The 55,303-nt window shown below is 68.7% G+C and carries 53 protein-coding genes (1 of these 53 only partly in view); 29 read left to right on the top strand and 24 right to left on the bottom strand.

The window, feature by feature from the left end:
- From serA to ASE10_RS19225, 9 genes are all read left to right on the top strand, one after another.
- Positions 1-1,409, top strand: the 3' portion of a protein-coding gene (serA, locus tag ASE10_RS19265; protein ID WP_056305810.1) for a phosphoglycerate dehydrogenase. 157 nt of this gene lie to the left of the window's left edge; only the last 1,409 of its 1,566 coding nucleotides appear in the window; the start codon falls outside the window, past its left edge; its stop codon occupies positions 1,407-1,409.
- A 1-nt stretch (position 1,410) separates the two neighbouring features.
- Positions 1,411-2,055: a histidine phosphatase family protein gene (locus ASE10_RS19260; protein ID WP_055901491.1), complete on the top strand. Its 645-nt coding sequence runs from the start codon at positions 1,411-1,413 to the stop codon at positions 2,053-2,055.
- A gap of 123 nt (positions 2,056-2,178) precedes the next feature.
- On the top strand, positions 2,179-3,474 hold the full coding sequence (gene folC / locus ASE10_RS19255) for a bifunctional tetrahydrofolate synthase/dihydrofolate synthase (RefSeq protein WP_055901488.1): 1,296 nt from the start codon (positions 2,179-2,181) through the stop codon (positions 3,472-3,474).
- Between the two features lie 222 nt (positions 3,475-3,696).
- Positions 3,697-4,560 carry a DUF2167 domain-containing protein gene (locus ASE10_RS19250; RefSeq protein ID WP_235565790.1) on the top strand — a complete coding sequence of 288 codons (864 nt, stop codon included), beginning with the start codon at positions 3,697-3,699 and terminating at the stop codon, positions 4,558-4,560.
- Positions 4,561-4,889: 329 nt separating this feature from the next.
- Positions 4,890-5,963: an SPOR domain-containing protein gene (locus tag ASE10_RS19245; protein WP_055901481.1), complete on the top strand. Its 1,074-nt coding sequence runs from the start codon at positions 4,890-4,892 to the stop codon at positions 5,961-5,963.
- A 10-nt stretch (positions 5,964-5,973) separates the two neighbouring features.
- Entirely contained in the window at positions 5,974-6,762 is a 789-nt protein-coding gene (locus tag ASE10_RS19240) for a CvpA family protein (RefSeq protein ID WP_055901479.1), read from the top strand.
- 32 nt (positions 6,763-6,794) lie between these two features.
- Positions 6,795-8,264 carry an amidophosphoribosyltransferase gene (purF, locus tag ASE10_RS19235; protein ID WP_055901476.1) on the top strand — a complete coding sequence of 490 codons (1,470 nt, stop codon included), beginning with the start codon at positions 6,795-6,797 and terminating at the stop codon, positions 8,262-8,264.
- Between the two features lie 71 nt (positions 8,265-8,335).
- On the top strand, positions 8,336-9,142 hold the full coding sequence (locus ASE10_RS19230) for a ferritin-like domain-containing protein (RefSeq protein WP_055901473.1): 807 nt from the start codon (positions 8,336-8,338) through the stop codon (positions 9,140-9,142).
- A 233-nt stretch (positions 9,143-9,375) separates the two neighbouring features.
- Positions 9,376-11,625 carry a TonB-dependent receptor gene (locus tag ASE10_RS19225; RefSeq protein WP_055901470.1) on the top strand — a complete coding sequence of 750 codons (2,250 nt, stop codon included), beginning with the start codon at positions 9,376-9,378 and terminating at the stop codon, positions 11,623-11,625.
- An 82-nt stretch (positions 11,626-11,707) separates the two neighbouring features.
- On the opposite strand, the gene lpxH is transcribed toward ASE10_RS19225, so the two are convergent.
- Positions 11,708-12,442 (bottom strand): UDP-2,3-diacylglucosamine diphosphatase, encoded by a 735-nt coding sequence (lpxH, locus tag ASE10_RS19220; RefSeq protein WP_055901467.1) that lies wholly within the window; start codon positions 12,440-12,442, stop codon positions 11,708-11,710.
- Between the two features lie 196 nt (positions 12,443-12,638).
- Between lpxH and gltX the strand changes: the two genes are divergently transcribed.
- Positions 12,639-14,039 carry a glutamate--tRNA ligase gene (gltX, locus tag ASE10_RS19215; protein WP_055901464.1) on the top strand — a complete coding sequence of 467 codons (1,401 nt, stop codon included), beginning with the start codon at positions 12,639-12,641 and terminating at the stop codon, positions 14,037-14,039.
- Positions 14,040-14,064: 25 nt separating this feature from the next.
- On the top strand, positions 14,065-14,559 hold the full coding sequence (locus ASE10_RS19210; protein ID WP_055901461.1) for a transcriptional repressor: 495 nt from the start codon (positions 14,065-14,067) through the stop codon (positions 14,557-14,559).
- Positions 14,560-14,918: 359 nt separating this feature from the next.
- Here the strand turns inward: ASE10_RS19210 and ASE10_RS19205 are convergent, their stop codons facing one another.
- The 3 genes from ASE10_RS19205 to ASE10_RS19195 all read right to left on the bottom strand — a co-directional run bounded on the left by ASE10_RS19205 (position 14,919) and on the right by ASE10_RS19195 (position 18,750).
- Positions 14,919-16,181 carry an MFS transporter gene (locus tag ASE10_RS19205; protein ID WP_055901458.1) on the bottom strand — a complete coding sequence of 421 codons (1,263 nt, stop codon included), beginning with the start codon at positions 16,179-16,181 and terminating at the stop codon, positions 14,919-14,921.
- Positions 16,178-16,636: a MarR family winged helix-turn-helix transcriptional regulator gene (locus ASE10_RS19200; RefSeq protein WP_055901455.1), complete on the bottom strand. Its 459-nt coding sequence runs from the start codon at positions 16,634-16,636 to the stop codon at positions 16,178-16,180. Before ASE10_RS19200 ends, ASE10_RS19205 begins: the two co-directional genes overlap by 4 nt.
- An 83-nt stretch (positions 16,637-16,719) precedes the next feature.
- Positions 16,720-18,750 carry a TonB-dependent receptor gene (locus ASE10_RS19195; RefSeq protein ID WP_055901450.1) on the bottom strand — a complete coding sequence of 677 codons (2,031 nt, stop codon included), beginning with the start codon at positions 18,748-18,750 and terminating at the stop codon, positions 16,720-16,722.
- A gap of 99 nt (positions 18,751-18,849) precedes the next feature.
- Here ASE10_RS19195 and ASE10_RS19190 point away from each other — a divergent pair, with 99 nt between their 5' ends.
- Both ASE10_RS19190 and ASE10_RS19185 read left to right on the top strand, forming a co-directional pair.
- Entirely contained in the window at positions 18,850-19,260 is a 411-nt protein-coding gene (locus ASE10_RS19190; RefSeq protein ID WP_055901572.1) for a MerC domain-containing protein, read from the top strand.
- A 138-nt stretch (positions 19,261-19,398) separates the two neighbouring features.
- A complete protein-coding gene (locus ASE10_RS19185) occupies positions 19,399-19,590 on the top strand; it encodes a 30S ribosomal protein THX (RefSeq protein WP_055901445.1) in 192 nt (63 codons plus the stop codon).
- 709 nt (positions 19,591-20,299) lie between these two features.
- Here the strand turns inward: ASE10_RS19185 and ASE10_RS19180 are convergent.
- Positions 20,300-21,514, bottom strand: coding sequence for a dipeptidase (locus ASE10_RS19180; protein ID WP_055901442.1), 1,215 nt, complete (start codon positions 21,512-21,514; stop codon positions 20,300-20,302).
- Positions 21,515-21,552: 38 nt separating this feature from the next.
- Entirely contained in the window at positions 21,553-22,833 is a 1,281-nt protein-coding gene (hutI, locus tag ASE10_RS19175; RefSeq protein WP_055901439.1) for an imidazolonepropionase, read from the bottom strand.
- 146 nt (positions 22,834-22,979) lie between these two features.
- On the opposite strand from hutI, the gene ASE10_RS19170 reads away from it, so the two are divergent.
- Positions 22,980-24,332, top strand: coding sequence for a formimidoylglutamate deiminase (locus tag ASE10_RS19170; protein ID WP_056305809.1), 1,353 nt, complete (start codon positions 22,980-22,982; stop codon positions 24,330-24,332).
- Between the two features lie 304 nt (positions 24,333-24,636).
- On the opposite strand, the gene ASE10_RS19165 is transcribed toward ASE10_RS19170, so the two are convergent.
- Complete coding sequence (locus tag ASE10_RS19165) at positions 24,637-25,167, bottom strand: methylated-DNA--[protein]-cysteine S-methyltransferase (RefSeq protein ID WP_055901433.1); 531 nt, start codon at positions 25,165-25,167, stop codon at positions 24,637-24,639.
- Between the two features lie 58 nt (positions 25,168-25,225).
- The gene (locus ASE10_RS19160; protein ID WP_157481001.1) at positions 25,226-26,821 is read right to left on the bottom strand and encodes a DNA-3-methyladenine glycosylase 2; all 1,596 of its coding nucleotides are present in this window, start codon (positions 26,819-26,821) and stop codon (positions 25,226-25,228) included.
- 127 nt (positions 26,822-26,948) lie between these two features.
- Here ASE10_RS19160 and ASE10_RS19155 point away from each other — a divergent pair, with 127 nt between their 5' ends.
- Positions 26,949-27,353 carry a protease inhibitor I42 family protein gene (locus tag ASE10_RS19155; protein WP_055901430.1) on the top strand — a complete coding sequence of 135 codons (405 nt, stop codon included), beginning with the start codon at positions 26,949-26,951 and terminating at the stop codon, positions 27,351-27,353.
- Here ASE10_RS19155 and ASE10_RS19150 read toward each other — a convergent pair.
- Positions 27,350-28,594 carry an ectonucleotide pyrophosphatase/phosphodiesterase gene (locus tag ASE10_RS19150; protein WP_056305807.1) on the bottom strand — a complete coding sequence of 415 codons (1,245 nt, stop codon included), beginning with the start codon at positions 28,592-28,594 and terminating at the stop codon, positions 27,350-27,352. The two genes, ASE10_RS19155 and ASE10_RS19150, sit on opposite strands and share 4 nt — an antisense overlap.
- A gap of 127 nt (positions 28,595-28,721) precedes the next feature.
- Here ASE10_RS19150 and ASE10_RS19145 point away from each other — a divergent pair, with 127 nt between their 5' ends.
- Positions 28,722-29,306 carry a DUF4440 domain-containing protein gene (locus ASE10_RS19145; protein ID WP_235565787.1) on the top strand — a complete coding sequence of 195 codons (585 nt, stop codon included), beginning with the start codon at positions 28,722-28,724 and terminating at the stop codon, positions 29,304-29,306.
- 114 nt (positions 29,307-29,420) lie between these two features.
- The gene (locus ASE10_RS19140) at positions 29,421-29,756 is read left to right on the top strand and encodes a hypothetical protein (protein ID WP_055901422.1); all 336 of its coding nucleotides are present in this window, start codon (positions 29,421-29,423) and stop codon (positions 29,754-29,756) included.
- Positions 29,757-29,855: 99 nt separating this feature from the next.
- Here ASE10_RS19140 and ASE10_RS19135 read toward each other — a convergent pair whose 3' ends face one another.
- A complete protein-coding gene (locus ASE10_RS19135; RefSeq protein WP_055901419.1) occupies positions 29,856-30,440 on the bottom strand; it encodes a TetR/AcrR family transcriptional regulator in 585 nt (194 codons plus the stop codon).
- A 144-nt stretch (positions 30,441-30,584) separates the two neighbouring features.
- On the opposite strand from ASE10_RS19135, the gene hutU reads away from it, so the two are divergent.
- Entirely contained in the window at positions 30,585-32,255 is a 1,671-nt protein-coding gene (gene hutU, locus ASE10_RS19130; RefSeq protein WP_055901414.1) for a urocanate hydratase, read from the top strand.
- Between the two features lie 108 nt (positions 32,256-32,363).
- Here the strand turns inward: hutU and ASE10_RS19125 are convergent, their stop codons facing one another.
- Positions 32,364-32,807: an SRPBCC family protein gene (locus ASE10_RS19125; protein WP_055901411.1), complete on the bottom strand. Its 444-nt coding sequence runs from the start codon at positions 32,805-32,807 to the stop codon at positions 32,364-32,366.
- A 413-nt stretch (positions 32,808-33,220) separates the two neighbouring features.
- Between ASE10_RS19125 and ASE10_RS19120 the strand changes: the two genes are divergently transcribed.
- On the top strand, positions 33,221-34,666 hold the full coding sequence (locus ASE10_RS19120) for an MATE family efflux transporter (RefSeq protein WP_082559580.1): 1,446 nt from the start codon (positions 33,221-33,223) through the stop codon (positions 34,664-34,666).
- An 81-nt stretch (positions 34,667-34,747) separates the two neighbouring features.
- On the opposite strand, the gene ASE10_RS19115 is transcribed toward ASE10_RS19120, so the two are convergent.
- Positions 34,748-36,223 (bottom strand): hypothetical protein, encoded by a 1,476-nt coding sequence (locus ASE10_RS19115; protein ID WP_055901408.1) that lies wholly within the window; start codon positions 36,221-36,223, stop codon positions 34,748-34,750.
- 116 nt (positions 36,224-36,339) lie between these two features.
- Positions 36,340-36,699, bottom strand: coding sequence for a DUF1428 domain-containing protein (locus ASE10_RS19110; protein WP_055901406.1), 360 nt, complete (start codon positions 36,697-36,699; stop codon positions 36,340-36,342).
- 174 nt (positions 36,700-36,873) lie between these two features.
- On the opposite strand from ASE10_RS19110, the gene ASE10_RS19105 reads away from it, so the two are divergent.
- The gene (locus tag ASE10_RS19105; protein ID WP_055901403.1) at positions 36,874-38,034 is read left to right on the top strand and encodes an AAA family ATPase; all 1,161 of its coding nucleotides are present in this window, start codon (positions 36,874-36,876) and stop codon (positions 38,032-38,034) included.
- A 100-nt stretch (positions 38,035-38,134) separates the two neighbouring features.
- Here the strand turns inward: ASE10_RS19105 and ASE10_RS19100 are convergent, their stop codons facing one another.
- Positions 38,135-39,115 (bottom strand): CsgG/HfaB family protein, encoded by a 981-nt coding sequence (locus tag ASE10_RS19100; protein ID WP_055901400.1) that lies wholly within the window; start codon positions 39,113-39,115, stop codon positions 38,135-38,137.
- 359 nt (positions 39,116-39,474) lie between these two features.
- On the opposite strand from ASE10_RS19100, the gene ASE10_RS19095 reads away from it, so the two are divergent.
- Positions 39,475-40,455, top strand: coding sequence for a hypothetical protein (locus ASE10_RS19095; RefSeq protein WP_055901397.1), 981 nt, complete (start codon positions 39,475-39,477; stop codon positions 40,453-40,455).
- Between the two features lie 46 nt (positions 40,456-40,501).
- Here the strand turns inward: ASE10_RS19095 and ASE10_RS19090 are convergent, their stop codons facing one another.
- Together ASE10_RS19090 and ASE10_RS19085 are read right to left on the bottom strand one after the other, a co-directional pair.
- The gene (locus ASE10_RS19090) at positions 40,502-41,422 is read right to left on the bottom strand and encodes a CPBP family intramembrane glutamic endopeptidase (protein ID WP_055901393.1); all 921 of its coding nucleotides are present in this window, start codon (positions 41,420-41,422) and stop codon (positions 40,502-40,504) included.
- Positions 41,423-41,513: 91 nt separating this feature from the next.
- Positions 41,514-41,735, bottom strand: coding sequence for an RNA-binding S4 domain-containing protein (locus ASE10_RS19085; RefSeq protein ID WP_055901390.1), 222 nt, complete (start codon positions 41,733-41,735; stop codon positions 41,514-41,516).
- A gap of 129 nt (positions 41,736-41,864) precedes the next feature.
- Here ASE10_RS19085 and ASE10_RS19080 point away from each other — a divergent pair, with 129 nt between their 5' ends.
- A complete protein-coding gene (locus ASE10_RS19080) occupies positions 41,865-42,857 on the top strand; it encodes a zinc-dependent alcohol dehydrogenase family protein (RefSeq protein WP_055901388.1) in 993 nt (330 codons plus the stop codon).
- Positions 42,858-43,092: 235 nt separating this feature from the next.
- Here the strand turns inward: ASE10_RS19080 and ASE10_RS19075 are convergent, their stop codons facing one another.
- Complete coding sequence (locus ASE10_RS19075) at positions 43,093-43,356, bottom strand: GIY-YIG nuclease family protein (protein ID WP_055901386.1); 264 nt, start codon at positions 43,354-43,356, stop codon at positions 43,093-43,095.
- Positions 43,357-43,484: 128 nt separating this feature from the next.
- On the opposite strand from ASE10_RS19075, the gene ASE10_RS19070 reads away from it, so the two are divergent.
- The 3 genes from ASE10_RS19070 to ASE10_RS19060 all read left to right on the top strand — a co-directional run bounded on the left by ASE10_RS19070 (position 43,485) and on the right by ASE10_RS19060 (position 45,818).
- Positions 43,485-44,504, top strand: coding sequence for a fatty acid desaturase (locus tag ASE10_RS19070; RefSeq protein ID WP_055901382.1), 1,020 nt, complete (start codon positions 43,485-43,487; stop codon positions 44,502-44,504).
- 321 nt (positions 44,505-44,825) lie between these two features.
- Positions 44,826-45,269 (top strand): hypothetical protein, encoded by a 444-nt coding sequence (locus ASE10_RS19065; RefSeq protein WP_082559579.1) that lies wholly within the window; start codon positions 44,826-44,828, stop codon positions 45,267-45,269.
- A gap of 234 nt (positions 45,270-45,503) precedes the next feature.
- Entirely contained in the window at positions 45,504-45,818 is a 315-nt protein-coding gene (locus tag ASE10_RS19060; protein WP_055901378.1) for a metalloregulator ArsR/SmtB family transcription factor, read from the top strand.
- Positions 45,819-45,904: 86 nt separating this feature from the next.
- Here ASE10_RS19060 and ASE10_RS19055 read toward each other — a convergent pair whose 3' ends face one another.
- The 6 genes from ASE10_RS19055 to ASE10_RS19030 all read right to left on the bottom strand — a co-directional run bounded on the left by ASE10_RS19055 (position 45,905) and on the right by ASE10_RS19030 (position 50,484).
- Entirely contained in the window at positions 45,905-46,579 is a 675-nt protein-coding gene (locus ASE10_RS19055; protein WP_056305805.1) for a hypothetical protein, read from the bottom strand.
- A 44-nt stretch (positions 46,580-46,623) separates the two neighbouring features.
- Positions 46,624-47,121, bottom strand: a complete 498-nt coding sequence (locus ASE10_RS19050) for a sigma-70 family RNA polymerase sigma factor (protein WP_055901371.1) — start codon at positions 47,119-47,121, stop codon at positions 46,624-46,626.
- 127 nt (positions 47,122-47,248) lie between these two features.
- On the bottom strand, positions 47,249-48,196 hold the full coding sequence (locus tag ASE10_RS19045) for a hypothetical protein (protein WP_056305803.1): 948 nt from the start codon (positions 48,194-48,196) through the stop codon (positions 47,249-47,251).
- 59 nt (positions 48,197-48,255) lie between these two features.
- On the bottom strand, positions 48,256-49,239 hold the full coding sequence (locus tag ASE10_RS19040; RefSeq protein WP_082586154.1) for an acyl-CoA desaturase: 984 nt from the start codon (positions 49,237-49,239) through the stop codon (positions 48,256-48,258).
- A 160-nt stretch (positions 49,240-49,399) separates the two neighbouring features.
- Entirely contained in the window at positions 49,400-49,894 is a 495-nt protein-coding gene (locus ASE10_RS19035) for a hypothetical protein (RefSeq protein ID WP_055901366.1), read from the bottom strand.
- A gap of 17 nt (positions 49,895-49,911) precedes the next feature.
- Positions 49,912-50,484, bottom strand: a complete 573-nt coding sequence (locus ASE10_RS19030; protein WP_055901363.1) for a hypothetical protein — start codon at positions 50,482-50,484, stop codon at positions 49,912-49,914.
- Between the two features lie 136 nt (positions 50,485-50,620).
- Between ASE10_RS19030 and dbpA the strand changes: the two genes are divergently transcribed.
- On the top strand, positions 50,621-52,003 hold the full coding sequence (gene dbpA / locus ASE10_RS19025) for an ATP-dependent RNA helicase DbpA (protein WP_055901360.1): 1,383 nt from the start codon (positions 50,621-50,623) through the stop codon (positions 52,001-52,003).
- 183 nt (positions 52,004-52,186) lie between these two features.
- Here the strand turns inward: dbpA and ASE10_RS19020 are convergent, their stop codons facing one another.
- Positions 52,187-52,582, bottom strand: a complete 396-nt coding sequence (locus ASE10_RS19020) for a DoxX family protein (RefSeq protein ID WP_055901357.1) — start codon at positions 52,580-52,582, stop codon at positions 52,187-52,189.
- Positions 52,583-53,276: 694 nt separating this feature from the next.
- Between ASE10_RS19020 and ASE10_RS19015 the strand changes: the two genes are divergently transcribed.
- The 3 genes from ASE10_RS19015 to ASE10_RS21250 all read left to right on the top strand — a co-directional run.
- Entirely contained in the window at positions 53,277-53,720 is a 444-nt protein-coding gene (locus ASE10_RS19015; RefSeq protein WP_082559576.1) for an Imm50 family immunity protein, read from the top strand.
- A 453-nt stretch (positions 53,721-54,173) separates the two neighbouring features.
- Positions 54,174-54,548, top strand: a complete 375-nt coding sequence (locus tag ASE10_RS19010; RefSeq protein ID WP_055901351.1) for a hypothetical protein — start codon at positions 54,174-54,176, stop codon at positions 54,546-54,548.
- Between the two features lie 440 nt (positions 54,549-54,988).
- The coding region (locus ASE10_RS21250; protein ID WP_235567586.1) for a hypothetical protein at positions 54,989-55,303 on the top strand (315 nt) is incomplete at its 3' end.

Raw genomic sequence — 55,303 nt, 5'->3', positions numbered from 1 at the left:
CCGCCGTGCCGGCCGAAGCGCTGCGCGAGGCCAGACAACTGCGCGTGATCGGCCGCGCCGGCGCCGGCGTCGACACCATCGACGTCGAAGCCGCCACCGCACGCGGCATCGCGGTGATGAATGCGCCCGACGGCAACACCCTGGCCGCGGCCGAGCACGCGATCTCGCTGCTGTTCGCGCTGGCCCGCCACATCCCGCGCGCCGACGCCGGCATGAAGGCCGGCGAGTGGCCCAAGGCCGGCCTGACCGGCTTCGAGCTGGAAGGCAAGAAGCTGGGCGTGATCGGCCTGGGCCGGATCGGCGGCACCGTCGCGCGCAAGGCCCAGGGAATCGGCATGGAGGTCGCAGCCTACGATCCCTTCCTGCCCGCGTCCGCGGCCGGCAAGGGCAGCGTGCCGCTGAAGACCCTGGACGAACTACTGGCCTGGGCCGACGTGGTCACCCTGCACATCCCGCGCACCAAGGAAACCACCAATCTGCTGTCGGAAGCGCGGATGCGCGCGATGAAGAAGGGCGCCTACATCGTCAACGCCGCACGCGGCGGCCTGGTCGACGAGACCGCGCTGCTGACCCTGCTCGACGAAGGCCACATCGCCGGCGCCGCCCTCGACACCTTCGCCACCGAGCCGCTGCAGGCCGACTCGCCGCTGCGCGCGAACGCCAAGCTGATCCTGACCCCGCACCTGGGCGCGTCCACCAGCGAAGCCCAGCAGGCCGTCAGCACCATCCTGGCGCGCCAGATCATCGATTTCGTCGCCACCGGCGCGGTCGCCGGCTGCGTCAACCTGCCGCCGCTGACCGCCGAAGCCGCGCGCGAAGTCGGCCCGTGGATGCCGCTGATGTCCTCGCTGGGCCGCCTCGCCGCGCGCCTGGTGCCGGCGCCGACGCGCCTGGAAATCACCTACGCCGGCCGCACCGAGGCGCTCGACACGCGGCCGCTGTCGCGTTTGCTGGTCGCCGCCCTGCTCGGCACCGCCTCCGGCCGCGTGACCCCGGTCAACGCCCTGCAGGAAGCCGCCGCGCGCGGCCTTGCGGTATCGGAAACCCTCGGCGGCGACGGCGACGGCTTCGACCGCCTGCTCAAGCTGCGCGTGGTCGGCGAACACCGCACCCGCGAGATCGAAGCGACCCTGCACCGCGGCCCGCGCGTGGTCCGCCTGGACGGCGTCGAGATCGAATTCGATCCGCAGGCGCACGTGCTGCTGCTGCGCAACGAGGACCGTCCCGGCATGATCGGCCTGGTCGGCAGCCAGCTCGGCGCGGCCGGCGTCAATATCGTGAACTTCGCCCTGGGCGCGGCCGGCGACGGCCAGGCGCGCGCGGCGATCACGGTCGACAAGCCGGTGACCGACGAGCAACTCGCCGCGTTGCGCGCGACCCCCGGCATCCTTTCGCTGGCGCAGGTCTGACATGCGCATCCTGCTCGCACGTCACGGAGAAACGCCCTGGAACGCCGAAGGCCGTTACCAGGGCCAGGAAGACATCCCGCTGTCGCCGATCGGCGAAGCCCAGGCGATCGCCTTGGGCGAACGCCTGCGCGAAGTCGCGATCACGCGCGCGGTGGCCTCGCCGCTGGTGCGCGCGCGCCGTACCGCCGAGCTCGCGCTCGGTCCGGCGCGCGCGGCCACGCTGCAACTGGACCCGGGCCTGATGGAAATCGCCCACGGCACCTGGGAGGGCCTGCTCGCCAGCGAGATCCGCGAGCGCGACGGCGAACGCCTGCAGGCCTGGCGCGACACCCCGGATGCGGTGCTGATGCCGGGCGGCGAATCCATCCAGCATGTGCTCGACCGCGCCTGGCCGGCGTTCGCGCGCGCGGCCGAAGGCCTGGGCGAACACGACACCCTGCTGGTCGTGGCCCACGATGCGGTCAACCGCGTGCTGCTGTGCAAGGTGCTCGGCATCCCGCTGGCCAGGCTGTGGACCTTCCGCCAGGCGCCGACCACGCTCAACCTGCTCGAAGGCAGCGACGTCGATCACCTGGACGTGGTCCGGCTCAACGACTGCAGCCATCACACGCTGCTGTTCGGCGAAGCGGTGCATCGGGCGCTGTAGGCCCGGGCCGGCTGCCGCGCCTCATCGGGCGCGGCAGCTCCGGCGACAGGCGCGACCTTTGGCTTGGCCGTTCGGAGCCGCCCCAGCCTGTCTGCGGCAGATCGGATCGGCGACAATGGCGCCATGCAACGCACGCTCGCCGACTGGCTGTCCCACATCGAACGCATCCACCCCAAGTCCATCGACATGGGCCTGGAGCGCATCCGCGCGGTCTCCCAGCGCCTGGGGCTGAAACGCCCGGCCAGGAAGGTGATCACCGTCGGCGGCACCAACGGCAAGGGTTCGACGGTGGCGTTCATCGAGGCGATCGCGCGCGCGGCCGGCAAGCGCGTCGGCGCCTACACCTCGCCGCACCTGCTGGCCTACAACGAGCGCGTGCGCATCGACGGCCGCGACGCCGACGACGCGGCGCTGATCGCGGCCTTCGAGGCCATCGAAGCCGCGCGCCTGGGCGAGGGCGAGGGCGAGATCGCGCTGACCTATTTCGAATACGGCACCCTGGCCGCGCTGTGGCTGTTCGAGCGCGCCAGGCTCGACCTGGCGATCCTGGAGGTCGGCCTGGGCGGGCGTCTGGATGCGACCAACATCGTCGACCCCGACGTGGCGGTGATCACCACGGTCGATATCGATCACCAGGACTACCTCGGCGACGACCGCGAAGCGATCGGTTACGAGAAGGCCGGCATCGCGCGCGGCTGGAAGCCGCTGGTGCTGGGCGACGACGATCCGCCGTCGAGCGTGCTGCGCCACGCCTATGCGATCGGCGCTTCGGCCGTGCGCGCGAACTGCGACTTCTTCTTCGAAGCGTTGCCGGCGGTCATCGACGCGCCGCCGCAATGGCGCTGGCGCGAGGTCGGCTACCGCGCGCAGCTGCCGATGCCGCAATTGGCCGCCCCCGCGCAGCTGCGCAACGCCGCGGTCGCCATCGCCGCGCTGCGCGCCCTGGGCGGCGCGCCGAACAAGGCCCAGATCGCCGAGGGCGTGGCGCGCGCGCATGTGCCTGGGCGCCTGCAGCGTTTCGAACGCGCCGGCGTCGAGGTGCTCGTCGATGTCGGGCATAACCCGCAGGCCGCGCGCGAACTCGCAGCCTGGTTGGCCGCGGCGCCGGCCAGCGGACGGGTGCGCGCCGTGTTCGCCGCGCTCGCCGACAAGGACGTTGCCGGCGTGGTCGCAGCGCTGGCCGGACGCATCGACGAATGGCATCTGGCCGGCCTGACCGACAGCGGGCCGCGCGGCGTCGACGTGGACGCGTTCGCCCAGCGCCTGCGAGGCAGCGCGGCGGGCGAGGGCGAGCGTCACGCCGATGTCGCCGCGGCGCTGGACGCGGCGATCGCGCGCGCCGAAGCCGGCGACCGCATTCTGGTGTTCGGCTCCTTCCACACCGCTGCGGCGGCGATGGACTATCTGGCCACGCGCTAGCCCCGAGTCTTCAGTCACCGCCGTATTGCGGCGCGTCGCGCAGCGCCGTGGCGCGTCGGCCATGCGCCGAACCGGTGCGCGCGAGCTTGCCCGTGCCTGAGCGTACCGGCGACACTAGCGTCCAGGGCGTGGGGACGCCCGTTTACGCTCAGGGGACATCGAATGTTGAAGTGGATGCTGTTCGGCCTGTTGGCCGTATCGGCGGGCGCGCACGCCCAGGAAATGACGGAAGCCGAGCAGAAGCAAGCCGAACAGCGCGCTCAGCAGTTGGTTCAGTCGCTGCAGTACAGCGAGGGCAAGGTCGCGGTCGCCCAGGCCAAAGCCCATCTGAATCTGGGCAAAGAGTTCCGCTACCTGGGCGCGGCCGACGCGCGCAAGGTGCTGGAGCAGCTGTGGGGCAACCCGCCCGATGCCGACGTGCTGGGCATGGTGGTGCCGCGCGGCGGCGACCTGCTCGACGACAAGGGCTGGGCGGTCGTGGTGACCTATGCCGACGAAGGCTACGTGTCCGACGAGGACGCGGCCAAGATCGACTACAGCGAAATGCTGCAGGAGATGAAGGACGGCACCAAGGAGAGCAACGCCGAGCGCCGCGAAGCCGGTTACGGCGGCATCGACCTGATCGGCTGGGCGGAACCGCCGCGCTACGACGCCGCGGCCAAGAAGCTGTACTGGGCCAAGGAGCTCGCGTTCGAAGGCAGCGAGAACCACACCCTCAACTACGACATCCGCGTGCTCGGCCGGCGTGGCTACCTCAGCCTCAACGCGGTGGCCGGCATGGGCGAGATCGGCCAGGTCCGCGCCGGCATGCAGCAACTGCTGCCCGCGGTCGAGTTCGACCAGGGCGCGCGTTACGCCGACTACGATTCCAGCTCCGACAAGACCGCGGCCTACGGCCTGGCGGCGCTGGTCGGCGGCGGCATCGCGGCCAAGGCCGGTCTGTTCGGCAAGATCGGCGTGCTGCTGCTGGGCCTGAAGAAGCTGCTGATCCCGCTGGTGCTGGTGATCGGCGCGTTCTTCGGCAAGGTCCTGAACTTCTTCCGCCGCGGCAAGAAGGACGGCGAGGGCGGCGGCACGGTCAGCTGAGGCATGCTCGGCTCGGCGGTAGCGCGCTCGGTTCGGCGCACGCCCCTGTGCAGTGGCCGCTGTCGCCGCGGCTGGCGCGAATCCCCCGGAAATGGGGGGTTCTTTCGTTTGCATGGGATCGTTTCGCCCAGGACGGGCGGCACTGTGCCGGCACACGCTGCGAGCGCGTCGCTGCGGGCTCGCAGCGGCATGCGCGGCGCGATTCGGGGCGCCGCGAGCGCGCTCGGTCACCGCTTCCTGAATGTATCCAGCGCCGTGGACGCCGGTGCTCGCGCCAAGCGGCGCTATAATTCGCGCCGGCACCCGGCCCTGCGAGCGATCGAGTAGCGATGGAACCTGCCCTGAAACAGCGACTGATCGGCGCGGCGGTACTGGTCGCGCTGGCGGTGATCTTCCTGCCCATGCTGATCAAGGGGCCGGCGCCGGAAAGCAGCGCCTCCGACGTCCCGCTCAATCTTCCCGAACAACCCGACGGCCAGTTCGAGACCCGCGAACTGCCCCTGGTGACCCCCGGCGACGCCCCCAGCGGCGGTGTGGTCGGCATGTCCCCGGGCGCCGCCGCGGCGCAGGGCGAGACCCTGCCGACCGTGGACACCGCCGCCGAAGCGGCCAAGACCGCCGCCACCGGCGCGATGCCCGCGACCGCCGCCGGCGGCGATTTCGCGGTGAGCTTCGGCAGCTACGCCGGCAGCGGCGACGCCGACCGGGTGGTCGCGGCGCTGCGCGGCGCGCAGCTGCCGGGCTACCAGGAAGCCGTGCCGGGCAACGGCCGCACTCTTTACCGTGTCCGCATCGGGCCCTACGGCTCGCGCGCGGACGCCGAAACCGCACGCCTGGCCTCGGCCAAGGTGCGCAACGACATCAGCGCCAAAGTGGTGACCCTGGACGCCGACGCGGCGCCGCCGGCCGCCAGCGCCCCGGCCTCACAGCCGGTCGCCGCCGCGACGCCGCCGGTATCGGCCGCGGTACCGCTGGCCGACAGCCGCCCGGCGACCAAGCCGGCCGCACTGCCGCCGGAACCGGCCAAGCCCGCGCCCAAGCCTGCTGCCGCGACGCCCAAACCCGCCGCCGCGCCGGCCAAGCCGCCGGTCGCTGCCGCGCCCAAGCCGGTCGAACCGGCCAAGCCCGCGGCCGCAGCGCCGGCGCCGACCAAGCCGGCCGCCAGCGACACCGGTTTCGCGGTGCAGCTGGGCGCGTTCGGCAGCGCCGAGGAGGCCAACAAGCTGCGCGACCGCGCCCGCGCCGCCGGCTTCAGCGCGTTCGTCGAACAGGTCCGTACCGACAAGGGCACGCTCAGCCGCGTCCGCCTCGGTCCGGTCGCCAACCGTGCCGATGCCGACAAGCTCAAAAGTCAGGCGGCGGCCAAGATCGGCGTAGACGGCTTCGTCCGTCCGCATCCCTGAGCCGACCGCAATGGGCGCCGCCGACTTGATTCTGCTGGCGGTGGTCGCGATATCGGCGTTGCTCGGGCTGATGCGCGGCTTCGTCGGCGTGGTCGCCTCCCTGGCCGCCTGGATCCTGGCCGGCTGGGCCGCATTCGGTTTCGGCGGCACCACCGCGCTGATGCTGGCCGGCCGCGGTTCGCCCGGCCTGGGCGAAATGTTCGGCGGTTACGCGCTGTGCTTCCTGGGCGTGCTGATCACGGTCTGGATCGTCGGTTACGTGGTCAAGCGCATGATCCACGAGGCCGGCCTGTCCGGCGTCGACCGTTCGCTGGGGCTGGTGGTCGGTGTCGCCCGCGGCGCGCTGATCGCGAGCATGCTGGTGTTGCTGGTCGGTTTCACCCCGCTCGCGCATCGGCCGGAATGGCGCTCGGCGCAGCTGGTGCCGTTGTTCGTGCCCGGCGCGCGCATGGTGCGCAGCTGGATGCCCGACTGGGCCGGCCGGGCGATGGATTTCGGCAGCGGCGTGCCGGCCTGGATGCCGTCGCTGCCCAAGTTGGACTTGAACATGCAGGGCCTGCCGGGCCTGGGCGGTAGCGGCAACGGCAACGGTCAGGCTTTCGGCCAGGACGTCCTGCCGATCCTCAACGAAGGCGTGCTGCCCATCCTCAAGGGCGCGGGTTTCAAGGGCGCGCCGGTGGATGGCATGCCTTCCCAGATCGGTTCGCCGCAGGGCGATCCGCTGCAAGTGTCGCCTCGCACGAAGCGCGACGAAGCCCTGCCGATGCCGGTCGAGCAGGACGAAGCGTTCGTGATGTAACCCCACGCAACAGACAGCAGGACTCGAAACTCATGTGCGGCATACTCGGCATCGTCGGCCATAACGACGTCGCGGCCCAGCTTTACGACGGCCTTACCGTGCTCCAGCATCGCGGCCAGGACGCAGCGGGCATCGCCACCGCCGACGGCTCCAAGCTGCGCGTGCATAAGGGCAACGGCCTGGTCAGCGACGTCTTCGACGAGAGCGCGATGCGTTTGCTCGACGGCCGCGTCGGTATCGGCCATTGCCGCTACCCGACCGCCGGCAGCGAGGGCTCCGACGAGGCCCAGCCGTTCTACGTCAACTCGCCCTTCGGCATCGCCCTGGCCCACAACGGCAACCTGATCAACACCGACGCGCTGCGCCGCGAGGTGTTCGAGCAGGACCGCCGCAACGTCAACACCGAATCCGATTCCGAAGTCCTGCTCAACGTGTTCGCGCACGAGCTGGACATGCAGCGCGCGCTGACCCCGGAGGCCGCGTTCAAGGCCATCGAAGGCGTGCACCGGCGCTGCGTCGGCGGCTACGCCGTGGTCGCCACCGTGCTCGGCCTGGGCCTGGTCGCGTTCCGCGACCCCAACGGCATCCGTCCGCTGGTGCTGGGCAAGCGCCACAGCGGCGGCCAGGACGAATACGCGATCGCGTCCGAATCCGTGGCCCTGGACCTGCTCGGTTTCGAGCGTGTGCGCGACGTGCGCCCGGGCGAGGGCATCGTGGTGACCCCGCGCGGCGAGCTGCACACCCAGATGTGCGCCGAACCGCGCCAGCACGCGCCGTGCATCTTCGAATTCGTCTACTTCGCCCGTCCCGATTCGATGATGGACGACGTTTCGGTGCACAAGGCGCGCATGCGCATGGGCCAGACCCTGGCCGAGAAGATCCTGCGCCTGCGTCCGGACCACGACATCGACGTGGTGATCCCGATTCCCGACACCTCGCGCGACGCCGCCTTGGAAATCTCCAACGCGCTGGGCGTGAAGTACCGCGAAGGCTTCATCAAGAACCGCTACGTCGGCCGCACCTTCATCATGCCGGGGCAGGGCGAACGGGCGAAGTCGGTGCGCCGCAAGCTCAATCCGATCCCGCTGGAGTTCCGCAACCGCGTGGTCCTGCTGGTCGACGATTCGATCGTGCGCGGCACCACCTCCAAGCAGATCGTGCAGATGGCGCGCGACGCCGGCGCGCGCAAGGTCTACCTGGCCTCGGCCGCGCCCGCGGTGCGCTATCCGAACATCTACGGCATCGACATGCCCTCGGCCGAGGAATTGGTCGCGCACGGCCGCAGCGACGACGAAGTGCAGACCCTGCTCGGCTGCGACTGGCTGATCTATCAGGACCTGGACGCGCTGGAGACGGCGGTGTCGGGCCCGAAGCACCGCATCGATCATTTCGATTCGTCCTGCTTCAACGGCGAGTACGTGACCGGAATCGAGCCGGGCTATTTCGAGCGCCTGCAGCAGCTGCGTTCGGACGACGCCAAGAAGACCCGCCGGGTGTCGTGAGCCCGCAGCGCTCCGCCTCCGCCTTTCCCCCTGCGCAAAATGGGGGCAGGGCGGATTCGGCGCCCAGCCCCATGCCCAGCCTGTTCGACGCCGCGCGTGCCTGCCTGGACGCCGCCGCTCCCGAGGACAAGGTCGCCGCGACGTTCGCCGCCGCGAGCGCCTACGCGCGCGGCGAATTGGCGACGCCGGACGACGCGCCGGCGCCGCAGCCGATCCGCATGCCCGGCCGTCCCGAGCGTCCGCTGCTGGTGCATCCACGCGACCTGCCCAAGCGCGGTTTCGGCACCGAAGAGGGTCGCGCCGCATTCGTGCACGCCATCGCCCACATCGAGTTCAACGCCATCGACCTGGCCTGGGATGCGGTGTACCGCTTCCGCGGTCTGCCGGCGCAGTTCTATGCCGACTGGGTGAGCGTGGCTGCCGACGAGGCGCGCCACTTCGACCTGCTGCGCGCCCGGCTGCACGAACTGGGCTACGACTACGGCGATTTCGACGCCCACAACGGTTTGTGGGAAATGGCCGAGAAGACCGCTCACGACGGTCTGGCGCGGATGGCCCTGGTGCCGCGCGTGCTCGAAGCGCGCGGCCTGGACGTGACCCCGGGCATGATCGTCAAGCTGCGCTCGCTCGGCGACAGCGCCACGGTCGCGATCCTGGAAACCATCCTGCGCGAGGAGGTCGCGCACGTCGCCGCCGGCTCGCACTGGTACCGCTGGTACTGCGAGCGCGCCGGCATCGATCCCGGCCCGCGCTTCCGCGAACTGCTGGCGCAATACGCGCGCGCCGTGCTCTACGGCCCCTTCAACTTCGAAGCGCGCAGCGCGGCCGGCTTCGACGACGAAGAGCTGCGCATGCTGGAAACCTTCGTCGAACGCTGAGCGCGGCGCCCGTTAGGCCACCCGCACCAGCGCCCAGCGCTGCGCGTAGCCGCTGTCATTCGGCCGGGTCGAGCCGCGAAGCGTGCGCGGCGCAGCGTTCTCGGACGAACTGCCTTCTGACTGCAATCTCGCGTACACACGATATCGACAGACTTCCGCGGCTTCGCTCTGCATGCCGCCCGGAGTGATACGCGCCAACGCGCGGCGGCACTCTCTCTCACTGGAAGTCCCTCATGACGACGAAGACGACGATCCTCGCCGCCTCGATCCTGCTGTGTCTGTACGCCGCCACCGCACATGCCGAAGCCGATGCCTCCCAACCCGCCGCCGTCGCCGCGTCCGCCGCGGCCATGGACGACGCCACCACGCTCGATGCGGTTTCGGTGGTCGGCACCGGCCAGACCCGCCAGGTGCAGGCACTGGGCAAGGCCGATCTGCAGCGCGAAGCCGCCGGCACCAGCCCGCTCAAGGTCATGGCCAAGCTGCCGGGCGTGCATTTCCAGAGCTCCGATCCCTGGGGCAACTACGAATGGTCGAGCAAGCTGAGCATCCGCGGCTTCTCGCAGCAGCAGCTGGGCTTCACCCTCGACGGCGTGCCGCTGGGCGACATGAGCTACGGCAATCACAACGGCCTGCACATCAGCCGCGCGATCATCAGCGAGAACCTGTCCGGCGCCGAGTTGTCGCAGGGCAGCGGCGCGATCGACACAGCCTCCAGCGGCAACCTCGGCGGTACCCTGCGCTTCTTCAGCAGCGACCCCTCGGCCGACTACGGCGTGCGCCTGGCCCAGACCTTCGGCAGCGACGCCACCCGCCGCAGCTACGCGCGCGTCGACACCGGCGACCACAACGGCTTCAGCGCCTACCTCAGCGGCGCCTTCCACACCACCGACAAGTGGAAGGGCGAGGGCCCGCAGCGCAACGCCCAGTTCAACGCCAAGCTGGTCTACGCCACCGAAGACCTCAAGCTGACCGGTTACGCCGCGACCTCGCGCCGGCGCGAGACCGACTACGCCGACCTGTCGCTGGATTCGGCGCGTCGCCTGGGCATGGATTGGGACAACTACGCCGGCGACTGGCAGCGCGCGATCGACGCCGCCGGCGGCGTGTTCCGCGGTGGCGTCAACAGCCTCGACGACGCGTATTACATCGCCCGCGGCCTGCGCGACGACGACCTGCTGTACGTCTCCGCCGACTGGTCGGCGACGCCGGACCTGAGCTTCGCCGCCACCGTCTACTACCACCGCAACGAAGGCCAGGGCCATTGGGCGACGCCGTACGCGTCCTCGCCGGACGTGCCGATCGCGATGCGCACCACCGAGTACGACATCGAGCGCACCGGCATCACTCCCAGCCTGACCTGGCAGATCGGCAACCACCGCCTGCAGGCCGGCCTGTGGCTGGAGCAGAACGCCCATGGCGTGCAGCGCAACTTCTACAACCTGCGCCGCGACACGCCGCCGAACGGCATCTACTTCCTGCGCGACCCCGACGCGCGCGTGTTCCGCCAGCGTTTCGACACCGACACCCGCCAGTACTACATCACCGACCACATGGAGTTCGCCGACGGTCGGGTCGCGGTCGATGCCGGCTTCAAGGGCACGCGCGTGGAAACCGACGGCAAACGCCTGATCGGCAGCCGCGCCGGCGGCAAGCTGGAAGCGGAAGACAATTTCCTGCCGCAGGTCGGCGCGCGCTGGCAGTTCAGCGAGCACGAGGAAATCTTCGGCTCCTACAGCGAGAACATGGCCGCGTTCCGCACCGGCGTGAACGGTCCGCATTCGACCTCGCAGTTGGCGTTCGATGCCGCGGTGGCGACCTTGGAGCCGGAAACCTCGCGCACCATCGAAGCCGGTCTGCGCACCAGCCGCGACGGCCTGGAGGCCTCGCTGGCGCTGTACCGCGTCGATTTCGAAAACCGCCTGCTGGCGATCGCGCGTTGCGCCGGCATCGTCGGTTGCGCGTCCAGCTTCGCCAACGTCGGCGACGTCGAGACCCGCGGTGCCGAACTGACGGTGCTGTGGACGCCGATCGAAGGTTTGAGCTGGTACAACTCGCTGGCCTGGAACAAGTCCGAGTACGCTTCGGATTACCTTGACGGCACCACCCTGATCCCGGCCAAGGGCAAGGACGTGGTCGACGCGCCCAAGCGCCTGTACGCGACCGAGCTGCGCTGGAGCCGCGACGGCTTCTCGGCCCAGATCGGCGCCAAGTACACCGACAAGCGCTATCTGACCTATCTCAACGATTCCAAGGTCGGATCGTTCTGGGTCGCCGACGCCGCCGTGTCCTACGAATGGACCGAACTGAGCTGGGCGGACGCGTTCAAGCTGCAGTTCAACGTCACCAATCTGTTCGACGAAGACTACTTCGGCAGCATCGGCACCAACGGCTTCGTGACCTCGGACCCGAACGGTCTGAACTACACCCTGCAGTCGGGCGCGCCGCGGCAGATGTTCCTGACCGCGGAAGTGAAGTTCTAAGTCTGGAAGGGCGGGCGCCGGCCTTGCCGGCGTCCGCGCTCAGACCCGCCGTGCGCGCGGCGGGTTCGAGCGAAAACGAAGATCAGCTCAAGGCCTGCAGCTGCAGGCCGTCGCGGTTCACCCGCAGCACCGAGCCTTGGTCGTACCAGTCGCCCAGCACCACGCGCTGACGCGCGATGCCGGCGACTTCGAGTTCGTGCACCGCCGGGCGGTGGGTGTGGCCGTGGATCATGCGGTCCAGGCCGTAGCGTGCGTACACGCTGTCGACGGCGGCCGGCGACACGTCGGTGATGGTTTCCATGGTGCCGGCGTCGCGCAGGCCCGATTGATGGGCCTTGCTCGCCGCGCGCGCCTGCTGGGCGAAGGCCAGGCGCGCGGCCAGCGGCTGCGCCAGGAACTGTGCCTGCCAGGCCGGGTCGCGGGTCTGGGCGCGGAACTGCTGATAGGCGACGTCGTCGGTGCACAGCAGGTCGCCGTGCTGGATCAGGGTCGGCTGGCCGTACAGGATCACCACGGCGGGGTCGGGCAGGATGCGCATGCCGGCGCGGCGCGCGTAGTCGTCGCCGAGCAGGAAATCGCGGTTGCCGCGGATGAACGACACCGGCACGCCGCTGTCGGCCAGCGCGCGCAGTTCGGCGGCGACATAGGCGCCGGTCTCGGACGGGTCGTCGTCGCCGACCCAGGCTTCGAACAGGTCGCCGAGGATGTACAGCGCGTCGGCGCCGCGGGCCTCGGAGCGCAGGAACTGGCCGAACAGGGCGGTGGTCTGCGGGCGTTCGGCGTCCAGGTGCAGATCGGAAATGAAAAGGGTCGTCATCGGGGTAGTTTAGGGCACCGACACTGAGCGGCAGGCCGAATGCGGCGCGTGAAGGTCGGCAAGCGGCGGATTTGCGTTGGTCGGTGCGGTTCTGCGTCCGCGGCGATGCCATCGGACCGGCTGTTGCGGGCGTATCCGGCAGCGCCACGGCCACTCCGTTAAAATGCCTGATTCCCCGGTCCATCCCGAGTCCCGCATGACCTGCCGCACCCGCTTCGCTCCCAGTCCCACCGGCTACCTGCACATCGGCGGCGCACGCACCGCGCTGTACTGCTGGCTGGAAGCGCGCCGCGCGGGCGGTCAGTTCATCCTGCGCATCGAGGACACCGACCAGGAGCGCAGCACCCAGGCCGCGATCGACGCGATCCTGGAGGCGATGGACTGGCTGGGCCTGGGCTACGACGAAGGCCCGATCTACCAGACCCAGCGCCTGGCGCGTTACCGCGAGGTCGCCGAGCAGATGGTTGCCGCCGGCACCGCTTACTACGCCTACGAAACCAAGGAAGAGCTCGCCGCCGCGCGCGACGCGGCGATGGCGGCCAAGGAGAAGCCGCGTTACAACGGCGCCTACCGCGACCGCAACGAACCCTACCGCGACGATCCGAACCGGGTGATCCGCTTCAAGAATCCGCTCGAGGGCACGGTCGCGTTCGACGACAAGGTCAAGGGCACCATCGAGATCGCCAACAGCGAGCTCGACGATCTGGTGATCTTCCGCGCCGACGGCTACCCGACCTACAACTTCGCGGTCGTGGTCGACGACCTGGACATGGGCATCACCGACGTCGTGCGCGGCGACGACCACGTCAACAACACGCCGCGCCAGATCAACATCTACCGCGCGCTCGGCGCCCCCGTGCCGCATTTCTCGCACCTGCCGATGATCCTGGACGAGGACGGCAACAAGCTGTCCAAGCGCACCGGCGCGGCCGACGTGATGCAGTACCGCGACGACGGTTACCTGCCGCATGCGCTGCTGAACTATCTGGTGCGTCTGGGCTGGTCGCACGGCGATCAGGAAATCTTCTCGATCGAGGAGATGACGCGGCTGTTCAAGCTCGAGGACGTGAACTCCAAGGCTTCGCGCCTGGACGCGGCCAAGCTGGGCTGGCTCAACCAGCAGTACCTCAAGAGCGACGATCCGGTCGAAGTCGGCAAGCACCTGGAGTGGCACCTGCGCCAGCAGGGTTACGACCTCGCCGCCGGGCCGGCACCGGCCGACGTGGTGGTCGCCTTGCGCGACCGCGTGCAGACCCTGAAGGACATGGCCGAGCGCGCCGCGGTCTGGTACCGCCCGCTGCAGGAGTACGACGAGGCCGCGGTCGCCAAGCACCTGAACGCCGCAGCGCAAGCGCCGCTGGCCGAGGCACGCACGCGCCTGGCCGCGCTTGAGGCCTGGACCGCCGAGGCCGTCGCCGTGGCCCTGCACGCCAGCGCCGAGGCCCTGGGCATCGGCATGGGCAAGGTCGCCCAGCCGCTGCGCGTGGCCATCACCGGCACCCAGGTCAGCCCGGACATCTCGCATACGGTCTATCTGGCCGGCCAGGCCCAGGCCTTGCAGCGCATCGACGCTGCCCTCATTAAGATCCCTGCGTAGGACCCGTCCGCGCCTGGAGCCCGCCATGAGCAGCCACACCGCCGCCTGCACCGACCCCAAGCACCACGTCCACGACGGCGACGCCTTCGTGCACGAGGTCGAGCGGGCCTGCGAGCAGCGCGGCCTGCGCCTGACGCCGATCCGCGCCCACGCCCTGCGCCTGATCGCCGATGCCGGCCGGCCGATGAAGGCCTACGACCTGCTCGACCGGATGAAGGCGACCCACGACGCGGCGGCGCCGCCGACGATCTACCGCGCCCTGGATTTCCTGCTCGAACACGGCTTCATCCATAAGCTGGCGTCGATCAATGCCTACGTCGGCTGCCACCATCCGGGCGGCGCCCAGCACGCGGTGCCGTTCTTGATCTGCGACAGCTGCCAGTCGGCGACCGAACTGGAAGACGAGCGCATCGTCGATCTGCTCGAATCGCGCGCGCGCGCGCTGGGCTTCGCACCGCAGGCGCAGACCTTGGAAGTGCACGGCATGTGCGCGGACTGCGTGGCCAAGAACGCGGCCTGATCGCGGCGAGCCCGCCTTCTGTGGGAGCGGCGTACTGTGGGAGCGGCGTAAGCCGCGATCGCCTTACCCGTGCCGTGGCATCCATCGCGGCTTACGCCGCTCCCACAGCAAGCGCGCTTCCACTCGGAAGTATGTAGAGAAAGCGAAGGCTTACGCCGCCGCCAGCGCCGGCTGCACGCGCGCCTCGCGGATCGGCAGGCGCCGCCGCGGCCAGCAGCGCCAATACGATGTCGGCGTACCACATCTGCGCGGACCGCGTGGCCAAGAACACGGCCTGATCGCGGCTTACGCCGCTCCCACAGAAAGCGCGCTTCTACAGCAAACGCGCTTCTACGGAAGCATGTAGAGAAAGCGAAGGCTTACGCCGCCGCCAGCGCCCGCTGCACGCGCGTCTCGCGGATCGGCAGGTTCGCCGCCGCGGCCAGCAGCGCCAGCACGATGTCGGCGTACCACATCCAGGTGTAGTCGCCGAACTTCGCCATCGCCAGGCCGCCGAACCAGGCGCCGAAGAAACCGCCGATCTGGTGCGAGAGCAGGGTCAGGCCGAACAGCGTGCCCAGGTAGCGCGGGCCGAACAGCTTGCCGACTAGGCCCGCGGTCGGCGGCACCGTCGCCAGCCAGGTCAGGCCCAGGCCGGCGGCGAAGATGAAGAAGGTGGCCGGCGTCGGCGGCGACACCAGGTAGATCGCGACCATCGCCGCGCGGCTGGCATACATCGCCGCCAACAGGTACTTCATGCGATAGCGCTGCCCCAGCGCGCCCGCGGCCAGGCTGCCGGCGACGTTGAACAGGCCGATCACCGCCAGCGATATCGCCGACACGCTGTCGGGCAGGCCGCACAGCGCGATCTCGCCGGGCAGGTGGGTGACCAGGAAGGCGATGTGGAAGCCGCAGGTGAAGAAGCCGATATGCAGGCACCAATAGCTGCGATCGCGCAGGGCGATGCGCACTTGCTCGCGCAGACCGATGCCCGGCGCCGCCACGGTGCTGGCAGCGGTCGCGGCCGGCGCCTGACGCCGGCGCAGCGGCCAGGCCAGCGGCAGCGTCGCCAGCGCGGCGACCGCCAAGGCCCACATGCCCGCGGCCCAACCCGCAGCGCTGATCACCGCCTGTGCGAACGGCGCGAACAGGAACTGTCCGAACGAACCGCCGGCGTTGATCACGCCCGCGGCCATCGAACGGTTCTGCGCCGGCACCCGCGCCGCGGTCGCGCCGATCAGGATCGAGAAGCTGCCTGCACCGGCGCCGGCCGCGGCCAGCACGCCCAGGGTCAGCAGCAGGCCCCATTCGGAGGCGAACAGCGGCGTCATCGCCATGCCCGCGACCAGCAGCACGCTGCCGAACACCAGCACCCGGCCGGGCCCGCGTTGATCGGCGATCGCGCCGAATACCGGCTGCACCGCGCCCCAGACGAATTGGCCGATCGCCAGCGCGAAACTGATCTGGGCGATGCCCAGCCCGGTGCTGGCGCCGATCGGCTTCACGAACAGGCCTAGCGACTGGCGCACGCCCATCGTGATCATCAGCATCAACGTCGCTGCGATCACCAACGGCCAATAGCGCACGGCAGAGGCGGCGGGTGCGGCGAGGGAAGGGGTTACGGCGGTGGCGTCGGCGCTCATGCGGAGGGATTCCCTTGCAGTTGCCCGATCGCCAGATCGAGCTGTTCGTGCAGTGCGAGCAGGCCGGCCCGGCCCAGTCCGCGTTCGATGTCGTCCTGCGCCGCCTGCCACAGCGGCATCGCGCGCGCGACCGTGCGCCGGCCGACGGCGGTGACGCGGATTCGGCGCTGGCGCGCGTCGTCGCCGGGCGCGGTCTCGACCCAGCCGGCGGCGAGCAAAGGCTTGAGGTCGCGGGTGAGGGTGGTGCGGTCCATGCCGAGCTCGTGTGCGAGCTCGCCGATGCTGCGCGGCGTGCCGCCGGCGCGGCGCAGGATCGAATACTGGTTGAGATTGAGCCCGGCCGGCGCCAGCGCCTGGTCGTAGCGCTGGCTCATCAGCCGGGTCAGCTTGCGCACCCGGAAGCAGGTGCAGGCGCTGCGCGCCGGGGCGTCGGCAATAGGCTTGGCGGGGCTCATTAGGTGTATATGCACATATTCCGGCCGCAACCGCAAGCGCCGGCACGAAGGCCGGCGCTCGGGTCTGACGGGGAGAGGGGACGTCAGAAGAACATGCGCACGCCGAAGGCCACGCCGCGGCCCGGCAGCACCACCGTGTCCTTGAGGAAGGACGTGTGCACGTGCGCTTCCTGGTCGGTGAGGTTGGTGCCGTCCAGGAACAGCTCCCAACCCAGTTGATCGGTGTCCCAGTGGTAGGCGAGGTGGGCGTCGACCAGGGTGTAGCCGTCGGTCGGGGTTTCACCGACGGCGACGTCGTCCTGCTTCATGTAGCGGGTCGCGCCCAGCGAAGCGCGCCACGAGGATGCGTTCCAGCGCAGCTCGCCGCCGACGCGGCCCGGCGCGATTCGCGGCAGGTTGCCGCCCTGGTCGAGGGTGGCGCGGACGCGGTCGCCGAACACGCGCACGTCGAACTTGCCGGCGTCGCCGTCGAACACATGCGCGATGGCTTCGGCTTCGAAGCCGCGGAAGCGCGCGTCGGCCTGGCTCCACTGCCGCACCGGCAGGTCGTCCTCGATCAGGCCGGTGTCGGTGAGGTAGATGAAGCCGTCGAAGTTGGTCTGGTAGGCCGAGACTTTGGCCTCGAAGCGCGAGCCGTGGTAATGCAGGCCGAGCTCGGCCTGGTTCGCGCGCTCCTTGCCCAGGTTCATGTCGCCGATCTCGAACGAAGCCGTGGCCACGTGCGGGCCGTCGGCGAACAGTTCTTCCTCGGCCGGTGCGCGTTCGGCGCGGTCGAGGTTCAGGCTCAGACGCCAGGCCTCGTTGAACTTCCAGATCGCGCCGGCGGACAGGCTGACCGGGGTGAAGGAACGGTTGAAACCGGTGGCGGGATCGCTCTCGATGCGGTCGACGCGCGCGCCCAGTTCGACCTGCAGCGCATCCCACTGGTTCTGCTCGGTCAGGAACGCGCCGTAGGCCTTGGTGTGGGTGCGCGGCACGAAGGCTTCTTCGCCGATCGCTTCGAACTTGCGGTCGTAGCCCTGCAGGCCGAACGCGCCGATCCAGCCGCCGAAGGGCTTGTGGGTCAGTTCCAGGCGGCCTTCGGTGGCTTCGTTGATGAAGCGGGTGCCGACCTCCTCGCCTTCGAATTCGATGTGCTCGTAATCGGTGTGGGCGACGCTGGCGCGCAGGCTGCTGAAGATGCCGAAATCCTGGTTGATGCCGGCCTTGCTCTCCAGGCGGCTCTGCTTCATTTCCAGATGCACGCCCGCCTCGCCGGCGGCGATGTCGCCGGGCTCGCCCGGATTGCCGTAGCTGTCTTCGTAACGCGAAGCCGAGAAGCCGAGGAAGCCCAGATCGCCGACCAGCGAGGCGCCCAGGGCGCCGGTCTTGGTGTCCACGAAGCTGTTGCGCTGCCGGCCCAGCGGAGTCTGGTAGTCCTTGTTGTTGCGGTAGACGCCGTCGGCGTGCAGCACCACGGCGCCGTCGGCGCCCATGGCATCGACGCGGGCCATACCGGTGAAGCCGTCGTTGACCGTATCGTGGCGTACCTCGGCGCGGCCGGACACGGTTTCGTCCAGCGGCTTCTCGGCGATGCGGCCATCGACCACGTTGACCACGCCGCCGATCGCGCCGCTGCCGTAGAGCAGGGTGGCCGGGCCCTTCAGCACTTCGATCTGGTCGGCCAGGAACGGTTCGACGGAGACGTTGTGGTCCTGGCTGACCGTGGACACGTCCTGGGTCGCCATGCCGCCGCTCAGCACGCCCACGCGCGGGCCTTCGAGGCCGCGGATGATCGGCCTGCCGACGCCGGCGCCGAAGTTGGAGCTCTGCACGCCGGGCAGTTTGCCGATGGTCTCGCCCAGGGTCGCGCCGCGGGCTTCGTCGAGCTTCTCGCCGGACAGCACTTCGACCGGCTGGGCCAGGTCTTCGGCGCTGGCGCGCAGCGGCGAGGCGGTGACCACGACCGAATCCAGGTCGGTGGGCTGGTCGTGGCGCTTGTCGCTGGCGGTGTCGCTGCCGGCGGCGGAGTCGGGCGCTTGCTGGGCGAAGGCGGGGCCGGCCAGGGGCAGGGAGAGGGTCAGGGCGATCGCGAGCAGGCTGCGGCGCGGGCGACGGGCTAGCATGGAGGGCATGGAGTGGGGGCTGGTGACGGGAGGATGTGGAATGTTATATAGTAACGAAATGAGATTTGCACCCTCCCAGAAGTCATCCTTCCTTTGTCCGCATTGCTGATGCCTCCCCTACGCCCCCGCAGTTTTCTCGACCGCATCGGCGCCTTCGGCTCGCTGTTGTGCGCGATCCACTGCGCCCTGCTGCCGCTGCTGATCGCGCTGCTGCCCACCCTGGGCGTGGCCGGCTGGTTCGACGACAGCTTCGAGCTGGCCTTCGTCGTGTTCGCGACCCTGCTGGGCGTGTTCAGCGTGGTCTGGGGTTATCGCCGCCACCACGCCATCCGTGCCGTGTCGTTGCTGGCGCCGGGTCTGCTGGTGCTGTGGCTGGGCGTGCTGTACGCGCCGCTGCACCATTCGGTGGTGCCGCACGCGATCGTGATGACCCTGGGCGGCACCCTGGTCGGCCTGGCCCATCTGGCCAACCTGCGCCTCAACCACGGCCACATCCACGACGCCAGCTGCGCGCACTGAGCCCAGGTCAGGACCCCGAAAGCCGCTTGTGCTAGGCTTCGCAGCCTCGCGCGCGACGCGCGGGCCCGATCGTTCGTCGACCGCGCCCGTCCGGCGCGCGACCGCATACCGCACTAACGCTAATTCAGGAGCACGACCATGGGTAAAGGCGACCGCAAGACCGCCAAGGGCAAGCGCTACAACTCCAGCTACGGCAACGCCCGCAAGGCCGTGACCAAGGCCGCCGGCACCGCCGCCGCGCCGGCCGCGAAGAAGACCGCGAAGGCCCCGGCTGCGAAGGCGCCGGCGGCCAAGAAGGTCGTGGCCAAGAAGGCTGCTGCCAAGGAGTAAGCGTCGGTTCCGGCGCTGCGCAAAAACCCCGCTTCGGCGGGGTTTTTTGTTTTTGGGCCGACGGGTTGTTCCCGTTAGGGCCGCTCTCGTTCTTGGCTCCGCCTTGAGAATTGAGGCGCCGTTCTGACGAATCGCAGGTTCGTGTGTTGCTACCCTCGCGGCCGCGCCGGTTGCGCGCTCGCTTTGGGGTAGGAGCGGCGTAAGCCGCGACCGCGAACTTCGCCTGCCGACGGAGGTTTCGCTACGGCTCCGCTTTCCGCTTTCCGCCTTCTGCCTTCCGCCTTCTGCCTTCTGTGGGAGCGGCGTGAGCCGCGATCGCGAACTGCGGGGTTCTGCGATGGTTTCGGTTCTTTAGATCAAAGGCTTCCGCCCGCTGCGCGCGCGGGTCACTTTCTCTTGCTAGCCCAAGAGAAAGTAACCAAAGAGAAGGGCTATACCTTGACAACCCTCCCTTGCGAGTTCGGAGCGTGCGCGGGGATTTTTCGAAGGAACATCCTGTTCCTCGAAAAACGGCGCGCGTCCTGCGCGCCGCCCTTCGGGTCTGAATGGGATTGGGCGAGTGCGGCGCACTGGATTTCAATGCCGCGGCAACGGCAACGGCAACGGCCGGCCGGCGTTACTTATCTGCCTGCGCGTCCGCTCCCTCTCCCGCTCGCGGGAGAGGGTTGGGGTGAGGGCCGCTACAAGAGGTCGGCGTACTCCGCCCGCCTCACTTCCCAGCCGTCGCCACCCTCTCCACCTCGCGCCAAACCCGCAGCAGGTTCTCGCCGAGGATCTTGCGGATGTCATCGTCTTTGTACCCGCGCGCCTGCAGTCCGGCGATCAGGTTCGGGTAGTCGGCGACGCTGCGCAGGCCTTCGGGCAGCGCGCCGCTGACGCCGTCGAAGTCAGAGCCGATGCCGACGTGGTCGATGCCGATCAGTTTCACCGCGTAGTCGATCTGGTCCAGCACCGCGTCGATCTTGACCGCGTGCGCCAGCGGCGGATGCTTGCGTTCCCATTCCTTGTCGAACTCCTCGACCGTCTTGGGCTTCTCGCCGCGCGCGGCCGCGGCGGCCTGCTCGCGGTCGAACTCGGGACGCGCGCGGAAATAGGCGGTGGTCTCGCCGGCGGTCTTGGGATCGACGAAGGCGTTGCCGAAGGTGATCTGGACCACCCCGCCTTGCTTGGCGATGGCCTGGGCGAGCTCGTCGCTGAGGTTGCGCTCGAAGTCGGGCGTGAAATGGCGCAGGCCGGAATGGCTGGCGATCACCGGCGCGTGGCTCGCGGCGAGCGCGGCGCGGGTGGCGTCGTCGGTCAGGTGCGAGACGTCGACCATGATGCCGAGGCGGTTCATCTCCGCGACCACCTTGAGACCGAACGGGCTCAGGCCTTTCCACGGCCGATCCAGGCTGTAGGAGCCGTCGGCGATGCGATTGCTGTGGCTGTGGGCGAGCGTGATGTAGCGCACGCCGCGGACGTAGAACTGCTGCAGGCGGGCGAGGTCGTCGCCGATCGGCGCGCCGTTCTCCATGCCCAGCGCCAGCAGCACGCGGCCGCCGTCGATCTGGCGCACGTAGTCGGCCGGCGAACGCAGGATCGCGAACTTGTCCGGATGCCGCCCGACCATGGCCTCGACCGCGTCGATCTGGGTGCTGGCGACCTGCCAGGCGGTGCCGGCCGCGTCCTGATCGGGTGAGGTGTAGATCGACATGAAGGCCACGTCCAGGCCGCCCTGGCGCGCGCGCGGGTAGTCGAACTCGACCTTGGGCGTATCCACGCCGAGGTCGTTCCAATGCTTGAGCAATTCGGTCGGCGCGTCGATATGGGTATCGACAATGACCGCGGAGCGGGCGAGCTTCTGTGCCGGGCTCAGGGCCTCGTCGGCACGGGCGGCGCCTGCGAACAGGGAGAGGGTACAGGCGACGGCGAGCAGGGAACGCATGCGGGAAGCCTCGTGCGGTTGGGAGGGGAGCGCGATGGTTAGGCGATGAGACCGGCGACTCGGCGGCCGCCGGCGTAGACGTCGCCTGCGAGCGCGCCGCCCAGCCAGTAGCACAGCTCGGCGGGATGGCCGATGCGCCAGCGCACGAAGTCGGCGCGCGCGCCGACCCGCAGCACGCCGCGGTCCGAACAACCCAGCGCGCGCGCCGCATGCGTGGTCGCGCCGCGCAGGGCTTCCAGCGGGGTCAGGCGGAAATGCGTGCAGGCCAGCTGCATCGCCTGGCGCAGCGACTGCAGGGGCGAGGTGCCGGGGTTGCAGTCGGTGGCCACGGCCATCGCCACGCCGTGCTCGCGGAACGCCTCCAGCGGCGGCAAACGGGTTTCGCGCAGCACGTGGAAGGCGCCGGGCAGCAGCACCGCGACCGTGCCGTGCTCGGCCATGGCGCGCACGCTCGGCTGCGAGGTGTATTCGACATGGTCGGCCGACAGACCCGAGAACTCGGCCGCCAGCGCCGCGCCGCCGAGATCGCTGAGCTGGTCGGCGTGCAGCTTGACCGGCAGCCCCAGCGCACGCGCGGTTTCGAACACGCGCCGGGTCTGTGCAGGACTGAAGCCGATGCCTTCGCAGAACGCATCGACCGCGTCGATCAGGCCTTCCTCGTGCAGCGGCCGCATCCAACCGCAGACCGCGGCGATGTAGTCGTCGCTGCGGCCGGCGAACTCGGGCGGCAAGGCGTGCGCGCCGAGGTAGGTGGTGCGCACGCCGACGCCGAGGATCTCGCCGATGCGGCGCGCGACCCGCAACATCTTGCGTTCGTTGTCGTAGTCCAGGCCGTAGCCGGACTTGATCTCCAGCGTGGTCGCGCCGTCGCCGACCAGGGCCTGCGCGCGCGGCAGCGACTGGCGCAGCAGTTCGTCTTCATCGGCGGCGCGGGTGGCGCGCACGGTCGAGACGATGCCGCCGCCGCTGCGCGCGATCTCTTCGTAGCTCGCGCCCTGCAGGCGCAGCTCGAATTCGCGCGCGCGGTCGCCGGCGAACACCAGGTGCGTGTGGCAATCGACCAGGCCGGGCGTGATCCAGCCCTCGGCGACGATCACCTGCGCGGCCAGCGCGGCCGGGTCTCCGGGCAGGTCCGAGCGCGGGCCGACGTAATGCAGGATGCCGTCGCGCCAGCCCAGTGCGGCGTCGGCGATCTCGCCGTAGCCGTCGGCCGAATCCAGCGTCGCCAGCGAGACGCCGACGATCAGGCCGTCCAGCGGCAGGTCCTGCGGTGTCGGTACGTCGCCGGCGGACGCGGCGTTGGGGTCGGGGCGGCTCATGGGCCGATTCTAGCGGAGCCGCCCCAGCGCGGGAGGGCGCAGGCGCCGGCGCGCTGCGACAGGTTTGCCGATGCGGTGTTTCCGAGCGCGCGCAGCGAGCGCGCGCGCAGGACACGCCCGCGCAACGGGTCTGTAGAATCCGGGGCATGGAGAATCTCGACGCGACCACGCTCTGGACCCCCGCCGGTTGGCGCCACGACACCGGACTGCGCCTCGACGACGACGGCCGCATCCTCGCCCTCGACGGCGCCCAGCCCACCGGCAGCGCCCAGCGCATCGTGCCGGGCATCGCCAACCTGCATTCGCACGCGTTCCAGCGCGCGATGGCGGGCATGGCCGAACGCCAGACCGATCCGCGTGACAGTTTCTGGACCTGGCGCGAGACCATGTACCGCTTCGCCTCGCGCTTCACGCCCGAGACCCTGTACGCGGTGGCCTCGCAGCTGTACGTGGAAATGCTGGAAGCCGGTTACACCACGGTCTGCGAATTCCATTACCTGCATCACGCGCCCGACGGCCGTCCCTATGAGGATCCGGCGGCGATGTCGCGTGCGCTGATCGCCGCCGCGCGCGACACCGGCATCCGCCTGACCCTGCTGCCGGTGCTGTACATGACCGGCGGTTTCGACGAGCGGCCGCTGAGCGAACGCCAGCGCCGCTTCGGCCATCGGGTCGAGGACTATCTGGCGCTGCTGCAGCGCCTGCGCGGCGACGCCGATCACGGCGTGCGCATCGGTTGCTCGCTGCACAGCCTGCGCGCGGTGCCGCCGCAGGCGATGGCCGAGACGCTGGCGGCGTTGCCGCCCGAGAGCCGAGTGCATATCCATATCGCCGAGCAGGTCGCCGAAGTCGAGGATTGCCTGGCGGTGCGCCAGGCGCGGCCGGTGCGTTGGCTGCTGGACCACGCCGAGGTCGATGCGCGCTGGACCCTGGTCCACGCCACCCATCTCGACGACGAGGAAACGCTCGCGATCGCGCGCAGCGGCGCGACCGTGGCGATCTGCGCCACCACCGAGGCCAATCTCGGCGACGGCCTGTTCCCCTTGCGCGACTACCTGGACGCGGGCGGGCGCTGGGGCGTGGGTTCGGACTCGCATATTTCGGTGTCGCCGATCGAGGAACTGCGTTGGCTGGAGTACGGCCAGCGCCTGATCACGCGCCGGCGCAACATCGCGGTGGATGCGGGCTCGCCCAGCGTCGGCGACACCCTGATGCGCGATGTCGCGGCCAGCGCCGCGGCGTCGACCGGGCATGCGATCGGCACGCTCGCGGTCGGCGAGTACGCCGATGCGCTGGTGCTGGATTCGGACGCGCCGCTGTTCGCGGGCGCGCGCGACGAGGATGCGCTGGATCGCTGGATGTTCAGCGGCAATCGCGGCGCGGTGCGCGAGACCTGGGTCGGCGGCCGCCGCGTCGTCGCCGAGGGCCGGCATCGCGATCGCGAGGCGGTCGCAGTTGGGTATCGGCGGGCGATGCACGACTTGCTCGAGTCGGCCTGAGGTTCGTTCGTCGTTGTGGGGGCGTGCGGGTGGCTTGCGCGGCGCGATGATGCGGTTCGCGGTGCTCACCGCATCCTACGATTCGCTCGCCGCGGTTTCAGGGGCGACTAGGACCTGACACCGTCGGCGTGCGTGCTTGCTGTGGGAGCGGCGTGAGCCGCGATCGGCCGCCACGCAGGCGACGCGATGCGATTCCCGGCGAAACGCACACTGCCTCGGCGAAATCGTTTTTGCGCTTCCGTCCCGCGATGGCGATCGCGGCTCACGCCGTTCCCACAGGAAGCGCGAGCCAATAGAGCACAGCTCAAGCGAACAAGTCGTCGGCCGGTGCCAGCGCGCCTTCGAGTTCCAGCAGGAAGCGCTTGGTCGGCAAGCCGCCGCCGAAGCCGGTCAGGCTGCCGTCGGCGCCGATCACGCGGTGGCAGGGCAGGACGATGGGCAGCGGGTTGCGGCCGTTGGCGGCGCCGACCGCGCGCATCGCGCTGGCCTGGCCCATGTGCCGCGCCATCTGGCCGTAGCTCCAGGTTTCGCCCCAGGGGATCAGTGCCAGCGTGCGCCAGCACTGCATCTGGAACGGCGTGCCGTGCGGCGCCAGCGGCAGGTCGAAATCGCGGCGCGTGCCGGCGAAATACTCGCCCAGCTGCTTGCGCGTCTCCAGCAGCACACCGTTGTCGCCTTCCTGCCAGCGCTCGTCGATCATGGCCGGGTGCCAGGGCGCTTCGAACTCGATCAGACGCAAACCGTCGTCGCCGCTGGCAAGCAGCAGGCAGCCGACCGGGCTGTCGATGCGCTGGTAGGTGATCGCGCCGTCCTTGAGGCGGATGTACTTGCTCATGCGCGGTTCCTCGCGATGGCGAACGACGCGGCGGCCTGCCGTGGCTGGCGCTCGCGGCTCATTCGATGTCGGTCCTGAGTTCGGCATCGCGAGCACGCGCGGCGGCGTTGCCGCGCTTGCGCGGCGCGGCGGCCGTGGCGACCGGTTTGGCGGCGCTCATCGAATCGCGCCATAGGTGGATCACCGCATAAGCGCGCCACGGCCGCCAGCTTTCGGCGCGCGCGGTCAGGGCTTTCGCGCTCATGCGGCTGCCGTCTTCCGGCACCGCCTTCTGCAGCACCAGGTCGTCGGCGGGGAAGGCGTCGGGATGGCCGAGCGCGCGCATGGCGATGTAGTGCGCGGTCCATGGGCCGATGCCGGGCAGCGCGACCCAGCGCGCGGCGAATTCGTCCAGGGTGCGTTCGGCGCCGAAACCGACGCCGCTGTCGACGCTGCCGTCGAGCAAGGCCCGCGCGACCGTGCGTACGGTCGCGGCGCGCGCGCGAGTCAGGCCGATCTCGGTGAGGTCGGCGTCGGCCAGGGCGTCGGGTGTCGGGAACAGGTGCTCCAGGCCCGGCGCGAACGACTGCGGCAGGGCCTGCCCGTAGCGTTGCGCGGTGCGCGTGGCCAGGGTGCGCGCGGCGGCGACGCTGACCTGCTGGCCGAGGATCGCGCGTACCGCTATTTCGAAGCCGTCCCAACCGCTGGGCAGGCGCAGGCCCGGACGTCGCTTCAACAGCGGCCGCAGACGCGGGTCCACCGACAGCGCGTCGGCGATCGCGTTCGGATCGGCGTCCAGATCGAACATGCGGCGCAGGCGGTTGATGATCTCCAGCAGCCGCGACGGCGCCGGCCCGTGCAGTTCCAGCTTCAAGGCATGCTCGCCGCCGGGCCAGGCGCTCACGCGCAACCAGCCCGGCCGTTCGATCGGGCCGATCACGCGCGCGTAGCTGTGCTCGTCGACGCTCTCGACGCCGGGCAGGGCGCGGCCGCGCAGGAAGTCGAGCATCGCCGCGAAGTCGTACGGCGGCCGGTAGCCCAGGCGCAAGGTCAGGGTGTCGTCGCCGGCGGTCGCGTTCTCGTTCGGACGCCGACGCAGATCGCGCGGGGCCATGCGATAGGCTTCCAGGAAGGTGGCGTTGAAGCGGCGCAGGCTGCCGAAGCCGGCGGCCATCGCGACCTCGGTGATCGGCAAAGCGGTTTCGGTCAGCAGTTGCTTGGCGAACAGCAGGCGGCGGGTGCCGTGCACGCCGATCGGCGCTGCGCCCAGGCGCTCCACGAACAAGCGCCGCAATTGCCGCTCGCCCAGGCCGACGCGTTGCGCCAGCGCCGACAGCGGATGCTCGGCGAGCAGGCCCTGGTCGATCAGCTTGAGCGCGCGCGCGACCGCGGCGTCGCCGCGGCGCCAGGCGCCGTCGCTGGGCGAGAGTTCGGGGCGGCAGCGCAGGCAGGGGCGGAACCCGGCGGCTTCGGCGGCCGCGGCGTTGCCGTAATAGAGGACGTTCTCGCGCTTGGCCGCGGGCGCCGGGCAGACCGGCCGGCAATAGATCCGTGTGCTGGTCACGGCGGTGAAGAACAAGCCGTCGAAGCGCGGGTCGCGGCTCAGGCGCGCCTGCTCGCAGACCCGCCAGTGCGGCAGGCTGTCTTGGGCGACGGGGGCGGGGAAGGTCGGCATGGAATGCAGGCTAGCACCGTCGCGGGGGCCGGACTCGCCGAATTCGGACATGATCTTCGGGGGCCGCGTCGACGCCGTTTCGACGCCCGCGGCGCATACTCCGCGCACGCATCCAGGAGGGATTCGCATGAACCGTCGCCATTTCGCCATTGCCGCCACGCTCGCGCTCGCCGCCGGCGCCTGCGCCAGCACGCCGCCCGCATCCACCGAGCGCAAGCTGACCGCGGCCGATGCCGGCGCGCCGGTGATCCTGCATGTGGGCGATACCGTCGCGATCGCGGTGGAGGCCAATCCCAGCACGGGCTACGGCTGGATCTTCGATCAGGCCGCCGCCGCGGGCACGGTTGAAGCCGTCGGCGAGCCGTCGATGGCGCTGTCCAATCCCGGCGCGATCGGTGGCGGCGGCACCCAGACCTGGCGCTACCGCGCGGTCGCCAAGGGCCAGGGTGAATTGCGCATGGATTACCGCCGCGCCTGGGAGAAAGAGGTCGCGCCGGTGCGCAGCGTGTCCTGGAAGATCGAAGTGCGTTAAGGCGCCTTTGCGTCGTCGCGCAGGGCCGGCAGCAAGGGCGCGATGTCGCCGTCGTTGCGCGCCGGCACGATGCCGACCAGGCGCGCCAGCAGCGGATAGACGTCGACGTTGTCGAACGCGGGCAGGGTCGCGCCGCGCCGGAACGCCGGGCCGCGGGCCACGAAAATCGCGCGCATCGATGCCAGCGCCGGGTCGTAGCCGTGCGAACCGCGGTTCGCGTTCGGGCGCTTGGCCAAGGCCGAGCGCTGGATCGCGTCCCAGCCTTCGTCCATCTGGCAGACGATCGCCGGTACGCGCGGATGGCTGCCGTAATGCCAGCGCGCGGGCAGTTCGCTCTTGCGCCAGCACTCGTAATGTTCATGACGGCCGATCAGTTTGGCTGCCACCGCCGCCTCGAAGCCGGGCTTGGGCGCGATTCCGATCGACTGTCCGATCGAGACCACGGTCGCTTCCTCCATCGACACCATGTCCTCGACCGCGATCGCATGGCCCGGGGCCACGGTCGCCATGCCGTGGTCGGACACCACGATCAGGTTCACCCGTTCCAGCTGGTCGCGCGCGGTCAGGCCGTCGAGCAGGCGGCCCAGGGCGGCGTCGATGGTGCGGGTGGCCTCGCGCGCCTGCGCGGAGTCCGGGCCGTATTCGTGGCCGGCCTTGTCGAGGGCGTCGAAGTACAGGGTGATCACGCGCGGCCGCGTCGCCGCAGGTTCGCCCAGCCAGGCCAGCACTTCGTCGACGCGCGCGTCGGCCGAGACCTTTTCGTCGAACGGATGCCAGCGCGTCGGCCGCACGCCCTGCACCGGCGCCTCGCTGCCGGGCCAGAACAAGGTCGCGCTGCGCAGGCCGGCCTTTTCGGCGCCGACCCAGATCGGCTCGCCGCCCCACCAGCGCGTATCGCCGACTGCCTTGCGGTCGGCGACGCGGAAATCGCCCAGCCCGTCTTCCCACATGCTGTTGTGGACGATGCCGTGGTGGTCCGGACGCAGGCCGGTGACGATGCTGTAGTGGTTCGGGAACGTCAGCGAGGGATACGAGGGATTCATCCACGCCGCGCGCACGCCGTCGTGGGCGATGCGTTCGAGATTGGGCGTGATGCCGCGCTCGAAATAGTCGTTGCGGAAGCCGTCGATCGAGATCAGCAGCACCGGCACGGGCTCCGCGGCTTGCGGGGCTCGGGTGGCGCAGGCGGTCAGGGCAAGGGCGAGCAGGGCGGTCGCGGCCGCCGAAAGATAGGAACGCATGCAGGCATGATAACGGGCGCAGATTGCGGCCAGGCGTCGGCAGCGCGGTCGCCGCTATGACTTCTGTCGCTGGCGGCGTATCGGTTCTGTGCCGATAGTGGCCTGGCCCTTTGCCCGGAGAGTCGCCATGCGCCGTATCGCCGTCCGTTGCGCCGCCGTGGCCTTGTCTGCGGCCGTGGGGTTGCCGGTCTGGGCCCAGGCCGGGTCCGCGCCGGTGGTGATGGAAAACCCGCCGCCGCCGCCGAACCCGGGGCCTGTGCTCAGCAATAGAGAATGCGAGGTCTGGGCGCGCGAACTCAGCTTCGCCAAGTCGGTTGCCGACCACGATGCGGCCGCATTCGCGTCGCATCTGCAGGCCGGGGCCGCATTCGGGGCCAGCCGCGCAGCCCCGACCCGCGGCCGCGATGCCATCGCCCAGCGCTGGGCCGGCATCGTCGACGGCAAGGCGGTGCGGCTGGAGTGGTACCCGACGCGCGTGACCATCGGCGGCGCCAAGGACGTGGCCTGGTCCAGCGGACCGTCCCTGTTCGAGGACCTCGCGCCCGACGCCAAGCGGCGCTTCTCGATCGGGGCCTTCCACTCGGTCTGGCACCGCGATGACGACGGTGTCTGGCGGGTGCTGTTCGACGACGGCATCGAAGGCAGGCCGGTGACTTCGGCCGAGGCGATGGCGTTCCGCGACGCCCGGCGCACGGCCTGCCCGCGAGGCTGACGAACGCCTAAACGCGGGCGGGGGCGGCACGCGCCGAGTGTGCCTGGAGGCGTATGGTGGGCTTGCGGCGGCCACGGTCCGCCGAATTCCCCAACGCGATTCCGAGGTGCTTCCATGAAACGTGTATTGCTCGCCAGCCTGCTCGCGGCCTGCGCTTTCGCGGCCTCGGCGCAGCAGACCTCGGTCTCGGCACAGGCCGACGCATCGGTACGCACCGATGGCGCCACCCAGACTCAGGTCCAGGCCGATACCCAGTCCAAGACCGACATCGACCGCAACTGCCTGCGCCAGACCGGCACGCACATCCGCGACCGTTCCGCCACCGACGGCAAGGGCCGCAAGCGCTGCGTCGCCGCCAACGGCCGCGTCTACACCCGCGACGATATCGACCGCACCGGCCAGACCGATATCGCCGAAGCGCTGCGTCAGCTGGACCCGTCGATCCACTGAGGCGGCGGTACTCGCCGTAACCGGAACGCCCGGCTTCTGCAGCCGGGCGTTTTCGTATCCGCGCCGCGCGGCTCGTGCCGGTCGCGGATATCGCCGCGCTTAGCTCCGCAGTCCGTCCAGCAGCCTGCCCAGCGAGGCTTCGTAGAAGTCGCGGAAGCGGCGCTCGTCGTAGCTGAAGCGGCCGGCGCGGTAGAGCGCGATCAGCCCGTGGGTGTGCGCCCACAAGGTCATCGCCACGTCCCAGGCATCGTCCTGGCGCAGCAGGCCGGCTTGCTGCGCCTCGCTGACCACATCGGCGACCACGTTCAAGGTCGGCGAGCGCCGGGCGTGGAAGTCTTCCGGATAGCGCCGCGCGTCTTCGCGCCGGGCCGAGAAGGCGTGATCGAACAGATGCGGGTGGGCGAGCGCATAGTCCAGATAGATGCGCTGGATCGCCTTGAGCCGTGCGATCACGTCGCCGCCTTCGTTGCGCGCGCTCCAGTGGTGGGCGATCTCCTGGAAACTGTCGTCGCTGATGCGCTTGAGCAGAGCGTCGCGATTCGGGAAATGCCGGTAGATCGCCATCGGCGTGATTCCGACCGCCTTGGCGACGCGGCGCATGCTGACCGCGTCGGCGCCGTCGCGTTCGAGCAGGACGCGGGCGGCGCGCAGGATCCGGTCGGCGGTGGCGGCGGGCGCGCTCATGTATACAGCGTATACATTTTGCCCGCGGCGCGGCAATTCCTGGCGAAAAGACCCGCACAATCGTCGCCGACGGCTTGCGCGCGCTGGCGGCTGCCGAGAACGCGGCGCGATAATTTCGTACACCCTCGAACGCCGGAAACCGCCATGTCCGCAGCCAGCCGCAACGACCCCACCCGCGTCATCCGCGCTCCGCGCGGCGGCGAGAAGACCTGCAAGTCGTGGTTAAGCGAGGCGGCCTACCGCATGATCCAGAACAACCTGGATCCGGAAGTGGCCGAGAATCCGGCCGAACTGGTGGTCTACGGCGGCATCGGCCGCGCCGCGCGCGACTGGCCCTCGTTCGACGCGATCCTGAAATCGCTGCGCGAGCTCGAAGACAACGAGACCCTGCTGATCCAGTCGGGCAAGCCGGTCGGCGTGTTCCCGACCCATGCCGACGCGCCGCGCGTGCTGCTGGCCAACTCCAACCTGGTCCCGCATTGGGCGACCTGGGAGCACTTCAACGAGCTCGATAAGAAGGGCCTGATGATGTACGGCCAGATGACCGCGGGCAGCTGGATCTACATCGGCTCGCAGGGCATCGTCCAGGGCACCTACGAGACCTTCGTCGAGATGGGCCGCCAGCATTACGGCGGCGACCTCAAGGGCAAGTGGATCCTGACCGCCGGCCTGGGCGGCATGGGCGGCGCGCAGCCGCTGGCCGCGTCGCTGGCCGGCGCCTGTTCGCTCAACATCGAATGCAAGCAGAGCAGCATCGACATGCGCCTGCGCACGCGCTACGTCGACGAGCAGGCCAGCGACCTGGACGACGCGCTCGCGCGCATCGCCAAGTACACAGCCGCCGGCGAGGCGCGTTCGATCGCGCTGCTCGGCAACGCCGCCGAAGTGCTGCCCGAACTCGTGCGCCGCGGCGTGCGCCCGGACGCGGTCACCGACCAGACCAGCGCCCACGATCCGGTCCACGGCTACCTGCCGATCGGCTGGACCGTCGAGCAGTGGCTGGCCGCACAGAAGAGCGATCCCGAAGGCGTGCGCGACGCGGCCAAGCGCTCGATGCGCGTGCACGTCGAGGCCATGCTCGCGTTCCAGCGGCAGGGCATCCCGACCTTCGACTACGGCAACAACATCCGCCAGATGGCTCTGGACGAAGGCTGCGCCAACGCGTTCGACTTCCCGGGTTTCGTGCCGGCCTACGTGCGGCCGCTGTTCTGCCGCGGCGTCGGTCCGTTCCGCTGGGTCGCGCTCAGCGGCGACCCCGAGGACATCTACAAGACCGACGCCAAGGTCAAGGAAATCATCGCCGACGACGCCCATCTGCACCGCTGGCTGGACATGGCGCGCGAGCGCATCAGCTTCCAGGGCCTGCCGGCGCGCATCTGCTGGGTCGGCCTGGGCCTGCGCCACAAGCTCGGCCTGGCCTTCAACGAAATGGTCCGCAACGGCGAGCTGAAAGCGCCGGTAGTGATCGGCCGCGATCACCTGGACAGCGGCAGCGTCGCCTCGCCCAACCGCGAGACCGAAGCGATGAAGGACGGCAGCGACGCGGTCAGCGACTGGCCGCTGCTCAACGCCATGCTCAACGTCGCCGGCGGCGCGACCTGGGTGTCGCTGCACCACGGCGGCGGCGTCGGCATGGGCTATTCGCAGCACTCCGGCGTGGTCATCGTCTGCGACGGCAGCGAGGAGGCCGACAAGCGCATCGCGCGCGTGCTCTGGAACGACCCGGGCACCGGTGTGATGCGTCATGCCGACGCGGGTTACGAGATCGCCCAGGCCTGCGCGAAGGAGCAGGGGCTGAAGCTGCCGATGCTCTGAGCCCGCGACGGGCAGCGACAGCTTCGCGGCTTGCGCCGCGCGCAGCCGAACGACGGCCCGGTCTCCCGGGCCGTTGTTCGTTTCAGAACTCGCAATGTTGCGCCGCGCTCACTCGGGGATGGTCGGCTCGACCAGCCGTTCCAGCAGGGTCAGCGATTCCTGCCAACCGAGGTAACACTGCTCGACCGGGATCACGTCGGGAATGCCTTCCTGGACCACCTGCAGCTCGGTGCCGCAGGACACGGTGCGCAGGCTGATCGTGGTGAGCATGGTGCCGGGCAGGTCGGGGGAATCGAAGCGGTCGTCGTGGACGATGCGTTCGCCCGGCACCAGCTCCAGGTAGGTGCCGCCGAAACTGTGGCCGTTGCCGGTCGAGAAATTGGCGAAGCTCATCCGGTACTTGCCGCCGACCCGCGCGTCCAGCTCGTGCACGGTGCAGGTGAAACCGTCCGGCGGCAGCCATTTGGAAAGCGCGGCTCCATCGAGGAACGCGCGGTACACGCGCTCGGGCGGGGCGGTGAAAACGCGGTGCAAACGTACGGTGCCGGTCATGGGAGTTTTCCTGTGCGAGGCGTAGTCCTCATTGTGTCCGACGAACGGGCGGGTCCCGAATAGACAGGCAGTTCGCCGCAGCGGTGGAGCGTAGTGCGATCGTTCAGGTTGCGCTGCGGATCACCGGGGCGCGAGATCGTAAGCGGACTGTCGAGAATTCGAAGCATCGTCGTCGCTGTCGACGCAACGGCCCAGGCGCCTGGGTAGTGCCGGGCCGCAGTCGGACGCAGTGGCGTCCCAGCTGCTGAGACGGGCTCATGGCAGGGTGCTCGGACGCGTCGGCCGGGCCCGGCGCGATCCGATGAGGGGCGGCGGCCCGGTTGTCGATTTCGGCCCCCTTGGTTCGTCGTACCCAGGAATCGGTACGACGGCCGCCGCCGTACCCCCGTCCCTGAGCACACGGATAGGTCCTGATGAGCAATCAACCGCAAACCACCCCGGACGGCGACACGGCCGTCGCCCCGCACGTCCCCACCGGCTCGCTGTGGAGCGAGATCCGCGAAGCCGTGCGCGGCACCAACGCCGACTACACCAAGATCCCGATGCGCCGCGCGGTGTTCCTGCTGGCGGTGCCGATGGTGCTGGAGCTCGTGCTGGAGTCCACCTTCGCGGTCGTCGACATCTTCTTCGTCGCCAAGCTCGGACCGTCCGCAGTGGCGACCGTGGGGCTGACCGAAAGCTATCTGTTCCTGCTGTACGCCGTGGCGATGGGCCTGGCGATGGCGGTGACCGCCGTGGTGGCCCGCCGGATCGGCGAGGGCAAGCGCGAGCAGGCCGCGGTGGCTGCGGTGCAGGCGATCCTGGTCGCGCTGCTGGTGTCGGTGGTCCCCGCGCTGGTCGGCATCGTCTATGCGCAGGACCTGTTGCGGTTGATGGGCGCCGACGCCTGGAGCATCGAGCACGGCTATCGCTACACCCAATGGATGCTGGGCGGAAACGCGGTGATCGTGCTGCTGTTCGTGATCAATGCGATCTTCCGCGGCGCCGGCGACGCGGCCATCGCGATGCGCGTGCTGTGGCTGTCGAACGGTTTGAACATCCTGCTGTGCCCCTTGCTGATCTTCGGCCTGGGACCGGTGCCGGCCCTGGGCATCGAGGGCGCCGCCATCGCCACCAATATCGGCCGCGGGATCGGCGTGCTGTTCCAGTTGTGGGTGCTGTTCCACGGCGGCAAGCACATCCGGGTGACGGCCGCGCATCTGGCCTGGCAGGGTGCGGTGCTCTGGCACATCGTGCGCACCTCGCTGGGCGGCATCGGTCAGATGATCGTGGCGATGACCTCGTGGATCTTCCTGATGCGCATCCTGGCCAGCGTCGGCAGCGAGGCGGTGGCCGGCGCCACCATCGCGATCCGGCTCATGATGTTCACGATGATGCCGGCCTGGGGCATGTCCAACGCGGCGGCGACCCTGGTCGGCCAGAACCTGGGCGCCGAGCAGCCCGAGCGCGCGGAAGCCTCGGTGTGGCGTATCGGCTGGTACAACATGGCCTACCTGGTGATCGTGTCGGTGCTGTTCTTCCTGTTCCCGAGCCAGCTGGTCGGCTTCTTCACCGAAGACGCGAAGGTCGTCGCGATCGGCGCGGAATGGCTGCGGATCCTGTCGTACTCGTTCTTCGTCTATGGCTGGTGGATGGTCACCGTGCAGGCCTTCAACGGCGCCGGCGACACGATGACGCCGACCAAGATCAACGTGGTGTTCTTCTGGCTGGTCCAGATCCCGCTGTCGTACTTCCTGGCGATCTCGCTGAACTGGCAGCAATCGGGCGTGTTCTGGGCCGTGTTCGTGTCGGAGACCTCGGTGGGCCTGTTCACGCTGTGGCTGTTCAGCCGCGGGCGCTGGAAGACGGTGCAGGTCTGACGCAGCGCCGGCCTACCGCCACCTCGAATACGGAAACGGCTCGCGCTGGCGAGCCGTTTCTTTTTGGCTCTACTTTTGGATCTACTTCGCGGCCTCGCCCTGCGCGCGCAGCTTGTCCAATACTTCGGTCTCGAACGCCTTGCCGGCCCGTTCGGCCTCGGCAGGGTCGCCCGGCTTCAGCAGCTTCTGCCGCAATGCCGCGTCGATCGCGGCGCGCGGGCCGCCGACCACGACCAGGCTCTGGTCGCCGGTGTCTAGGGCGAGGTAGCGATCGGAAGACTTGCGCGCCTGCAACAGCGCGTCGAGCAGGCGCAGCACGGCGTCGACATCGTACCAGTCGCCGTGGTTCTCGGCCTGGGTGCGGTAGCGCATGCCGTCGGCGTAGGCGAACAGCTGGTACGGGCCATCGTCGTTGTCCGGCGCGACTTCCTCGAACACGACGCCGTCCAGCGCAGGCCGCACCAACTCGGCCAGTTCGCGCAGCAGGCTGTCGTGCTGGTTGGGGAATTCTCCGGTTTCGACATCGAACCAATGCGCGTAGCCGGCGGCCTGCAGCACCGCGACCGCATCCGCGCTTTCCAGCTTGCTCGGGTCGATGTCGCCCACGCGCGCGAAGCCCAGGTTCTGCAGTTGTTCGATGCGCGCGCGGACTTTCGCCGGGGGCGCCCGGTCGGGATCCTGCTGCGATTGCGCGGCCGCCGCTGGCTTGGGCTTGCGCAGTTCTTCGCACATCGGGTCCTGCGACCGACGCGTGCAGGCCAGTTGCGCCTGGGTGCGGCCGGGCCCGCTGTCGGAGCGGAGAAAGGCCATCGCGATCTGGTCAGCGCGCTCCTGGTCGCGGATCTCGCCGTGCAGAGTCAGCAGCGTGGCATTGGCTTCGGGCTGGTGCAGTTCGGCCAGCACGAAGGCCGCGCGCCGCGCGGCCTGCTCGTCGTCGCCGTGGAAGACGTTGCGCGCGGCGCGCGCGAGCCGTGGCGCGAACGCCGGGCGTGGGCCGCCGTTCGATCGGTCCTGGCTGTAGTAGTCGAGCACGGCCGCGTCCGGCGTGTCGTTGCGCAACACCGCCGCGGCGTCTTCCGGGCCGGCGCAGTGCTTGGCGAACGCGGGCATCAGCGCGCGGCGCAGGGTCGAGTCGGGTTCGGCGGCGATCGCGCGCGTCGAAGCGCAGAACGCCGGCCGCACCTCGCGATACTCCAGCCTGGCCTGCCAGATCGCCGCCCAGCGCTGCGTTTCGCCGGCGGGTACGCGTTCGGCGCTGCGGCGCAGGCGGCCGATCCAACCGGCATCGCCGCTGACGACGCCGTCGATCGCATGCGACGGCGGCGGGAAGCGCTCGCGGTCGTCCCACCAGTGCTCCAGATCGGCGACGGTTTCGGGCAGGGCGGCGGCGTAGCGCGCCGGCAGCGGCGCGCGTTCGCTGCCGACCCGGGTCGCGGCGGCGTCGGCGAACGCGATGCGGCCGGTATCGTCGTGCGCGGCTTCGGGGGCTGCGGGTTGGCAGGCGGACAGCCCTGGCGTCAGCAACAGCGCGAGCAGCAGGCGGCTGGTAGAGCGCATCCGTTTTCCCCGACGGCGTTGCGATTGCGCTCGATTGTTTCAGTCCCGCGGCGGGCGGTAAAGGTGCGCGGCAACCGGCCGCGCCGGATGCGGCGCAGCCGGCGCATATCCGCCGATCACAGTTCGAGGATGGGCTTGAAGCCGCCCCAGAACATGCGCATGCCGTCGAAGGGCAGCTTCTTCGGGTCCATGCTGTCGGCCAGGCGCGGGTCTTTCATGACCTTTTCCATGATGCGGTCGCGCTGCGCGCGCGATTTGTACACGATCCAGGAAAACACCACGACTTCGTCGGCCTTGAGCTTCACCGCCTGCGGGAACGAGGTGACCTTGCCGGGCTTGACGTCGTCGGCGACGCATTCGACGTAGGCCAGGGCGCCGTGCTCGCGCCAGACCTTGCCGGACTTGCGGGCCAGGCGCTTGTAGGCAGTGAGATTCTTGCGCGGGACCGCCAGGACGAAACCATCGACGTAGCTCATACATCCTCCGTGTCTGCGGGAAGGTGCGCAGCCGCGACGGGCTGGCACGCGAAACATGCCACCGCACGGTTTAAGACCGGATGAAACAGGGCCGCGACTGCCGACCGTCGCAGTATCTGCGATAAGCGCCGGCTCCAATGCGCACGCCCCCTTCGATTCGATGCCCATACGCCCGTGCTGACGACGCTCGCGATCGCCCATTACCGTTCCCTGCACAAGTTGGTCGTGCCGATGGGGCGTTTGAACCTGGTGACCGGCGCCAACGGCAGCGGCAAGTCGAATCTGTACCGGGCACTGCGCTTGCTCGCCGAAACCGCGCAGGGCGGGGTGGTGCCGGCGCTGGCGCGCGAAGGCGGGCTGCGTTCCACGCTGTGGGCAGGGCCGGAGCAGCATTCGGCGGGCATGCAGCGCGGCGAGGTGCCGGTGGAAGGCGGGCCGCGCCAGAATGCGGTGGCCTTGCGCCTGGGCTTCGCCGGCGACGAATTCGGCTACGCGATCGACCTCGGCCTGCCGGTGCCGTCGAAGTCGGCATTCGCGCTCGATCCGGAGATCAAGCGCGAGGCCATCTGGAGCGGCCCATTCCTGCGCTCGTCGAATCTGCTGGTCGATCGCCGCGGGGCGATGGCGCGCGTGCGCGACGGCCGCGGCTGGCGCGTGGTGGCCGAACATCTCAATGCCTACGAAAGCCTGTACAGGCAGATCGCCGATCCGGTCGGCGCGCCGGAGGTGCTGAGCCTGCGCGAGACCATCCGTGGCTGGCGCTTCTACGATCACTTCCGCGCCGACGGCGAATCGCCTGCGCGCCTGCCGCAGCTGGGCACGCGCACGCCGGTGCTCAGCCACGACGGCCGCGATCTCGCCGCGGCCTGGCAGACCATCGTGGAGATCGGCGATCCGCGGGCGTTGGACGCCGCGGTGGCCGACGCATTCCCGGGCGCGCGCGTGGACGTGATCGCGCAGGACGGCCGTTTCAGCCTGCAATTCAATCAACATGGTCTGCTGCGGCCGCTGTCGGCGGCCGAGCTGTCCGACGGCACCCTGCGCTACCTGCTGTGGATCGCGGCCCTGCATACGCCGCGGCCGCCGCCGCTGATGGTGCTCAACGAGCCCGAGACCAGCCTGCATCCCGACCTGCTGCCGGCCCTGGCACGGCTGATCGCGCATGCGGCGCGCCGTACCCAGGTCTGGGTGGTCTCGCACGCATCGCGGCTGATCTCGGCGCTGGAACAGGAGCCCGACTGCAACACGCTGCGGCTGGAGAAGTCGATGAGCCGCAGCGTGCTGGTCGGGCAGGGCCTGCTCGACGTGCCCGCCTGGCATTGGCCGGAGCGTTGAGGCGGGCCCGCGCGCACCGGGCCGGGCCAGGCGACGCCCCGTCCCGCAAAGCAAAAGGCCGCCTCGCGGCGGCCCCTGCTCGATCGCGATGGCGACGGACTTACTTGGACAGTTCGAGCGCGAGCGAAGACACCCAGCCCTTGTTGCCCATCTCGTCCTCGACTTCCCACATCGTGCCCTGCTTGTTGCCGGTGGGGTAAAGCATCATGCCGACGTCGAGCGAGCGCACCACCTTGCCCTTGCCGCTGGCGTCGGTGTACAGGCGGCCGGGCTTGACCACGGTGACGGCCTGCTGGGCGTTGGACGCCGAAGCGTTGCCGGACACGCCGCCGAGTTCGCCGACCAGGTCGGTGTAGGCCTGCAGATAAGCCAGGGTGATGACCTGGCCGAGTTCGGTGTTGGCGTAGCCGGACACGCCGGCGCCGCCCAGGCCGCTGCTGCCCCACAGCGCGCCGCTGGCGCCGAAGCCGATGTCGGTCTTCTTGGCGTGGCCTTCGGCCATGGCGACCTGCTCGGACGAGCGTACGTCGGTCAGGGTCAGCACCACGTCCGCGGTCTTCTTGCGGAAATTGAGATTGCCCGCGACCGCGCCGGCTTTGCCGCCGATCAGGCCACCGAGCAGGCCGCCAATGGCGTTGCCGCCGGCGTCGTTGTTCTGCGCGATCAGGTCCGGTACCAGCACGTAGTCGGCGGCCTTGATCTGGCCCTTGCCGACGTTGGAACGACCGCGCAGCTGGCCGCTGGAGGCCAGTTCGCGTTCGCGCATGGCCATGTCCATGCCGGCGCCGCGATCGACCAGGGTGAAGCAGCGCGACTTGCTGACGAACACCTTGATCAGCTTGCTGGGTGCGGGCAGCTGCTGGCCGCTCCACCAGTTGACCGAATCTTCGGGCTCGATGACCGAGATCGTGCCCAGGCTCTTGGTGCAGGTCGGAATCTGCGCGGTCTGCTCGGCGCGTTGTTCCTGCGCGCTCTTGCGCTGCGCCGAGGCGGACGTGGCGGTCAGCGACAGGCCCAGGCCCAGCGCGCAGGCCAGCAGCGTGGCGCTGCCGGGCGAAATTCCCCTGTGTGCGGTCTTCATTGTGCGGTTATTCCTTCAACGACTAACGAAAAAGCCGGCATCGCGATGCCGGCACCGATGGAGTCCGTTCGTTTCCGTCCGGCCGCAGGCGCGATGGCGGCATAGCCATCGGCCGGACGGTCGGTCCCCAAGCGAGCGCGGCGACGGCGGACCGGCGCCCTGGCGACTCGCACGCCAATGATAACGTGACTTGTGTCCGATTCAGGACGCGTCCGGCCGCATTCGCGTCGGTCCGGGACGGGGCGGCCGGGACTGCCCATCGGCATCTCGCCATCGGCATGCGCGGCCACGAGCGGGCCGACCGTGGCGCCGGACCTGCGGCTAGAATCGCGATCCACTCAAGGGGAGGGTGCTCGCGGATGATCGTTCCAGCCTATTGGGCCGAGGCGCGCCTGCAACAGCGCACGCACCGGCGCCAGATCACGGTGCGCCGATTCGGTTGGTCGGACGTGAGCCTGGCCGAAGCCCAGGCGCATGCGCAGGCGCGCGTGCGCGAAGCCTTCGATCGCGTCGTCGCCGGCGAAAAGCTGCCGCGCCTCGAACGCAAAGTCGGCTACGGCGGCAGCCAGGGCCTGCCGATCCGCGAGGAGATCGTCGACCGCCACGGCGAAGCGGTGATCACCCGCAACAGCTACGGCGCGCTATGCCTGAACACCCCGGACGTGCTGTTCGTCGACGTCGACTTCGACGAGCCGGTCAGCGACGGACTATCCAGCATCGCCGTGGTTCTGGTGCTGATCGCCGCGGTGGCCCTGGGCCTGTGGCAGCGCTCGATAGGGTTGGGCATCGGTGGGTTCTTCGTCGGCTTGATTGTGGCCTTGTTCGTGGTCGGCCGGCTGCGCAAACGCGCGCACGCCGCCAACGGCGGGCCGGAACGGCGCGCCCGCGAGCGTATCGACGCTTTCGCGGCGCAGCGGCCGGACTGGCACCTGCGCGTCTACCGCACCCCGGCCGGCTTCCGACTGCTGGCGATGCACCGCCGCTTCGCGCCGCGCGAGCCTGAGGTGGTCGACAGCTTCCGCGCGCTGGGCGCCGACGGGCTCTACGCGACCATGTGCGCGGTGCAGAACTGCTTCCGCGCACGCGTGAGTCCGAAGCCGTGGCGTATCGGCATGAAGCGCAAGATCAAACCGACCGTCGCGGTGTGGTCGCCGGAACAGGCCGAGCTGCCGGAACGACGGCAGTGGCTGGCCGATTACGCGGCCGCGGCGCTGGGCCACGCGTCCTGCCGCTACGTCGCCAGCCTCGGCGACGCTGGCGCGGTCGATCCGCAGGCCGAGGAAGTCCGGCAACTGCACGACGCCTTGTGCCGCGCCGACGAGGAGCTGCCGATCGCCTGACGCGGGCGCGGCACGCCGGTACGGCGCGCTTCAAACACGGCACGCCTCAGGCCGCGCCGGTCCACTCGCGGATGAAGGGCGCCAGTTGCGGGATCAGATCGACCATGCCGTGCAGCGGCACGATCAGCCACAGCGAACGGGTGCGCGCCCACAGCACGCCGAAGGCGATGCCGGCGGGCGCGATCATCGCGATCGAATAGGCGACGGCCCAGCCCGGCGTGGGTTCGGCCACGCCTTCGAGCAGGCTGGCGCCACGCAGGTACAGGCCCGGCGCGTGCGCCAGGCCGAACAGCAGCGAGGCCCAGGCGACTGCCGCGACCTGCGAGCCGGTGGCGAGCGCGAGCTGTTCCTGCAGCACGCGGCGGAACAGGAACTCCTCGCACAGGCCCGCTTCCAGCGTCTGCCAGACCCAGCACAGCGGTATCGCCCACAGCAGGGTGATCGCGGCCGGGGCGAGTTGCGACAAGGACATCAAGCCGCGTCCGAACACCGCCTGCATCGCCAGGTAGGCCAGCGACATCAACGCGAACACCAGCCACAGCCGGCGCGCTCCGAACGGCGCCGGGCCGCGCTCGCGCAGGCGCAGGAACAGCCAGGCCGGCAGCAGCACCATCGTCAGCAGCTTCAAGGCGAGCTTGGCGAGCGACTGCGCCGGGTCCTCGGGCACGGCCTGGTTGATCGCGCTGAAGCCCCAGCCCAGGATCAGCAGCGAGAACACCGCCAGATAGATCAGCACGCCCGGCAGGCGCGAGCGGCCCCGCGCACGCGGCCGATGCTGCGGCTTGCGGGTCAGCGCCCAGGCCAATGCCGGGAACGCCAGCCCGATCACGCCGAACAGGAACAAGGGATCGGCCAGGCTTGCGCCAGGCAGTCGCTGCAGGACGTAGAGCGAGCCCAGGTAGGCGGAGGCGGCGACCGCGAGGGCGATCGCGGCATGACGGCGGGCGGCGGCGGGCGAGGGCTGCATCGGCGCATGGTGCGCGATGGCGGTGGGCCGGCCCGCTGCCGTTCGTCGCCCAACCAAAGTCAGGGCTGCCCGCCGTGGGCCGCCGCGCGACTCAGCGTGCCGCGACCACCCGGATTTCGACCCCTTGCAGACGCACCACCTGGCCGGCGTGGATCTTGCAGGTCTTGCGCAGCTCGACCTGGCCGTCGACCGTGACCGCGCCGCTGGCGACGATGGCCTTGCCAGTGCCGCCGCTGTGGGCCAGGCCAACCAGTTTCAGCAACTGGTTGAGTTCGACGTGATCGCGGTCGAGTTCGAATTCGATCGGGGACATGGCACCGGCGCGTGGAGAACGATGCGCAGGGTCGCAGTGCCGACGCCGACGCGCAAGCCGCAGATTCGCAGCGGGCGGAGTAACGTGGGCGTTCTTGCCCGAGCGCGGGCGACCACGATGGGTGCGGACATGAAGCAGGCCAGGTATGCGACGCGCGGCCCGGTGCCGCAGGACGTGATCGAAGCGGTGGCGTGCGAGGTGCCCGCATTGGGACCGGGCCAGGCGCTGGTGGAAGTGCTGGCGGCGCCGATCAACCCCTCCGACCTGCTGACCCTGACCGGTCAGTACGGCATCCTGCCGCCCTTGCCGGCGGTCGGCGGCAACGAAGGCGTGGGACGCGTGCTGGCCCTGGCCGACGGCGTGTCCACGCCCGCGCTCGGCCGTACCGTGCTGCTGCCGATCGGCGGCGGGACCTGGGCCACGCACGTGGTGGCCGACGCGCGCTCGTTGACGCCCTTGCCCGACGACGCCGATCCGGTGCAGCTGTCGATGATCACGGTCAATCCGCCGACCGCGCGCCTGCTGCTGTCGGAATTCGTCGACCTGGAGCCGGGCGAGTGGGTGATCCAGAACGCGGCCAATTCCGCGGTCGGCGGCTATCTGGTGCAACTGGCCGCCTTGCGCGGACTGAAGACGCTCAACGTGGTGCGCCGCGAGTCGGCGCGCGAGGACGTGCTCGCGCTCGGCGCCGACGCGGTGCTGGTCGACGGCGACGATCTGGCCAAGCGCGTGCGCGAGGCGACCGGCGGCGCGAAGATCCGGCTCGGCGTGGACGCGGTCGGCGGTCTGGCGACCGAGCGTCTGGCGCAATGCCTGGGCGAAGGCGGAGTGGTGGTCAATTACGGCGCCATGAGCGGCGAGCCCTGCGCCATGTCGCCGGCGTCGCTGGTGTTCCGCGATGTGGCCCTGCGCGGGTTCTGGCTGGCGCGCTGGTACCGCAACGCGCCGTCGGAGCAACGGGCGGCCTTGTTCGGCGAGCTGGCCGGCTTGATCGCGCAGGGCAAGTTGCATGCGCGGGTGCAGGCGACGTACGGGATCGATCGGATCAAGCAAGCGGTCGCGGCCGCCGCTGCCGGCGAGCGAGCCGGCAAGATCGTGCTGATCCCGAACGCCGGCGCCTAGAGGCAACCTCGGCTGGGGCCAAGCGCATCGCCGCCGGCCTCTCTCGGCCGCCGGATCTCCTCCGCTTAGCCATGGGGTAGGAGCGGCGTAAGCCGCGATCGCGAACTCCGCCGCCTCTGCGATGGTTTCGTTACCCAAGCCCAAAGGCTTCCGCCCGCTGCGCCTGCAGGCCCCTTTCCCTGGCTGACCCAAGGGTCCGCCCAAGTCGATGTTTTGCTCCCGCTCAGCCCTCGGTTCAGCCCGACGGCGGTCGAGCCCCGGCCCCCAAGGCCCATTTCCGCTCCGGACTGAGCCGCTTGATCGCATATTCCGCGCGCAAGGCCGCCGATCGGTCCGGGTATTCGAAGCTGACCAGGAGCCGCAGCGGCGGATGCGAGCGGGTGTAGCGGGCGCCTTTGCCGGCCGTGTGCTGGGCGTAACGGCGCGCCACATCGACCGCGACCCCGGTGTAGAGGCTGCCGTCGCGGCATTCGATCAGGTAGACGTGCCAGGCGGCCATGCCGATAGGGTAGCGGCGATGGGGCCGGCGCTGCGAATCTGAATGACGATCACAACCATACGCCAGCGAACGTCATTGCTAGGACATCAGCCGACGCCGACAATGGGGCTTCATCTGGAGAATCCCGCTTGAGCGCCGCAGACGATACGCAAGCTTCCGTACCCAACCTGCGCCAGCTGTGCGCGCGCTTCGCCAAGCCGCACCTGGGACGAGCGGTCTGGCAACTGATCAACACCCTGGTTCCTTTCGCCGCGATCTGGACCTTGATGGCCTGGAGCGTGGTCGCGCAGTGGGGCTACGGCTGGACGCTGCTGCTGTCGCTGCCCGCGGCAGGCCTGTACGTGCGCATCTTCATCATCCAGCACGATTGCGGACACGGTTCGTTCTTCGCCAGCAGCCGCGCCAACGACATCGTCGGCCGCTGCCTGGGCCTGGTGACCCTGTTCCCTTACGGCTACTGGAAGAAGACCCACGCCGTCCACCACGGCACCTCGGGCAACCTCGACCGCCGCGAGATGGGCGACATCGAGACCCTGACCGTCGCCGAGTACCGCGCGCGTTCCTGGCTCGGCCGCATGAGCTACCGTTTCTACCGCAGCACGCCGGTACTGCTGGGCATCGGCCCGATGTACCAGTTCGTGCTCAAGCACCGCTTCCCGTTCGACCTGCCCTTCACCTGGAAGAAGGAATGGGCGAGCGTGCTGCTCAATAACCTCATGCTGATCGTCGCCTTCGTCGCGATGGGCTTTACGATCGGCTGGCACACCGTGCTGATGGTGCATCTGCCGATCGTGCTGCTGGCCGGCGCGATGGGCGTGTGGCTGTTCTACGTCCAGCACACCTTCGAAGACGCTTACTGGACGCGCAAGGACGATTGGAACTCGCATGAGGCCGCGATCGCCGGCAGCTCGTTCTACGACCTGCCGCGGGTGATGCATTGGTTCACCGGCAACATCGGTTACCACCACATCCACCATCTCGCCAGCCGCATCCCGAACTACCGTCTGCGCGAGGCTTACGAGTCCAGCCCGCTGCTGCAGGCCGCGCCCAAGCTGACCCTGTGGTCCAGCCTCAAGTGCGCGCGACTGAAGCTGTGGGACGAAGACCTCAAGCGCATGGTCGGTTTTCCGAAGCGCGCGCGCGCCTGATCCGCGCCGCAGCAATGCGGGGCAGGGCGTTGCGGTTTGCATCGTCCTGCCCGGCTTGGCGAGCGGTGGTGTAGCGCCGCCGCCTGGGCCTAGAGGCCCTGTACATCCCCGACTTAGCGCCATGGCCGCTCCCGGCGGCCTACTCACGCTGCGATCCCTGGTCCGCCCAGCCGCGGCCTCGCCTGCCCCTAACGCCGGCGTTCGACCCTCCCATCCTCATCCTGTCCCGCGTCGCCCGACGGACGGCGCTTGACTTCGTTTGGCATTGATTTAGCATTTTAGTTAAATAAGCAAATGACTAAACCATAGAGGCGGACGACCATGATCAACGAACAACTGCTGACCCAGCTCAGCCTGTTGGCCTACCTGGCCATCTCCATCGCCATGACCATCTGGGTGGCCCGGACCCTGTCGCGCAACGGCGAGGTGTTCCTGGTGATGTGCTTCGGCCAGAACGAAATCCTGGCCAAATCGACCAATCACCTGCTCGTGGTCGGCTTCTACCTCATCAACGTCGGCTTCATCGCGGTCCGCCTGGACGGTTGGAGCGCCGACGCCCTGATCAGCAACCCGATCGCCCATATCGGCAGCAAGATCGGCGTCTCGGTGCTGATGCTCGGCGCCATGCACTTCTTCAACATGATGATGATCTCGCGCTACGGCCGGGTGGTCTCGGGCTGGATGAAGGACCTGCGCTACGAGCAGGAAATCGCCGCCGCTGCCGGCCACGGCGCGCCGCCGCCGCTGCCGGCGCATCTGCGCTGAGGCCGCCTTGCGACGCCGCAAGACGCCGCAGCGCCGGGCCGCGACGGGTTCACGCAACCCGCCGCGGCTCGCTCGCGTACGGATTCCGGCCGCCGCGCGCGGCCGGTTTCGCCCGCGCTCATACCGGCGCGACGCGGAGGGCTATGATGTTCTCGCGCGGCGCGATACCTGCACCCCGGCCCTCGCGGGCCGTCGTCGTTCCGATCACGTAAGCCCAGCCATGAGCGCTCAGTTATGAAACAGGACAAGATCTTCGAAGCGCTGGCGTCCACGCCGCGGCGGCAGATTCTGGCCTATCTGTCCGAGCAGGAACTGCCGGCCGGCGATATCGCTGCGCGTTTCAACATGAGCGCACCCGCGGTCTCCCGCCATTTGTCGGTGCTGGTCAATGCCGGCCTGATCGACAGCGAGCGGCGCGGGCAGTTCGTGGTCTACAAGCTGGTGCCCGACAACCTGGTCAACACCCTGACCCAGTTCGCGTTCGAGATCTGCCCGGTCGGCGGTCCGCTCAAGCGCGAAAGCCGGCGTGCGAAAAAAGCGGCCGGTTGAGCCGGCCGCGGGGGAAAGCGCCGCGATCGCGTCGGCGCGTGTTGTCGTCGATCCAACTCTGAGTGCCTGCCGCGCCTTCGCGCGGCTCAGTCGCGCTCGAAGCGCGCGATCTCGTCGGCCAGGGCCTGGGCGCGACGCAGGCTGCGGCCGGTGACGCTGTCTTCCATCGCTTTGGCCAGGCGCGGGCGGCTGGGCTGGCGCGACCAGCGGTGGAACCACCAGGTCGCGAGCAGGCCGGCCACACCGACCGCGGCGCCGATCGCGAACACCGACGGCGCGTTGAGGTACAGGTCCGCGCCGAACAGGATCATGAAGACCGCCGCCATGACCGGCATCCAGATCAGCCACCAGGCCAGGCCCACGACCATGCCGGTGCGCACGTAGAACTTGCGCAAGCGCGCCAAGCGCTTCTGGATATCCAGCACCGGCGCCGAGTAGTCCACCGCCGCGATCATCGCCTGCACCATGCCGCCGCAGGCGATCAGGGCCACGCCGTAGACGTGCACGATCAGGCCGCACACCAACAGGTGCGGGACATCGTGGTGGCTGGTCCACAGCTCGACGCCGAGCAGCAGCATCGCGAGGCCGAACAGCATCTGCAGGGCCTGCCCTAGGACCAGCGGCCATAGACCGGACTTCAGGCGCCTGCCGCGTTCCTCGCGGAAGCGCAGCAGGTCCATGGCGTGCTGGCGCTCGAGCTTGCGGTCGAGGTCCTGCCAGGCTTGTTTGAGATCGTCGAGTTCCATCGTGAGTGCGCCCATCGTGTCGTGTGCCGCGGGGTGGGAAGAGTTCGCGCGCGCCGTGCTCAGCCCGGCAGTTCGCTGCGGATGCGTTGTTTGAGCCGGCTGATCTTGGTGGCGACGTTGGTTTCGCTGATGCCGAGCACATCGGCGATCTCGCGGTAGCTGCGGTCTTCCAGGTACAGCAGCAACAAGGCGCGATTGAGCGGTTCGAGCTGGCCGATGAAGCGGTGCAGATCGCGCACGCGCTGCGCGGCTTCGTGGTCGCCGGCGCGTTCGTCGGGCAGTTCGTGCAGGTCCTGGTCCAGCGGCACGGCGTTGCGTCGGCGCGGACCGTCGCTGCGCACGAACGAGATCGCCACGTTCAGCGCGATCCGGTACATCCAGGTCGAGAACGACCGCGCCGGGTCGTAGCTCGGGTACGCGCGCCACAGCTGGGTTGCGATCTCCTGGGCCAGGTCGGCGCGGTCGTCGGGATGCCGGCAATAGGTGTTGCCGACCTTGAAGACGATCTTGCGATGCGCCTCCAGCAGCTCGCCGAAGCGTTGCCGCGCGTTGTCCATGCCAGCCGTCCCCTCCAACCCCAACCGTTCCATGCCGATGCCGCCGGTTCCGCCTTAGTCCAACACATGATTCGCGGCGTGGGGGGAAACATCACAGCCGGTTTGGGCAACGTAGCGGGTGGTGGGGTCAACCGGAGGTCGGGGGCGCCGCCGGCCGGTGGCGGGCCTCGGCGCGGCGTCGGTAGAACGACAGCAGGGTCTCGCTTTGGCCGCCCAGCAGCCAGCGTCCCAGCGGCGCGGCGTACCAGTCGAAGGCGGTGCTGACGCGGTAGTCCAGGGTCATCGCCAGCTCGGTGCCGCCGGCGCGCGGGGTCAGGGTGTAGGCGGTGTCGAGCAGTTCGAAGTACTCGCCGCCGATGCGCACGTGGTCGTCGAGGGCGCCGGCCGGCACCGAATCTTCATCGAAATGGTAGCGCCAGCTCACGTAGCGCTGCGGCCTCCAGTCGGTCGACATCTGCTGGAAGTGGATGCCCTTGCCCATGCGCACCTCGCGCACCAGTCCGGTCGGCGTTTGCCGCACGATCCCGGCCAGCGGCTTGGGCACGCCGATGCGGTAGGTCCAGGCGGCATCGACTTCGTCCGGGCGGATCGCGTCGGCGGTCATCAGCTGGCGCCAGACTTCCGCGGGCGGCGCGGCGATCAGGATGCGGCGCTCGATGCGTTCGACCCGGCCTTCGGGGTGCGGGTTCTCGATCGCCCCCAATACCAGCGGCAGCAGCATGAAGCCGTACAGCGTCTGGCGCGGGCGCTTCAGATAGCGGTAGATCGCACCCATCAGCAAGCCGCCGAAACTGCCGATGACGACGAACACCGGCAGCGCCAAGAACACGCAGATCGCACCCTCCAGGCTGGTGAGCAAGGTGCCGGCGACGAAGATCAGGTTCGCCATCGCGCCGACGCCCGCATAGGTGCCCCAGCTGCGGCGCACGTGACGTTCGGCTACGTAGACGGCGACCATGCCGACCAGCAGCGGCGCCAGCAGAACGAACGACAGCATCATGGTTTCGTAGCGGCCGTCGAGCCGGCCGTTGAACACCAGTCGCAAGGTGATGCCGGCGACCAGTCCCGCCAGCAATGGCCACAGCCAGGTTCGGCGCGCAGGTGCGGTAGTGGGCGATCCAGGGGCGGGCGCGCTCACGACAGCACCCGCGCGCGCAGGCCTTGGCAGAACGCGCAGGGTGCCGGCTCAGGTTCCGGTAAGCGCTGCAGTTCGGGTCGTCGCGGCAGGTCCGCGGGCTCGCGCAATCGACTCGCCCATCCGATCCGCTCCAGCGCGCGCAGCGTCCACCAGCCCGGATCCCATTCGCCCGGATACAGCCCCAGCCGCGCCGAGCCCGGAAACGCGTGATGGTTGTTGTGCCAGCTCTCGCCCATGGTCAGCAGCGAAGCGAAGCGCACGTTGCGCCCTTGCACCGCGGCGCCGCGTACTTCGTGATGCATGCCGCCGTGGTTGTGGGCGAAGTAGCCGACCAGCCAATGCCCGAACACGCCCGCCGTCACGCGTGCGCACACGCCCCAGAACACCCAGCCCCAACCGCCCAGGGCGAAGAACAGCAGTGCCCAGGGCAGGTGCTGGGCCATCCAGCTGCGTTGCAGGAAGCGATAGACGCGGTCGTCGGCGATGCGCGCTTCGATCGCGATCGGCGGCGGATCGGCCAGCCGCAGTTCGCAGTGCAACTGCCACCAGGCGTCGACCAGGAACGGCCGGCGATGGGCGAGGTAGTCGTGGCAATCGGGCAGGCGCTGGGCGTAGTCGCGCAGGTCGTGGCTGCGGACCAGGCCGAGCGGACCGGCCAGGCCGACCTGCACGCCGCAGTAGACCAGCAGGTACTCCAGCCACTTAGGGCAGTCGAAACTGTCGTGGATCAGCTTGCGGTGCATGCCCAGCGAGTGGCCGAGCAGCAGCACGGTCGCAGTACTGAGCACGAACAAGACTAAGGCTGCCCAAGTGAAGTGCAACGCGCCGCCGACGATCGCGCCCGCGGCCATCGCCGTGAACCACAAGGAGCGCACCGGTTCCCAGACCACGTGGCCTTCGCTGACGGCGCGCACCGCGGCGGCGGCATCGGGCTGGGCGCGCACGCGGTGCGAGCTCAGGCTGTCGGGCAGTGCATGCATGGCGGACTCCGGCTAAGCCTTTGGCGGTCCCGTAACGAGGCTCGGCGCGGGCTTGATTTCATGATTTAACTAATTTGCTAAATATTTATTTCCAGCCGATGCCGTTGTCAAGCGGCCGCCGACGGGCGGCGGCGCGGCCGTGCGGTCCGTTGCGCGAGCGCTATGCCCGCTTCGGCGGTCCGGAGCGTTCCGAGGCCAGATCCGGCGCGACCCAGGCGTCCACGCCCCAGGATCGGGCCAGCGACGCGCGGCAGGCGGCCGCAAGCTCCAGCGCGCGATGGCGCAGTTCCGAGCGATCCTCGGGCATGTACTGCAGCGCCTGCCCGAACTGCACCATCTTGGCTTCGACCTCGCGGTTCTCCACCAGCGCAAGTTCGCCCCAATACAACTCCCAGAAGCGGGCGACGGCGTCGGCGCCGTCGTGCGCGGATGCGATGCGCGCGCACACCCGCGCCGCTTCGGCGTAGAGCTCCAGCTGCTTTTCCAGGAAGGGCCGGGTCGCTTCGATGCGCCGCGCCTCGGCCAGCCGCTCGCCTTCCTGGCGCTGCGCCTGCAATTGATCGCGCCGCGCGGTGCGCCAGGTCCACAGGCCCCAACAGAAAGTGGCGGTCGCGCCGACTATCGTGATCAGGAACCTCAGGGTTTCCGCATCCATGCCTTGCGCTCCGGTGCTCAGTCGACGAAGTTGTACAGACGGTAGATCCAGGACAGCTCGTAGAGGATGGCCACAACCACGAACACGCGGTGGAACCGTTCCGAGCGTGTGCGCATCGCGATCAGGCACATCAGCACGAAGGCGAGGTTGCGCAACGGGTACTCGGGGCCGCGGCTGTGGAAATACACGCTGCCCTTGATCGCGGTGTCGATGAAGTCGATCAGATAGCTCAGCGCCATGATCCCGAAGAACCATTTGCGCCGGGATTGGAAGTAATCCTGCCAGCCGCTGTAGTCGCCGATGTCGTCGGGGAACAGCAGGGTGCACAGCAGGAACAGCACCACCACGTAGAAGATCAGGAACGCGTAAGCGGTGATGGTCCACGCATGGACGTGGATCAGGCGGAACTCCCACCACCAGAAATGGATGAGCGCGATGAACATCGACACCGCCCAGCCCAGGTGCACCCAATAGATGCGGTCCCGGCCGGGGTGCTGGACGAAGCGCGCCATGCCCTTGAGCAGGGTGGTGATCGCCAGGCCCAGGATGATGCCGAGCAGCACCCGGATGTGGAGGAATTGCGGTTCCATGCACGCGCTCCGTCTAGCGTCCGATCTGGCCGCGGCGGCCGTCCCTGGGCCGTGCCTGCGTGGGCAGCATACGGCGCGGCGGGCCCGCGCGGCGACGTTGGAGCGCAGGCTCGGGCCAATGCTGCGATCATGGCGCATGAGCCAGACCGACGATTTCGCCTCCCTCCCGCTGTCGCCCGCCCTGTTGCAGGGCGTGGCCGCGCTCGGCTACGAGCGCATGACCCCCATCCAGGCCCAGGGCCTGCCGGCCCTGCTGGAAGGCCGCGACCTGATCGCGCAGGCCCCGACCGGCAGCGGCAAGACCGCCGCATTCGGCTTGGGCCTGCTGCATCGGCTGGACCCGGCCGATGGCCGGACCCAGGCCCTGGTGCTGTGCCCGACCCGCGAACTGGCCGATCAGGTTGGGCGTCAGCTGCGCAAGCTCGCCTTCGCGATTCCCAATCTGAAGATCTCGGTGCTCTGCGGCGGCATGCCGCTGGGGCCGCAGCTGGCCTCGCTGGAGCATGCCCCGCACGTCGTGGTCGGCACGCCCGGGCGCCTGCAGGAACTGGTGCGCAAGCAGGCGCTGCGTCTGGACGCGGTCTCGGTGCTGGTACTGGACGAGGCCGACCGCATGCTCGACATGGGCTTCGAAGAGCCGATCCGCGAACTGGTCGGCAAGACCCCGCGCAAGCGCCAGACCCTGTTGTTCTCGGCCACCTTCCCGGACGCGATCCGCAGCCTGGCCGCGAAGATGATGCGCGAGCCGGTCGAGGTCACGGTCGAGGGGGCCGCCGATCAGCCCGCGGTCGAACAACATTTCTACGAAGTCGAGCCGGCCAAGAAGACGCCGCTGCTGGCCGCGCTGCTGCTGGAGTTCCGCCCCGACTCCTGCGTGGTGTTCTGCAACATGCGCCGCGACACCGAGGAAGTGGTCGGCTCGCTGAGCCACTACGGCTTCACCGCATTGGCCCTGCACGGCGACATGGAGCAGCGCGACCGCGACGAAGTGCTGGTGCGCTTCGCCAACCGCAGCTGCAACGTGCTGGTCGCCAGCGACGTCGCCGCGCGCGGCCTGGATGTGCACGAGCTGTCGGCGGTGGTGAACTATGAGCTGCCGACCGATCCGGACGTCTATATCCACCGCATCGGCCGCACCGGTCGCGCCGGCCGCGGCGGCGTCGCGCTGAGCCTGTGCAGCCCGCGCGAAGTCGCGCGCGCCCAACCGATCGAGGAGCGCCAGGGCCGGCCGCTGCGCTGGGAACGCGCTGCACCGCTGGCCGGCAAGGCCAGCAACGTGCCGGTCGCGCCGATGACGACCCTGCGCATCGACGCCGGCCGTACCGACAAGCTGCGCCCCGGCGACGTGCTCGGCGCCCTCACCGGCGATGCCGGACTCAAGGCCGACCAGGTCGGCAAGATCGACGTGTTCCCGACCCGCTCCTACGTCGCGGTCGCGCGCGCGCAGGCTGCGCAGGCGCTGGCGCGTCTGCGCGAAGGCAAGATCAAGGGGCGCAAGTTCCGCGTGCACAGGCTGTAAGCGGCTTGGGCCGCCGGCCTGCGCGCGTTGCGCGTGGTTGCGCCGGTGGCCGCGCTACGGCCGCCGCGGCGCCGCTTTCGATGAGCGTGGGCGGGCCATTGCCCACTTGCGCCGATCGGTCCCCGTACGCGACCAAGCGCGACGGACGCAACCGTGTGGTCGCGTCCGCGGAATGGGCCGCGCTTACTTGCCGTTGGCGCTGAAGCTGCCCGGACCGAGCAGGGCCAGGGCCACGCCCGAGACCAGGAACATGGCCTGCAACTCCAAGGCCCAGCCGCCCTGGTCGTTGAGATTGTTGAGCTGGCCCAGGTGGACCAGGAAGATCGCGAACAGCATGTTGATCGCGATCAGCGCACCGCCGACGCGCGCATGCCAGCCGATGATCAGCAGGATCGGCGCCAACACCTCGCCCAGCAGCACGCCATAGCCCAGGAAGCCCGGCAGGCCGTGCGACTCGACCAGCCCGACAATGCCGCCCATACCGCCTTTGAGCTTGGCGATGCCGTGCAGCAGGATCAGCGCGCCCAGGACGATGCGCATGAACAGTCGGGCGAGGTCCTGTTGGGTGTTCGGATTCATCGGGGTTCCTGGTTACGGTTGGGCGCGTGGACGAATCGCAGGATAGTCGGCGGAGGCGGTCGTGTCTGCGGGGGTGAAGCGGGCGAGCGGTATCGGTGTCCCGCTTCCACAAAGTAAGTGCTTCCCCTGTGTCGAAACTTCTTGAGCGGTTTGGGCCTTGTCAGTCTAGCCCGCGAACTGCTTATGACCGCAAGGGAATCGGTGCCGGGCGCTAGATGGTTCCCATGCAGTTAAACACCCTCAATGTTTCACGCCCAACCGAATCGAGGTGTCGCTATAGATCTTTGAGTAGCTTGCGAAAATCTGATTGACCGGCCTCAGGTGCCATGTCCACAATCCGTGTTACACCTCGTTTTGAGGTCTAATCGTAGTTAGGCCCGCAATGGCGACTCCCATCATCAAAGAACAAGATCCCGATGTCCTGGCGGAATTGCCGCTAGATCAGCTCAATGCTGAGATAGGCCGTTGCTTGTGGGGCTACGAGAATGGCGGCACATCGCAAGGCCGCAAGGCCTTCTTCAAGCGCCTCGTCATGCTTGAGCAAGTTCGGGAGGGGGCTCATGGCGTTCCAGCTAAGCAACGCGCGTTCCGGGCACGTTAGCATTGGGCCCTTGGCGCTCCCGTGCGGCGTGCCTAACAATTCATTCAAGCCGAAGCCGCTTCGCGGCTCGGCTTAATTCAGGCGTTAGGCGCGATGGAAACATCACAGTTGGTTGAAAATGGAAAAGCACTCGTTGAGGCCATGGGTTACTGGCCGTCATTTCACGATGCCAACGTTCTGGCAACCCATAGCGATGCCGGCGCCTTCACGGTGACCGTTCATCTATTCGCCATGACCGATCAGGTTGATTCGGCTGGCTACTACGCTTTGGAAAAGCACCACCGCGTCACGATCGTGATGCACGATATGCAAAGTAGCTCTCTCCCACCCGGCTACTCGGATGACTGCCTCGCAAGCCTCTCGTTTAGCCGCGTTGGCGATCTTTTGCAGGTGGACTTTGAGTCGCACATGGACCAGGACGGCACTGTCCTATGCAACAAGGTGGAGATTGCCAGCATAATTCCTTGCGACTCCAAGGGCGTGGCACTCGCGTCTAACAATTCATTCAAGCCGAAGCCGCTTCGCGGCTCGGCTTAATTCAGGCGTTAGGCGCGTGCAGATGCTTATCGAGAAAGAGCCCCTTCCAAAAGGCACAAGCTTCGTGCTTCGCTCATCCAGCCTTGAGGATGCACTTCGCTCGGCCGGCATCACTGTCGAAACCTCTCTGCGCCACGTTAATTCCCGCATCTTCTTTGACGCGTACTTTTGGCCACCCAATCCAAACGTGGCACATGAGCGGTTCTATATCCGGGCGGGCGTAGTCCCATCGTCCCTGGCCCGTGATGCTCGGGAGTTCGTCGAGACGTCGGTCGTACCGCAGTTCATAACTTGGGCCAGTGACATTCTCTCGCTACCGTACAATTCTCCTGTTCGTAGGGCGCAGCAGTACCTCTGTTTGGAGTTTCCCGGGCACGCGCCTAACAATTCATTCAAGCCGAAGCCGCTTCGCGGCTCGGCTTAATTCAGGCGTTAGGCCTCATAGAGAATTTCATGATTAGCTGGAAAAAGATCCTGACTTACGGCTTGTTCTTGTTCGCCGTCCAATTCGTGATCGGAATGGCAGTCGGGTTCTTTTCGCCCGGCACGAGCTCCCTCTTCTCGTCCGGTGACATAGCTGCATTCTTCGCCGGCCTCGCAATCTTTACCCATCTTTCAATTCGGCAAACGGCCCGCACGCTGTTACACGCATTCTTGGTGCTTTCTGTTTACTGGGTACTGTCAATAGCCGCCGGCGTCATGCTCTCGCCTCTGCTGGGACATGTTCCATTTCTGCTTGTAGCGCTAGAGTGGCTTAGTCTGTTCGTAGCTATGGTCGCGGGGATGATGCTTGGTCTCTTCCTCCGTCATCGCAAGGTCTCTGCGTGAGGCCTAACAATTCGTTCAAGCCGAAGCCGCTTCGCGGCTCGGCTTAATTCAGGCGTTAGACCGCTTTGGAGCCGCTACACGATCCACTAGAAAAGCTAAGATCCATTCGCGCGGCATAGGGGAGTGCAAACTCTGGAGCAGCGTCAGTCGGTAGAACTCACCACGCAGGTTGTCTGCAAAAATCCGAACATGTCCGGAAAGGAGGGTCATGCCATGACGAAATCAAACAATTCAGAGCCTCTGCGGTCACGCGTTGACCGCCGCAATCTCTTCCTGTTGGTTTTACATGTAGGTGTTCTGGCGGTTTCACTTTGGGCTCACCCAATCAGCCAAACATCTGCCGACAGGGCGCTGCCCTATGCCGCGCACGCGGTCTAACAATTCATTCAAGCCGAAGCCGCTTCGCGGCTCGGCTTAATTCAGGCGTTAGGCCCTAGACCATGTTCTGGCGCAAACCAAAAACCTTCCAAGACCCTGACCTTGGTCTACTCACGCATCACCACAAGCCCCGCGACTATTGGCTATCTCAATCTATAGCCACATCTGCGGGTGACGTGCTCATTGATCTCCCCGGAGACTCACACACCCCAAGTGCGGCCGCGTTGGCTATTGCCAAGCAAGCGCTCTTGCAGCCCAACCCATTAGTCGTCTCTGCAATGTCCTACGTACATGCTAGCGCTTCCGCTCGTGAGTTCATTGAGGGTCATGGAGAGCTAGCTCTAGATGGCTTCTCATTCACTGACACCCCCGGTTCT

Origin of the sequence: Lysobacter sp. Root76 (genome assembly GCF_001428685.1) — a bacterium.
In the GTDB taxonomy this organism is placed as follows: Bacteria; Pseudomonadota; Gammaproteobacteria; order Xanthomonadales; family Xanthomonadaceae; genus Lysobacter.
The sequence above is the reverse complement of the archived record's forward strand: the minus strand, read 5'-3'. Positions and strand labels throughout refer to the sequence as shown.

Coding starts and splice junctions, on each gene's coding strand:
- ASE10_RS19095 (WP_055901397.1), top strand. CDS start 39,475: ATGATCGTTCCAGCCTATTGGGCCGAGGCGCGCCTGCAACAGCGCACG.
- ASE10_RS19010 (WP_055901351.1), top strand. CDS start 54,174: ATGATTAGCTGGAAAAAGATCCTGACTTACGGCTTGTTCTTGTTCGCC.
- ASE10_RS19190 (WP_055901572.1), top strand. CDS start 18,850: ATGCCTCCCCTACGCCCCCGCAGTTTTCTCGACCGCATCGGCGCCTTC.
- hutI (WP_055901439.1), bottom strand. CDS start 22,833: ATGAGCCGCCCCGACCCCAACGCCGCGTCCGCCGGCGACGTACCGACA.
- ASE10_RS19200 (WP_055901455.1), bottom strand. CDS start 16,636: ATGAGCCCCGCCAAGCCTATTGCCGACGCCCCGGCGCGCAGCGCCTGC.
- ASE10_RS19245 (WP_055901481.1), top strand. CDS start 4,890: ATGGAACCTGCCCTGAAACAGCGACTGATCGGCGCGGCGGTACTGGTC.
- ASE10_RS19080 (WP_055901388.1), top strand. CDS start 41,865: ATGAAGCAGGCCAGGTATGCGACGCGCGGCCCGGTGCCGCAGGACGTG.
- ASE10_RS19180 (WP_055901442.1), bottom strand. CDS start 21,514: ATGCGTTCCCTGCTCGCCGTCGCCTGTACCCTCTCCCTGTTCGCAGGC.
- ASE10_RS19250 (WP_235565790.1), top strand. CDS start 3,697: ATGACGGAAGCCGAGCAGAAGCAAGCCGAACAGCGCGCTCAGCAGTTG.
- ASE10_RS19120 (WP_082559580.1), top strand. CDS start 33,221: ATGAGCAATCAACCGCAAACCACCCCGGACGGCGACACGGCCGTCGCC.
- ASE10_RS19040 (WP_082586154.1), bottom strand. CDS start 49,239: ATGCATGCACTGCCCGACAGCCTGAGCTCGCACCGCGTGCGCGCCCAG.
- ASE10_RS19195 (WP_055901450.1), bottom strand. CDS start 18,750: ATGCCCTCCATGCTAGCCCGTCGCCCGCGCCGCAGCCTGCTCGCGATC.
- ASE10_RS19115 (WP_055901408.1), bottom strand. CDS start 36,223: ATGCGCTCTACCAGCCGCCTGCTGCTCGCGCTGTTGCTGACGCCAGGG.
- ASE10_RS19030 (WP_055901363.1), bottom strand. CDS start 50,484: ATGGAACCGCAATTCCTCCACATCCGGGTGCTGCTCGGCATCATCCTG.
- ASE10_RS19135 (WP_055901419.1), bottom strand. CDS start 30,440: ATGAGCGCGCCCGCCGCCACCGCCGACCGGATCCTGCGCGCCGCCCGC.
- ASE10_RS19240 (WP_055901479.1), top strand. CDS start 5,974: ATGGGCGCCGCCGACTTGATTCTGCTGGCGGTGGTCGCGATATCGGCG.
- dbpA (WP_055901360.1), top strand. CDS start 50,621: ATGAGCCAGACCGACGATTTCGCCTCCCTCCCGCTGTCGCCCGCCCTG.
- ASE10_RS19210 (WP_055901461.1), top strand. CDS start 14,065: ATGAGCAGCCACACCGCCGCCTGCACCGACCCCAAGCACCACGTCCAC.
- ASE10_RS19035 (WP_055901366.1), bottom strand. CDS start 49,894: ATGGATGCGGAAACCCTGAGGTTCCTGATCACGATAGTCGGCGCGACC.
- ASE10_RS19060 (WP_055901378.1), top strand. CDS start 45,504: ATGAAACAGGACAAGATCTTCGAAGCGCTGGCGTCCACGCCGCGGCGG.
- ASE10_RS19205 (WP_055901458.1), bottom strand. CDS start 16,181: ATGAGCGCCGACGCCACCGCCGTAACCCCTTCCCTCGCCGCACCCGCC.
- ASE10_RS19225 (WP_055901470.1), top strand. CDS start 9,376: ATGACGACGAAGACGACGATCCTCGCCGCCTCGATCCTGCTGTGTCTG.
- ASE10_RS19145 (WP_235565787.1), top strand. CDS start 28,722: ATGCGCCGTATCGCCGTCCGTTGCGCCGCCGTGGCCTTGTCTGCGGCC.
- ASE10_RS19075 (WP_055901386.1), bottom strand. CDS start 43,356: ATGGCCGCCTGGCACGTCTACCTGATCGAATGCCGCGACGGCAGCCTC.
- ASE10_RS19165 (WP_055901433.1), bottom strand. CDS start 25,167: ATGAGCAAGTACATCCGCCTCAAGGACGGCGCGATCACCTACCAGCGC.
- ASE10_RS19140 (WP_055901422.1), top strand. CDS start 29,421: ATGAAACGTGTATTGCTCGCCAGCCTGCTCGCGGCCTGCGCTTTCGCG.
- ASE10_RS19085 (WP_055901390.1), bottom strand. CDS start 41,735: ATGTCCCCGATCGAATTCGAACTCGACCGCGATCACGTCGAACTCAAC.
- ASE10_RS19020 (WP_055901357.1), bottom strand. CDS start 52,582: ATGAATCCGAACACCCAACAGGACCTCGCCCGACTGTTCATGCGCATC.
- ASE10_RS19125 (WP_055901411.1), bottom strand. CDS start 32,807: ATGACCGGCACCGTACGTTTGCACCGCGTTTTCACCGCCCCGCCCGAG.
- ASE10_RS19055 (WP_056305805.1), bottom strand. CDS start 46,579: ATGGGCGCACTCACGATGGAACTCGACGATCTCAAACAAGCCTGGCAG.
- ASE10_RS19050 (WP_055901371.1), bottom strand. CDS start 47,121: ATGGACAACGCGCGGCAACGCTTCGGCGAGCTGCTGGAGGCGCATCGC.
- ASE10_RS19065 (WP_082559579.1), top strand. CDS start 44,826: ATGATCAACGAACAACTGCTGACCCAGCTCAGCCTGTTGGCCTACCTG.
- ASE10_RS19110 (WP_055901406.1), bottom strand. CDS start 36,699: ATGAGCTACGTCGATGGTTTCGTCCTGGCGGTCCCGCGCAAGAATCTC.
- gltX (WP_055901464.1), top strand. CDS start 12,639: ATGACCTGCCGCACCCGCTTCGCTCCCAGTCCCACCGGCTACCTGCAC.
- purF (WP_055901476.1), top strand. CDS start 6,795: ATGTGCGGCATACTCGGCATCGTCGGCCATAACGACGTCGCGGCCCAG.
- lpxH (WP_055901467.1), bottom strand. CDS start 12,442: ATGACGACCCTTTTCATTTCCGATCTGCACCTGGACGCCGAACGCCCG.
- ASE10_RS19260 (WP_055901491.1), top strand. CDS start 1,411: ATGCGCATCCTGCTCGCACGTCACGGAGAAACGCCCTGGAACGCCGAA.
- ASE10_RS19155 (WP_055901430.1), top strand. CDS start 26,949: ATGAACCGTCGCCATTTCGCCATTGCCGCCACGCTCGCGCTCGCCGCC.
- ASE10_RS19185 (WP_055901445.1), top strand. CDS start 19,399: ATGGGTAAAGGCGACCGCAAGACCGCCAAGGGCAAGCGCTACAACTCC.
- hutU (WP_055901414.1), top strand. CDS start 30,585: ATGTCCGCAGCCAGCCGCAACGACCCCACCCGCGTCATCCGCGCTCCG.
- ASE10_RS19160 (WP_157481001.1), bottom strand. CDS start 26,821: ATGCCGACCTTCCCCGCCCCCGTCGCCCAAGACAGCCTGCCGCACTGG.
- ASE10_RS19100 (WP_055901400.1), bottom strand. CDS start 39,115: ATGAAGACCGCACACAGGGGAATTTCGCCCGGCAGCGCCACGCTGCTG.
- folC (WP_055901488.1), top strand. CDS start 2,179: ATGCAACGCACGCTCGCCGACTGGCTGTCCCACATCGAACGCATCCAC.
- ASE10_RS19090 (WP_055901393.1), bottom strand. CDS start 41,422: ATGCAGCCCTCGCCCGCCGCCGCCCGCCGTCATGCCGCGATCGCCCTC.
- ASE10_RS19015 (WP_082559576.1), top strand. CDS start 53,277: ATGGAAACATCACAGTTGGTTGAAAATGGAAAAGCACTCGTTGAGGCC.
- ASE10_RS19230 (WP_055901473.1), top strand. CDS start 8,336: ATGCCCAGCCTGTTCGACGCCGCGCGTGCCTGCCTGGACGCCGCCGCT.
- ASE10_RS19150 (WP_056305807.1), bottom strand. CDS start 28,594: ATGCGTTCCTATCTTTCGGCGGCCGCGACCGCCCTGCTCGCCCTTGCC.
- ASE10_RS19170 (WP_056305809.1), top strand. CDS start 22,980: ATGGAGAATCTCGACGCGACCACGCTCTGGACCCCCGCCGGTTGGCGC.